This window comes from Alteromonas sp. ABH4_452 (assembly GCF_056311825.1).
In genome coordinates, this window is the sequence record NZ_CM149973.1 from 115,344 (window position 1) to 173,014 (window position 57,671).

The 57,671-nt window shown below is 44.8% G+C and carries 50 protein-coding genes (2 of these 50 cut by a window edge); 28 read left to right on the top strand and 22 right to left on the bottom strand.

What is annotated here, in order from left to right; translation table 11 throughout:
* Nucleotides 1-197, top strand: partial view of an SLC5 family protein gene (locus ACYX4N_RS00470; protein WP_476055251.1) — the 3' end only. 1,261 nt of this gene lie to the left of the window's left edge; only the last 197 of its 1,458 coding nucleotides appear in the window; its start codon lies beyond the left edge, outside the window; the stop codon is at nt 195-197.
* A gap of 270 nt (nt 198-467) precedes the next feature.
* The gene (locus tag ACYX4N_RS00475) at nt 468-2,597 is read left to right on the top strand and encodes an alpha-galactosidase (RefSeq protein ID WP_476055252.1); all 2,130 of its coding nucleotides are present in this window, start codon (nt 468-470) and stop codon (nt 2,595-2,597) included.
* Nucleotides 2,598-2,680: 83 nt separating this feature from the next.
* Here ACYX4N_RS00475 and ACYX4N_RS00480 read toward each other — a convergent pair whose 3' ends face one another.
* From ACYX4N_RS00480 to ACYX4N_RS00510, 7 genes are all read right to left on the bottom strand, one after another.
* Complete coding sequence (locus ACYX4N_RS00480; RefSeq protein ID WP_476055253.1) at nt 2,681-3,772, bottom strand: tetratricopeptide repeat protein; 1,092 nt, start codon at nt 3,770-3,772, stop codon at nt 2,681-2,683.
* A 170-nt stretch (nt 3,773-3,942) separates the two neighbouring features.
* Nucleotides 3,943-5,229 carry an alpha/beta hydrolase family protein gene (locus tag ACYX4N_RS00485; RefSeq protein ID WP_476055254.1) on the bottom strand — a complete coding sequence of 429 codons (1,287 nt, stop codon included), beginning with the start codon at nt 5,227-5,229 and terminating at the stop codon, nt 3,943-3,945.
* Between the two features lie 187 nt (nt 5,230-5,416).
* Nucleotides 5,417-6,001, bottom strand: coding sequence for a single-stranded DNA-binding protein (locus tag ACYX4N_RS00490; RefSeq protein ID WP_179982031.1), 585 nt, complete (start codon nt 5,999-6,001; stop codon nt 5,417-5,419).
* 267 nt (nt 6,002-6,268) lie between these two features.
* Nucleotides 6,269-7,831: a sodium/sugar symporter gene (locus ACYX4N_RS00495; protein ID WP_476055255.1), complete on the bottom strand. Its 1,563-nt coding sequence runs from the start codon at nt 7,829-7,831 to the stop codon at nt 6,269-6,271.
* Nucleotides 7,832-8,193: 362 nt separating this feature from the next.
* Entirely contained in the window at nt 8,194-9,333 is a 1,140-nt protein-coding gene (galK, locus tag ACYX4N_RS00500) for a galactokinase (RefSeq protein ID WP_025256943.1), read from the bottom strand.
* Nucleotides 9,326-10,381, bottom strand: a complete 1,056-nt coding sequence (locus ACYX4N_RS00505) for a UDP-glucose--hexose-1-phosphate uridylyltransferase (protein WP_474857310.1) — start codon at nt 10,379-10,381, stop codon at nt 9,326-9,328. Before ACYX4N_RS00505 ends, galK begins: the two co-directional genes overlap by 8 nt.
* Nucleotides 10,382-10,550: 169 nt before the next feature.
* On the bottom strand, nt 10,551-11,573 hold the full coding sequence (locus ACYX4N_RS00510) for an aldose epimerase family protein (protein ID WP_476055256.1): 1,023 nt from the start codon (nt 11,571-11,573) through the stop codon (nt 10,551-10,553).
* Between the two features lie 309 nt (nt 11,574-11,882).
* Here ACYX4N_RS00510 and ACYX4N_RS00515 point away from each other — a divergent pair, with 309 nt between their 5' ends.
* Nucleotides 11,883-12,884, top strand: a complete 1,002-nt coding sequence (locus ACYX4N_RS00515) for a LacI family DNA-binding transcriptional regulator (protein ID WP_476055257.1) — start codon at nt 11,883-11,885, stop codon at nt 12,882-12,884.
* Between the two features lie 406 nt (nt 12,885-13,290).
* On the opposite strand, the gene ACYX4N_RS00520 is transcribed toward ACYX4N_RS00515, so the two are convergent.
* Entirely contained in the window at nt 13,291-14,154 is an 864-nt protein-coding gene (locus ACYX4N_RS00520; protein ID WP_476055258.1) for an alpha/beta hydrolase family protein, read from the bottom strand.
* A gap of 210 nt (nt 14,155-14,364) precedes the next feature.
* On the opposite strand from ACYX4N_RS00520, the gene ACYX4N_RS00525 reads away from it, so the two are divergent.
* Nucleotides 14,365-14,973: a hypothetical protein gene (locus ACYX4N_RS00525; protein ID WP_474802869.1), complete on the top strand. Its 609-nt coding sequence runs from the start codon at nt 14,365-14,367 to the stop codon at nt 14,971-14,973.
* A 53-nt stretch (nt 14,974-15,026) separates the two neighbouring features.
* On the opposite strand, the gene ACYX4N_RS00530 is transcribed toward ACYX4N_RS00525, so the two are convergent.
* Entirely contained in the window at nt 15,027-15,611 is a 585-nt protein-coding gene (locus ACYX4N_RS00530) for an HAD family hydrolase (protein WP_476055259.1), read from the bottom strand.
* A gap of 68 nt (nt 15,612-15,679) precedes the next feature.
* Complete coding sequence (locus ACYX4N_RS00535) at nt 15,680-17,017, bottom strand: MFS transporter (protein WP_476055260.1); 1,338 nt, start codon at nt 17,015-17,017, stop codon at nt 15,680-15,682.
* Between the two features lie 380 nt (nt 17,018-17,397).
* On the opposite strand from ACYX4N_RS00535, the gene uvrA reads away from it, so the two are divergent.
* Nucleotides 17,398-20,229 carry an excinuclease ABC subunit UvrA gene (gene uvrA, locus ACYX4N_RS00540; RefSeq protein ID WP_476055261.1) on the top strand — a complete coding sequence of 944 codons (2,832 nt, stop codon included), beginning with the start codon at nt 17,398-17,400 and terminating at the stop codon, nt 20,227-20,229.
* A 204-nt stretch (nt 20,230-20,433) separates the two neighbouring features.
* Complete coding sequence (locus tag ACYX4N_RS00545) at nt 20,434-20,601, top strand: hypothetical protein (protein WP_474802878.1); 168 nt, start codon at nt 20,434-20,436, stop codon at nt 20,599-20,601.
* 64 nt (nt 20,602-20,665) lie between these two features.
* Here the strand turns inward: ACYX4N_RS00545 and ACYX4N_RS00550 are convergent, their stop codons facing one another.
* Both ACYX4N_RS00550 and ACYX4N_RS00555 read right to left on the bottom strand, forming a co-directional pair.
* The gene (locus ACYX4N_RS00550; protein WP_476055262.1) at nt 20,666-22,168 is read right to left on the bottom strand and encodes an Hsp70 family protein; all 1,503 of its coding nucleotides are present in this window, start codon (nt 22,166-22,168) and stop codon (nt 20,666-20,668) included.
* Nucleotides 22,169-22,290: 122 nt separating this feature from the next.
* On the bottom strand, nt 22,291-23,031 hold the full coding sequence (locus ACYX4N_RS00555) for a hypothetical protein (RefSeq protein WP_474802882.1): 741 nt from the start codon (nt 23,029-23,031) through the stop codon (nt 22,291-22,293).
* Nucleotides 23,032-23,357: 326 nt separating this feature from the next.
* Here ACYX4N_RS00555 and ACYX4N_RS00560 point away from each other — a divergent pair, with 326 nt between their 5' ends.
* The 3 genes from ACYX4N_RS00560 to ACYX4N_RS00570 all read left to right on the top strand — a co-directional run bounded on the left by ACYX4N_RS00560 (nt 23,358) and on the right by ACYX4N_RS00570 (nt 26,486).
* Nucleotides 23,358-25,229, top strand: a complete 1,872-nt coding sequence (locus ACYX4N_RS00560; RefSeq protein WP_476055263.1) for a winged helix-turn-helix domain-containing protein — start codon at nt 23,358-23,360, stop codon at nt 25,227-25,229.
* 116 nt (nt 25,230-25,345) lie between these two features.
* A complete protein-coding gene (locus ACYX4N_RS00565) occupies nt 25,346-25,765 on the top strand; it encodes an acyl-CoA thioesterase (RefSeq protein WP_476055264.1) in 420 nt (139 codons plus the stop codon).
* A gap of 22 nt (nt 25,766-25,787) precedes the next feature.
* On the top strand, nt 25,788-26,486 hold the full coding sequence (locus ACYX4N_RS00570) for a 2OG-Fe(II) oxygenase (RefSeq protein ID WP_476055265.1): 699 nt from the start codon (nt 25,788-25,790) through the stop codon (nt 26,484-26,486).
* 19 nt (nt 26,487-26,505) lie between these two features.
* Here ACYX4N_RS00570 and ACYX4N_RS00575 read toward each other — a convergent pair whose 3' ends face one another.
* From ACYX4N_RS00575 to ACYX4N_RS00585, 3 genes are all read right to left on the bottom strand, one after another.
* Nucleotides 26,506-26,991, bottom strand: a complete 486-nt coding sequence (locus tag ACYX4N_RS00575; protein WP_476055266.1) for a DUF3299 domain-containing protein — start codon at nt 26,989-26,991, stop codon at nt 26,506-26,508.
* Between the two features lie 142 nt (nt 26,992-27,133).
* Complete coding sequence (gene ppa / locus ACYX4N_RS00580; protein WP_014947861.1) at nt 27,134-27,664, bottom strand: inorganic diphosphatase; 531 nt, start codon at nt 27,662-27,664, stop codon at nt 27,134-27,136.
* A gap of 165 nt (nt 27,665-27,829) precedes the next feature.
* Complete coding sequence (locus ACYX4N_RS00585) at nt 27,830-28,804, bottom strand: class 1 fructose-bisphosphatase (RefSeq protein WP_474802894.1); 975 nt, start codon at nt 28,802-28,804, stop codon at nt 27,830-27,832.
* A 308-nt stretch (nt 28,805-29,112) separates the two neighbouring features.
* Here ACYX4N_RS00585 and mpl point away from each other — a divergent pair, with 308 nt between their 5' ends.
* The 3 genes from mpl (at nt 29,113) to ACYX4N_RS00600 (ending at nt 31,981) form a co-directional block, all read left to right on the top strand.
* A complete protein-coding gene (mpl, locus tag ACYX4N_RS00590) occupies nt 29,113-30,471 on the top strand; it encodes a UDP-N-acetylmuramate:L-alanyl-gamma-D-glutamyl-meso-diaminopimelate ligase (RefSeq protein ID WP_474802896.1) in 1,359 nt (452 codons plus the stop codon).
* A 65-nt stretch (nt 30,472-30,536) separates the two neighbouring features.
* Nucleotides 30,537-31,169: a flavin prenyltransferase UbiX gene (locus ACYX4N_RS00595; RefSeq protein ID WP_014947858.1), complete on the top strand. Its 633-nt coding sequence runs from the start codon at nt 30,537-30,539 to the stop codon at nt 31,167-31,169.
* 2 nt (nt 31,170-31,171) lie between these two features.
* Nucleotides 31,172-31,981 (top strand): S1/P1 nuclease, encoded by an 810-nt coding sequence (locus ACYX4N_RS00600; RefSeq protein WP_476055267.1) that lies wholly within the window; start codon nt 31,172-31,174, stop codon nt 31,979-31,981.
* Between the two features lie 164 nt (nt 31,982-32,145).
* Here ACYX4N_RS00600 and rraA read toward each other — a convergent pair whose 3' ends face one another.
* Entirely contained in the window at nt 32,146-32,631 is a 486-nt protein-coding gene (rraA, locus tag ACYX4N_RS00605; RefSeq protein WP_179982013.1) for a ribonuclease E activity regulator RraA, read from the bottom strand.
* Nucleotides 32,632-32,998: 367 nt separating this feature from the next.
* Between rraA and ACYX4N_RS00610 the strand changes: the two genes are divergently transcribed.
* Genes ACYX4N_RS00610 through ACYX4N_RS00645 form a run of 8 tightly spaced genes read left to right on the top strand, consistent with a single transcriptional unit; the run spans nt 32,999 to nt 39,324 of the window.
* Nucleotides 32,999-33,511, top strand: coding sequence for a phosphatase PAP2 family protein (locus tag ACYX4N_RS00610; protein WP_474802902.1), 513 nt, complete (start codon nt 32,999-33,001; stop codon nt 33,509-33,511).
* Nucleotide 33,512: 1 nt separating this feature from the next.
* Nucleotides 33,513-34,580 carry an MJ1255/VC2487 family glycosyltransferase gene (locus ACYX4N_RS00615; RefSeq protein ID WP_474857299.1) on the top strand — a complete coding sequence of 356 codons (1,068 nt, stop codon included), beginning with the start codon at nt 33,513-33,515 and terminating at the stop codon, nt 34,578-34,580.
* A 51-nt stretch (nt 34,581-34,631) separates the two neighbouring features.
* Entirely contained in the window at nt 34,632-34,829 is a 198-nt protein-coding gene (lptM, locus tag ACYX4N_RS00620) for an LPS translocon maturation chaperone LptM (protein ID WP_474802905.1), read from the top strand.
* Nucleotides 34,829-36,079, top strand: coding sequence for a diaminopimelate decarboxylase (gene lysA / locus ACYX4N_RS00625; protein WP_474857298.1), 1,251 nt, complete (start codon nt 34,829-34,831; stop codon nt 36,077-36,079). Before lptM ends, lysA begins: the two co-directional genes overlap by 1 nt.
* A 35-nt stretch (nt 36,080-36,114) precedes the next feature.
* Entirely contained in the window at nt 36,115-36,945 is an 831-nt protein-coding gene (gene dapF / locus ACYX4N_RS00630; protein WP_179982008.1) for a diaminopimelate epimerase, read from the top strand.
* On the top strand, nt 36,942-37,637 hold the full coding sequence (locus ACYX4N_RS00635; RefSeq protein WP_474857297.1) for a DUF484 family protein: 696 nt from the start codon (nt 36,942-36,944) through the stop codon (nt 37,635-37,637). The genes dapF and ACYX4N_RS00635 overlap by 4 nt, the downstream gene beginning before the upstream one ends.
* A 5-nt stretch (nt 37,638-37,642) precedes the next feature.
* Nucleotides 37,643-38,563 (top strand): tyrosine recombinase XerC, encoded by a 921-nt coding sequence (gene xerC / locus ACYX4N_RS00640; RefSeq protein ID WP_476055269.1) that lies wholly within the window; start codon nt 37,643-37,645, stop codon nt 38,561-38,563.
* 20 nt (nt 38,564-38,583) lie between these two features.
* Complete coding sequence (locus tag ACYX4N_RS00645; RefSeq protein WP_476055271.1) at nt 38,584-39,324, top strand: HAD-IA family hydrolase; 741 nt, start codon at nt 38,584-38,586, stop codon at nt 39,322-39,324.
* A gap of 37 nt (nt 39,325-39,361) precedes the next feature.
* Here ACYX4N_RS00645 and cysE read toward each other — a convergent pair whose 3' ends face one another.
* Nucleotides 39,362-40,159, bottom strand: a complete 798-nt coding sequence (cysE, locus tag ACYX4N_RS00650) for a serine O-acetyltransferase (protein ID WP_179982004.1) — start codon at nt 40,157-40,159, stop codon at nt 39,362-39,364.
* 510 nt (nt 40,160-40,669) lie between these two features.
* Between cysE and uvrD the strand changes: the two genes are divergently transcribed.
* Nucleotides 40,670-42,841 (top strand): DNA helicase II, encoded by a 2,172-nt coding sequence (gene uvrD / locus ACYX4N_RS00655; RefSeq protein ID WP_118490711.1) that lies wholly within the window; start codon nt 40,670-40,672, stop codon nt 42,839-42,841.
* A 42-nt stretch (nt 42,842-42,883) separates the two neighbouring features.
* Nucleotides 42,884-44,161, top strand: coding sequence for a GGDEF domain-containing response regulator (locus tag ACYX4N_RS00660; RefSeq protein ID WP_474802910.1), 1,278 nt, complete (start codon nt 42,884-42,886; stop codon nt 44,159-44,161).
* A gap of 45 nt (nt 44,162-44,206) precedes the next feature.
* On the opposite strand, the gene rarD is transcribed toward ACYX4N_RS00660, so the two are convergent.
* The 3 genes from rarD to ACYX4N_RS00675 all read right to left on the bottom strand — a co-directional run bounded on the left by rarD (nt 44,207) and on the right by ACYX4N_RS00675 (nt 47,270).
* Nucleotides 44,207-45,121, bottom strand: a complete 915-nt coding sequence (gene rarD / locus ACYX4N_RS00665; protein WP_476055272.1) for an EamA family transporter RarD — start codon at nt 45,119-45,121, stop codon at nt 44,207-44,209.
* A 226-nt stretch (nt 45,122-45,347) separates the two neighbouring features.
* Nucleotides 45,348-46,685, bottom strand: a complete 1,338-nt coding sequence (locus ACYX4N_RS00670; RefSeq protein ID WP_474802912.1) for a magnesium transporter — start codon at nt 46,683-46,685, stop codon at nt 45,348-45,350.
* An 84-nt stretch (nt 46,686-46,769) separates the two neighbouring features.
* On the bottom strand, nt 46,770-47,270 hold the full coding sequence (locus ACYX4N_RS00675; protein ID WP_474802914.1) for a thioesterase family protein: 501 nt from the start codon (nt 47,268-47,270) through the stop codon (nt 46,770-46,772).
* Nucleotides 47,271-47,539: 269 nt separating this feature from the next.
* On the opposite strand from ACYX4N_RS00675, the gene recQ reads away from it, so the two are divergent.
* Nucleotides 47,540-49,381 (top strand): DNA helicase RecQ, encoded by a 1,842-nt coding sequence (recQ, locus tag ACYX4N_RS00680; protein WP_476055273.1) that lies wholly within the window; start codon nt 47,540-47,542, stop codon nt 49,379-49,381.
* Nucleotides 49,382-49,467: 86 nt separating this feature from the next.
* Here the strand turns inward: recQ and ACYX4N_RS00685 are convergent, their stop codons facing one another.
* Entirely contained in the window at nt 49,468-50,136 is a 669-nt protein-coding gene (locus ACYX4N_RS00685) for a glutathione S-transferase (protein ID WP_474857290.1), read from the bottom strand.
* A 105-nt stretch (nt 50,137-50,241) separates the two neighbouring features.
* Here ACYX4N_RS00685 and ACYX4N_RS00690 point away from each other — a divergent pair, with 105 nt between their 5' ends.
* The 4 genes from ACYX4N_RS00690 to ACYX4N_RS00705 all read left to right on the top strand — a co-directional run bounded on the left by ACYX4N_RS00690 (nt 50,242) and on the right by ACYX4N_RS00705 (nt 55,969).
* Nucleotides 50,242-50,559: a hypothetical protein gene (locus tag ACYX4N_RS00690; RefSeq protein WP_476055274.1), complete on the top strand. Its 318-nt coding sequence runs from the start codon at nt 50,242-50,244 to the stop codon at nt 50,557-50,559.
* Between the two features lie 198 nt (nt 50,560-50,757).
* Complete coding sequence (locus ACYX4N_RS00695; protein WP_476056403.1) at nt 50,758-53,547, top strand: EAL domain-containing protein; 2,790 nt, start codon at nt 50,758-50,760, stop codon at nt 53,545-53,547.
* 132 nt (nt 53,548-53,679) lie between these two features.
* Entirely contained in the window at nt 53,680-54,294 is a 615-nt protein-coding gene (gene ribA / locus ACYX4N_RS00700) for a GTP cyclohydrolase II (protein ID WP_014947836.1), read from the top strand.
* A 226-nt stretch (nt 54,295-54,520) separates the two neighbouring features.
* Entirely contained in the window at nt 54,521-55,969 is a 1,449-nt protein-coding gene (locus ACYX4N_RS00705) for a DUF3300 domain-containing protein (protein WP_476055275.1), read from the top strand.
* A 102-nt stretch (nt 55,970-56,071) separates the two neighbouring features.
* Here ACYX4N_RS00705 and ACYX4N_RS00710 read toward each other — a convergent pair whose 3' ends face one another.
* Nucleotides 56,072-56,953: an ATP-grasp domain-containing protein gene (locus tag ACYX4N_RS00710; RefSeq protein WP_476055276.1), complete on the bottom strand. Its 882-nt coding sequence runs from the start codon at nt 56,951-56,953 to the stop codon at nt 56,072-56,074.
* Between the two features lie 171 nt (nt 56,954-57,124).
* Between ACYX4N_RS00710 and ACYX4N_RS00715 the strand changes: the two genes are divergently transcribed.
* Nucleotides 57,125-57,671, top strand: the 5' portion of a protein-coding gene (locus tag ACYX4N_RS00715; RefSeq protein WP_476055277.1) for a methyl-accepting chemotaxis protein. It continues 935 nt past the right edge of the window; 547 of the gene's 1,482 nt are visible here — the first part of the coding sequence; its start codon is at nt 57,125-57,127; the stop codon falls past the right edge of the window.

Genomic DNA, 57,671 nt, shown 5'->3' on the forward strand with positions numbered 1-57,671 from the left:
CAGTGTTGTTCGGCGTTTCAATTTACGCATTAATGAGCTTTGAAGCTTCACCTCTGTATGCACCATTTGGCCTTCATTACATCCACCTAATGTTCGCAACGCTTATTGGCTGTGTCGCCTTTGCTCTTATTGTGAACCGCTTGGTGTTTAACCAAAAGGCAGATTTTTCGTTAGAGCTTTATAAGAAAGAAGCCTAACAAATTAGTTACATGTCGAAAAAGGATGTCTTTTGACATCCTTTTTTGTTTTTAACAATTAATATCGTCTATATTTTACAACTATTGGTCAGACTTCATTTCCTTCGCAATGCAGACTACCATTGAAAGTTAAACGTTTACCCTAAAATTGTAGAATAGGTATAGTGAACGTGATTTAATATGCGAAATTATGCCGTAAGAAGTCACTACTTACGTTGTAAAAAAGTTGTATCACCACCTAATTTACGTTTTATTAACGCTGAGGTTTTTATGTCGTCACTTTCTCAATTCGTACGCCTGTCGAACGAAAAAGTCACCTTAATATTCGACTGTCAGGGTCGTATGCCAAAAGTCATTTACTATGGTGCGCCATTAAGTGACAGCACAACGCCTGAAATGCTTAGCGTTTTAAATACACGCCAAGAAGCTAAGTGTGCGCCAGTAATAGAGCCACCCATTACATTAGTGCCTACACATGGTGAAGGATGGACAGGACAGCCAGGCCTTGAAGTTTCCGGCGATGCTGACCAATGGTCAGCAGGCTTTAACTTAGTAGAGATAAATCAAGACGATCAATCGGTTGCCTTCATTGCTGAAGATGCACATCGCGGTATGCGCCTTATTACAAGTGTAGAGCTTGATACCGCGACCAGCGTTGTAAAATATGTTTCTCGTGTAGAAAACACCGGCAGCAGTGCGCTGAACCTCAATTACCTGAATGCCGCTAGCCTTCCACTTCCTACAACGGTTAGTAAAATCAAAACATTCGAAGGTCGTTGGTCTGCTGAATTCCAAACCAAAGATCACGACTTATTCTTTGGCAGCTACGTTCGTGAAAATCGTCGCGGTAAAACGTCTCACGACACTTTTCCTGGTTTGATTGCATTTCCTGAAGGGACAGGGGAACTTAACGGTGAGTGCTTTGGTTACCACCTTGGCGCTTCAGCGAACCATAAACTTCGCGCTGAACTCATGGCTGATGGCAGAAGCTACGTACAGTTTGGTGAGTTGTTATTTCCAGGTGAAGTTGTACTTAATGCTGGCGAAAGCTATACATCACCAGTGCTTTACACCGGCTATGGCTGTGAAGGTTTTTCTTCCCTGTCGCAACAGTTCCATAACTTCATTCGCAGCAATGTGCTAAACCACAGCGCTGAATCAAAGCCTCGCCCAGTGCACTACAACACCTGGGAAGGAATTTACTTCGATCACAACGAAGACGAACTTAAAGCCTTGGCTGACAAGGTAGCACCCCTAGGTATTGAGCGCTTTGTATTAGATGATGGTTGGTTTAAAGGCCGCAGGAACGACAAAGCTGGGCTTGGTGACTGGTTTGTAGATGAAGCCATCTACCCTGAAGGACTAGACGGGTTGATTGACCATGTTACTGGTCTTGGCATGGAATTCGGTATTTGGTTTGAGCCAGAAATGGTTAACCCAGATAGCGACTTATATCGCGCACACCCTGAGTGGGCGCTGCAAACCGAGAATAACCCTCACGTTCCTTTCAGAAATCAGTACGTATTGGATTTAACCAACCCTGAAGTGGTTGAGTACCTGTATAAGGTGATTACTGATGTACTAAAAGCCTATCCCAAAATTAGCTACATCAAATGGGACATGAACCGCGATGTAAACCATCCGGGTAACCTTCAAGGCAAACCAGCAATGCACGGCCAAATGGCAGCGCTTTACGGTTTAATTGACCGCGTAAAAGCAGCTAAGCCAGGCATCGAAATAGAAAGCTGTTGTTCAGGTGGCGGACGTGTAGATTTAGGCATATTGCCACACACAGATCGCTTCTGGACATCAGACTCTAACGACGCACTAGACCGCTTATACATTCAGCGCGGCTGCTCTTACTTCTTCCCATCTGAAGTCATGGGCGCCCACGTAGGTCCGCGTGACTGCCATATTACTGGCCGTAACCTACCTATTGAAATTCGTTCAGCAGTAGCCTTGTTTGGCCATATGGGTATAGAAATGGACCCACGTGAACTGACAGGCCACGAGCAAAGCGTGCTAACAGACGCAATTTCGCTTTATAAGAAATATCGTCATATTACCCACGGCGGCGACCTATTCCGCATGGATGATGACGGCATGAATGTGAAATTTGGTTATGTGTCGAAAGACAAGCAGGAAGGTATTTTTGCATATAACAGTGTTACAGAAACCGTACGCACTACGCCGAATCGTTTCTACTTTGCAGGGCTTGATGCTAACAAGCAATACACCATTGAGCGTGTATGGCCTGAAAAGCTGAAAGAATACACTCCTTCAATTTTGCAGCAAACTGAAGGACAAGTGTTCTCTGGCGAAGTCTTGATGAAATACGGTATGCAGCTGCCGGTACTCTTCCCACAAACAGCGCTGATTTATACTGTTAAAGCCCTGTAGTTTTCTAAACGCTATGGCTTTCTGAGCGCTATGGCCTTCTAAGCGCAGCCGAAAGAAAATACGAGTAAGCGAGCTACGCGGTATTACACCGCCGCTCGCTTTTTTAGTGCCTTTTTAATTTTCTTAAGTGTTTTAGCAAAGCGTTCATCGCTGTCTTCTTTTATCGTCTCAACAAGGTTTTGCGCTTCATTCACTTTGTCTGCGTTAAGAAGAAGTTCGGCTAGGCGCAGCTGGGCCCAATTAGCTCCTGGTAAGCCTTCAGTATCAATGGTCGTAACTTGGTAGTCTTCCAAATAGCTTTTTAGCGCGTCAATACCTGAAGTTGTGTACTCGCCACTTTCAACAGCAACTTGCCCTAAGCGATACTTTCCATACATAAGATTGGCTTTACGCTTTTGATACGTATCCCAAGCCTCAGTATCCGCTTTCGAAGCTGCAGTCACATCAGTATCTGATAACGGTAACAAAGTATCGTAAGATGCAGCGTACTGCTCATTACCTAAATAGAAACTACCTAGCTCAACCCTAGCGCGAATGTGGGTGCTGTCATCTTCAATTAAAGAGGCAAAGATCGCCTCTGCTTCTGCCTGTTTATCTTTTTCCAAATAAACTTTAGCTAAAGCAAACTGACCTTCGGTAGCATCTAGTTTTGAAATAGTTTGCGCAAGTTTCGTGGCCTCATCCAAATCGCCACCAGCAATAGAAGGAGCCATTAAGTAAAACTGCATTAGGGCTTGGTAAACAGCAACCTCTTTTGGGGCAATTTCCACTGCTTTTTCTAAACTCTTTTTTGCTTTTTTCGCATAGCCTAGGGCTGAAAATATACTACTTGAGGCTTGGGCTCCCATTACGCTGGCGTGTGTATGATAAGCCTTATAGTTATCACTGTAATCCTGAACAAACTGCTCTGCTGCCTCCTCGGCATCATCTAAATCTAGGTTCATCAGGGCAGAAATAAGCATGTTGTGTTGTTCTGGCGATTTGCCTTCAACGGCTTCGAGGGATTCTACAACATAATTATAGTCGCCTTGTTTGAAGTAGGCCTTTAGCGTTTCTATGTCATCGGCACTTGCTGTAGCAACGTTTTGTGCTGCCGCATAGCTTTGGGTAACGGTTATGGAAGGCATTAACAAAATAGAACACGCACATAGTGCTGACACAGTAGATTTACGCATTTTCACTTCCTTATGGTTTAGTTTATGGGTAGCCCGAAATGCCGCTTTAAAGCGCTTTTTACTATCAATGATTGATAGAAGCAGTCTTACAATACGCCACTATGCGTAAAGTTAGAAAATAAATATGTAACAAAATTAAAAAAGGATGCCGAAGCACCCTTTTCAAACTTTTATTTACCGTCCATCTCTAGACCCAATGCCCATCGGTCGTCGAAGCCCTTCCAAGGCTCTGGCTTCTTACCGTCTACGGGTACTTGGGCACTACTGCCACTCACGTTCAGGTATTCACAATCATCTTTTAAACCTTTCACATGACAGTTCATTAGCGCTAACGCAAAGTGCTCGTTGATGGCATTTAACTTTTGTACTTCCCACGCAGGTTCAATGTAGCTACCCAAATCAAACTCGCTACCATAGGCTTCTTTAGGTGCTGGATGTGGCGCTACGTTATGACGCGCATTTTTAACCGTAAGTAGCTTAGAGCCTTCACTGCCGGTATTTTCGAATAACCACTTGATACCTTCGTAACCAGAAATATCGTCGTTATCACCTGCCACATAAAGAACCGGTACCTTGATATTGTTAAGTGATTCAACGTCAAAGAGCTGATGTTGCCCGCCCCATGGGGCAAGCGCTAGCGCTGCTTTCCAAGCTGGTAGCACATCCTTGCTACTTTCTTCGCCACCGGCGCAAGTATTTAGTGCGTCTTTAATAAGGGCTGCCACTTTAGGGTCTTGTGTACCGGTAAAGGTTGCTGCTGTTTGATCGTTAAATGCATAGCAACCACCGACTGTACTTACCGCACCATAGCCACCCATGGAGTAACCAATCACCCCTGCTTTGCTTGCATCAACGTTCGCTTTAAAAAAGTCATGCTCGCTAATACTATTTAGGGTAAAAACCTGATCGCGAGAGCGATTAAGTAGCGTGCTTGGAAAACCTGAATACGGATTTTCCGCAAAGTTAACGTCTTTGTTTGTTGAGTCTGTATGGTCGATTGCTGCTACTACATAGCCGTGAGACGCTAGGTGTTCACCTAAATAATACATAAGCGTGCGATAGCCGGTATAGCCGTGAGATATAACCACCACCGGGTAATCAGATTCTGCTTTAGCAATAGGCGCATCGCGACTTGCATCACCTTCAATTTCAAATACTTGACCACTTCGTGTTTCATTCACATATGTTGCCGTCTCGGCTGCACTAGAAGCTGGATACCAAACCTCTAGCGTCAATTTGCGCTCGACATCATTTCCAGCAATATCTTTCACTTTTTCAGGATACGTGGCTTCAATCGTTTTTACGCCAACTGTATGTGTACCTTTTTCACTTAGCGACGGCATCACGTCGGTAGGAAAAGGCTTATACAGCGTTTGTGCAGCTGATACTGTGGGTGAAACGATGGTGGTGGCTGAAACCAAAGCGATGGTACTAGCAAGTAGGGATAACGTTTTCATGGTGATAGGCATTTTTCTAATTAGTTAATAAAATAATACCTTGCTGCGGATACGGCACAACCTCAAGACTATTGTTATTGATGATTTAGAAATATAAGAGGAAATAATTAGGCGAGTTTAGCTCAAAAAAAGAGCCGCTATAAGCGGCTCTTTTTATACTTTTCAACATTCTTGATTTTGTCTTTGATTAAAACGGAATATCGTCGTCAAAGTCAAAATCTGGCTCAGCCATTGGTGGGTTCTTAGGCTGACCTTGGTTACCACCTTGAGGCGCTTGATTATAGCCGCCACCTTGGTTTTGATTGTAACCACCTTGTTGACCACCGCCTTGCTGTTGCGCTTGGTTATAGCCGCCCTGCGCTGGTGCTTGGTTGTAACCACCTTGGTTGTTTTGAGGACGCTGATAACCACCGTTACCGCCGCCACCTTCACCGCCACGACCACCAAGCATTTGCATTTGGTCTACGATAATTTCAGTAGTGTACCTATCCTGACCTTGCTGATCTTGCCACTTGCGCGTTTGCAATTTACCTTCAACGTAAATCTGCGAGCCCTTTTTCAGGTACTCTCCGGCAATTTCTGCTAAGCGACGATACATTGTAAGGCGGTGCCACTCAGTGCGCTCTTGAACCTGACCTTGTTGGTCTTTCCAGCTTTCGCTAGTTGCTAGGCTTAAGTTCGCAACGGCGTTTCCGTTAGGCATGTATCTAACTTCAGGATCATTGCCAAGGTTTCCAACAAGAATAACCTTATTAACGCCTTTCGTTGCCATTGATGTCTCCTGTAACGTTTTTAGTGGCTTGCTGTATAACTCTTCTTAGTAAGACATCAGCAAGCGCGAAAGTTCATCGAATATTAGCCGGTTAGTATATCGTATTTTATGAGGGAAAATTGAAATTTTTCGCCTCACGTTTACTTCACTAACTGCAACACGTTCTAGAACTTAACAAAATTTATTGTCAGCGTCTTCTGAACTTTCGCGTTGTTTTGAGCAGAGCTTAGTTACGGCGTTACTATTAGAAACACCCTCTTGTACTTGCTACCACCACGTAATATAAAACGCTGCCGTCAAAATCACTACAGCGATTGAAGCTACGTTAAAACCACTTGTGGTTTTGAACTGCACTTCTTTTATATCAACCGCGTTTTCGCTAACGCCCTTTTTCTCCAGAAGTGAAACAACTACAGCCAGAGCAACACACAGTAGGAACACGAGCCCTACACGGTCAATAAACGGTAGTTCTGGCCAGAACTGTCTAAATACAATGCTTAATAAAAATGAACCTAACGCGGCAAGCAGGCCACCGTTTGCCGTGGTTTTCTTCCAGAACATACCTAATACGAAGAGCGCACAAATGCCAGGCGTAAAGAAACCGGTAAACTCTTGAATGTATTGGAATGCTTGGTCGAAATTACCTAATAACGGTTTAGCTACCACCATAGCAATAATTAGCGCGACCAGGCTTACGATTCGCCCTACTTTTACATAGTGCTGCTGTGACTCGTTCGGGCGCTTATCTTTATAAAGGTCCATAGTAAAAATAGTGGACACGCTGTTTGTCATTGAGGCTAGTGATGACACAATTGCCGCCACAAGCGCGGCGAAGATAATACCTTTAAGGCCAACAGGCATTAGCGTCATCAAGCTTGGATAAGCTTGGTCAGGCTTAGCTAGGTCAGGCACAATTAGTACCGCAGCTATGCCAGGCAACACCACAATTAACGGCATAAGTAACTTAAGGAATGCCGCAAACGCGATACCTTTTTGGGCTTCTTGCACGCTCTTTGCCGCCAACGTACGCTGAATAATGTACTGGTTAAAGCCCCAGTACGACAGGTTCATTATCCACATACCGCCAACCAGTACAGAAATGCCCGGCAAGTCCATATAGTGCGGGTTGTCTTTTGACAAAATCATGTCGAATTTTTCAGGTAGTTTATTGGTTAAATCGACAAACCCCTGAATAACACCGTTTCCATCACTGATTAGGTTTAACGCGGTATACGACAGGAACAGCCCGCCAATGACTAACAGCACCACTTGAATAATGTCGGTTAACGCTACCGCTTTTAGGCCGCCATAAAGTGAATAGGCTAGCGAGAAAAGACCTAAAAACATCATACCGTAAACCATATCTACACCGGCAATAGTGTTAATAGCCAGAGCACCCAACCACAGCACAGCAGTAAGGTTTACGAATACATAAACGCCTAACCAGAATATTGCCATTACTTTGCGCACGCGATGATCGTATCGCTGCTCTAAGAATTGAGGCATGGTGTAAATTTTATGCTTTAAAAAGATAGGTAAAAAGAACTTACCCACAATAAGCAGTGTAATGGCAGCCATCCACTCATAAGACGCAATGGCAAGCCCTAGCTGGTAGCCTGAGCCAGACATACCAATGATCTGTTCGGCAGAAATATTGGCGGCAATTAACGATGCGCCAATTGCCCACCATGGCAAGCTTGAGCCCGCTAGAAAGTAATCGTTAGTGTCTTTTTGGTGACCCTGCTTTTCGCGCGAAACCCACCACGCAATTCCGATAAGCGCGACGACGTATACCACGAACAACGTGATATCTATTGATGCTAATTTCATAGTTTTTCCCAAAGTTCTTATTTTGGGTGCGGCGATTGTTATGCAGGGTACACAGGTGAAAAATTGTTTTTATTATTTTATTGGTTGTTGCCACACCAGTGTCACGTTTTTTACAACGCGTTTTTCGCATTCTACGATAACTGTCAACCGGTCAGAAAGTCACCGATAAACGCATCGTGTTATTGCGGGTAGTATTAGTATCACACTTTGTTGATCTTTTTTAACAAGAAACATGCAATTTTGTAAAAAAAAAGCCGCTACCTATGGGAGCGGCTCAAGGGACACAAACAATTCTAACGATAAGGATTGTTTAGAAAAGGGAGAGGTTTTCGTTTCTAATCCTTGTTTTCATTCATGCGAACTTAAGCAAATGCGCCTTGTGTTGCGGTGCACACGTAGATGTCTGCATGGTAGCCAGTTTCGTCAAAGTATTTGTCTGCTACTACTTGCTTCACAGCATCAACTTTGTCTGTAGGGGCAAGCGCTACTACGCAGCCGCCAAAACCACCGCCCGTCATACGGACACCGCCAGATTTGCCAAGCACTTCACCGATAATCTCAACCAAATAATCAATTGGGCGTACGGTAATTTCGAAATCATCACGCATAGAAACGTGAGACTGGGCCATAGCGTCACTTACCGTTTCAATATCACCAGACTTTAACGCTTGGCTTGCGGCCAACGTACGCGCGTTTTCAGTAATGATATGCTTTGCTCGGCGATAAACCACTTCAGGCATGTGTGCTTTGGCTTCTTCTAGCATCTCCATGGTTGCTTCGCGCAACGATGAAACACCCAGTAGCGATGCACCTTGCTCGCACTGCTGACGACGCAAGTTATACTCGCTGTCTACCAAGCCACGTTTCACATTCGAGTTGATAATCACGATTTGATGCGAGTCAGGAAGCGGTGAATGTTCGATGGCTAACGACTGACAATCAAGCAGCATTGCCATACCTTCGTTACCCATGGCTGAGATTAACTGATCCATGATGCCGCACGAACAGCCTACGAAAGTGTTTTCTGCTTTTTGACCTAATAGCGCAGCTTGTACACCATCAAGAGGCAATTCATACAATGCGCTTAGGGCTTTCAGTATTGCCACTTCAAAAGACGCTGAAGAGCTTAAACCGGCGCCTTGTGGAACATTACCCGTTACCAACAAATTTGCGCCGCCAAAATCTGGCATCGCCTCTTTTAGCACTTTCACTACGCCGCGAACATAGTTTGCCCAACCTTGTTCCTCGTCGTAATTAATGTCTGACAATGAGAACTGATTCTGCTGATTTTCGTAGTCCATCGCAGTAACCAGAATGTCATTATCGTCGCGCTTCGTTGCCGCAACCCAAGTACCAAAGTTGATAGCAGCCGGAAAGACGAACCCTTCGTTATAATCGGTGTGCTCACCAATGATGTTCACTCGACCAGGGGCGTGTGCTATTAACGTAGGCTCGTTGCCATAATGCGCTTCAAATTTAGAAGAAAGTACTTGGTTATCCATTGGTATTCTCACGTTGCTTGTAGTGCACCGTAGGCAGTGCTTTTAATCTGTCTGCCGCCTGTTCAGGGGTCAAATCTCGTTGTGCTTCGGCCATCATTTCGTATCCAACCATAAACTTGCGAACACTTGCTGAGCGCAATAGCGGCGGGAAGAAATGTGCATGAAGTGTCCACTCAGGATGGTCTTCATTATCAAATGGCGCACTGTGCCAACCCATTGAATATGGGAAAGACGTTTCAAATAAATTGTCGTATTTAGCTGTTATCTCACCAATGATTTTCGCAAGTGAAAGAGATTGCGAATCAGATAGCTTATGCAAAGATTGAACATCAAAACGTGGCAGTAATAACGTTTCAAATGGCCATGCAGCCCAATATGGCACCACAACCACCCAATCATCGTTTTGGCATACTACGCGCTCTTGCTTAATAACTTCTTGCTCAGCGTAATCCAACAACATAGGTGCGTTGTTTTCACCAAAGTACTGCTTCAGCTGTACTAATTTTTTTGCTGGGTCTGTGGGAATGTGCTGCTGCGCCCATACCTGACCATGCGGGTGAGGGTTAGAACACCCCATCATTGAGCCTTTGTTTTCAAACACCTGTACCCAACAATAGCTTTCACCTAGTTCAGCGGTTTGTTCTTTCCACGTGTTAACCACATCTACCCGTTCTTCGTCAGTAAGCTCAGGAAGTGTTTTACTGTGATCTGGAGAAAAACAGATAACGCGACTACAGCCTTGCTCTGTTTCAAATTGGAACAGACCTTTTTTCTCACTGGCTTGCTCAGTATCTTGCTTGAGCGCAGCAAAATCGTTTTGAAAAACGAAAGTGCCTTTGTAGTCTGGATTTACCTCGCCATTTACCCGAGTGTTAGTCGGGCACAGATAACAAGTAGGGTCGTAAGATGGCTTTTGTTCGTTATTCGGCTCTTCAGAAGCCCCCTGCCAAGGACGCTTAGCACGGTGTGGTGATACAAGCACCCACTCTCCCAACAACGGGTTATAACGGCGATGCGGATCATTGGTTGGGTCGAAAGGGGTTCCCATAATCACTCTCTCTGCATTAGTCAGTTACGCTGAGAAGCGCAACGTCAAATAGGGTTAAACGTTTACCCTAGTAATAATATAGCAAGATATACTGTTTATCAATTAACTAACAAAGAAAATTAATTGTTAAATTAATAACAATTAATTTTCTTTTAGCACTTCAGTGCGTTCACTCAGCGCTGAATTTATAACGAATCGTTTCTTCGTAAGTGTTACCCGGGTTTAGGAAACAATTCGGAAACGACGGTTTATTCGGGGCGTCGGGAAAATGCTGGGGTTCTAAACATAGAGCTCCTAGCTGATTACTGTCTTTTAAACTTCCCGTATAAAATTGCAGCCCCGGCAAGCTAGTAAATAACTCCATGGTCAAGCCAGTATCAGGCGCTTTCACAGTTGCTTGCGGACTATTTTCATGCGCAGGCTGAAGTACATAGTTATGGTCGTAGCCACCTACTCGGTCAAACAATGGATGTGAATTGTCTTGTTCAGCCCTTTCCTTTATTGCACGAAATGAAGTGAAATCAAAAGGTGTATCAGCGACATCAACTAAATCACCAGTTGGTAGCAGAGTACTATCTGCATCCGTCACCTTTTTTGCATCGATATGTAGCAGTGTACTACCCACTTTCTCATCGTTACTTAGTGTAAAGTAAGCATGCTGTGTAAAACTAAGGGGCGTTTCCTTATCTGTCGTTGCTTTGACTACAAGGGTTAACTCATTTTGCTGATTAAGCGTATAACACGCCTCAACACTAACATTTCCTGGAAAACCACCTTCGCCGTCTGGGCTTGATAAGGTGAATGTTACACTGGCACTCTCGGGGGATTCTTGGGTACTAGCTTGCCACAATTTTTTGTGAAAGCCGGCATGCCCTCCGTGAAGATTATGCTCTCCCCCGTTTTTATCTAACGTGTACTGCTGGCCATTTAAAGTAAATGTGCCATTCCCTATTCTATTAGCATAGCGCCCTACAATTGCACCGCGATAGCTAGGGTCATCGATATAGCCCTGCAACGTATCAAAAGTTTGAACACAGCTAATCAACTCGCCCTTCGCGTTGGGAAAATAGAGTTCCTTGATAATTCCACCATAGTTGAGCAAGGTAACTGACATCCCGTTGTCATTACTCAAAGTAAAAGCACTAACAGCTTTGCCGCTTACTTCACCAAATGTCGATACGTTGATTTTCATAACAATTATTTTACCTTTTCGGGTGCTCGATTAATTAATCTCGGGCAATTTTTCTTGCTCGCCTGCAAAGTTTTAGAATCGGTAGAGCGCTCAGAATTGCTAAAAGGTTATACGTTTTCCGTTCTTTTTGACAGGGGTTTGGCGAGGAACTGCGTATGGTAAAACCACTTTATAGTTTTATCTATTGCTTGAGATGTGCCGCCATAGCACAGAAAGAGAGAATTTTACCTTTTTATGTAAATATAATGTACGCTATGCCAATCAGACCCCAAGGTCTTCAATGCATTAAAAAACAAAGTTAAAGAGAAAATGGCAACAATAAAAGATATAGCCCAAGCCGCTGGCGTTTCGTTAGCCACAGTATCTAGGGTTATCAATAACGGCCCAAAAGTAGGCAACGATACTCGACAACGCGTTAAAAAAATCATGGAAGAAATGGGCTACCGTCCTAACGCAAATGCACGGGCTCTCGTAACTAAACGCAGTTCCTCATTGGGTGTGGTTATTGCTGAACTCCACGATCCATTTTTCGCAATGTTAGCCCATGGTGTTGAATCCATAACGCGCAAAAATAACGTTCAAATACTATTAAGTGCGGGGTCAATTGAAAAAGAGACAGAGTTGCGCGCCATCGAAACCTTGTTAGAGCACCGTGTTGAAGCCATGGTTGTTCACAGCAAAGCTCTTGATGATAAGACGTTGATTGGCTTTGCTAACCAAGTACCAGGCTTTGTTCTAATTAACCGATACATCCCAGAAATCGCGAACCGCTGCGTATGGCTTGATAACGTGACCGGTGGCCGCCTTATGGCGGAATATGCAATCAACCAAGGGCATGAAAATGTAGCGGTAATAAGCAGCCAATACCGTATTGATGATCCGAATCATCGTCTCGAAGGAATCAGAAACGCCATCGATAGCGCAAAGCTTAGCTTACCTGAAAGCATGATTGAATACGCCACGCCTGATCAAGAAGGTGGAGAATTGGCAATGCAGAACCTGCTTGCCACAGGCGCTAAATTTACCGCTGTCTTGGCTTATAACGATGCGATGGCATCAGGTGCAATGACCATGTTACAAGATCATGGTATTTCGGTGCCTGAGCAAGTATCTGTAATGGGATATGACGATGTATTACTCGCTAAATATTGTCGCCCTAAATTAACTACGCTGCGTTATCCTGTAGAAATGATGGCAGCGAAGGCTGCTGAACTAGCATTGAAGTACGCATCGGGAAGTAAACCAGAAGATGGCTTAACCTTTAAATATACACCCACGGTTGTTAAGCGAGATTCCGTGGTACGAGTGTAGTCTTCGCTTATCTCGTAGTTGACGATAGTAACAAGTACCCGCCTGCGGCGGGTATTTTATTTATACTGTAATGAGCCAATTTGATGAGTGATTAATCGTAATTAGCCGCATCCTTGTGCTACCGTGTTCTAAAAATTTCATGACATGAAACTATTGACAAAAATACGCGCTTGATCGTTATGCTCCAAACTTTTATCCCCAATAGAGAAAATTGCCTGATCCTGCACCAGGTTATGATCGAAAAACAGTAGGATCAGCAACAATGGCTCTACAGCGCTTGATTTAACTGACATTTCGTGATCCGACCAGAAAGCGCTTACGAGATCGTGATCTGTTGTTTTATATGGCTATTAACAGACTTACCAACAAGGTTTTCCACTATTTATCCACAGCAGGTAAGATTGGCTTATTGAGTGAATCTCGCTAAAAATTGTTTGTACTGTTCAATGGCATAGTCACTTTTTAACGTTGCGTTGTGTGTAGCTCCAGGAATGACGGAAATGTATTTCTCACTACTAGATGCATCTTCTAATAACTGCTGACTGATAGGATAAGGCGTTATCTTGTCTTCCTCTCCGACGACTAACCACAGTGGACCTTCATAGTGACGAAGAATAGGCGCGATTTGCATGCTATGAACTTCATCGTGAAGTTTCATATTAGTAAATGAATTAGAAAAACCTGGCACCATGTTGGCGATAAGGTCTGAAATATTATTGAAAGCCCCGTCTAATACCAAAGCATCTATTGATCTATTAGCAGCAACATAGCTTGCGAAATAACTCCCTATGCCTCGCCCGTGAACAATAGTGGGAATTGAAGCATCAAATGCACTTTCGACATAATCAAATTGAGTTAACGCGTCTTGCTTGATAGCGTTAATGCTTAGGCTCTTCGCTTTATCGCTAGCCCCTACTCCCTGATAATCAAGCCACAATATATTAGCAGGCAGCTTACCCAGTCTATGAATAACACTATTATTTTCACTTACCGGCATACGATTGTCCGCGAAGAAAACAATGTTAACAATAGGGTCAGGGTATGAAACGGCAACACCTCTTAGGGTTAATCCGGCTTCATTTTTAACTTCAACACGGGTTATGCCCGCTGAAGTTTTATCTTTTTGAATAGCAGCGTGCAGCTTTGTAGTATCAAGAGGCTTTTGCTGTGTGTCTTGATAAAAAAAGGCCGAAGGGGAAACGTTAATTGCACACCCTATTAATGAAACACTTGCAAGTACACTGATTACTGCGTTTTTAAAGGTCATCATTTAAGAACTGTCCGTGTTGATTGAAAGTAGGGAAATTTATAATAAACCTATAAGTTATCGTTAGTTGCGTAGCTGAACAAATCTTATACTCTGCTACGCTAAACAGACTGTAACAGTTTGCAACAGTTGTTAGGTTTATTCACGTTACAAATTTTCTTATACTTGAGTCTATATTACTGCCATAAGCTTTCCATAAGAAAAATTAAAATAATGAAAAATAGAGCATTTTTCTCACCCCGCATTGTGCCATCAGCACGCATGTTTGTTGCCTGCTGCACTCTACTTTTGCTCGCTGCTTGTGAGTCTACGCAATCCGAATTCGATTCTTCACTAATACCCGAGTCGCAAAAGGCCGATTATCGACTGACAATGTCTAAAGCGAAGGCTTGCCCGGTTAATTTAGCGGAGCTTATCGATACTCGATCCAGCAAAGATTTGTTAGTGGGGAGCAGTAACGTCACTGAAGATGCTCTTTATACGCTGCTGCAGCAAAGCCTAGAGCAAATGAATGTAAGCCCTGACATTGATGCAAGTAATAGCGTGAAAGTTGGGCTTAATCGCGCTTTCGTAAAAAGCTTGGGAAGTAATTTGGTTGCTACAGTTGTACTTAATGTTAGATACAAACCTGACTATGCTGAGGAGTATTCACCCGTTACTGTTTTTAGAGGCAAAAGCATGAGCGTGAATGTCAGTGAAGAAAAGAGCAATCAAATTGCTATCGATGCTATGAAAACCGCCATTGAAGATGCCACCAAACGTATAAAGTCGTCACTTTTACATAACTGTGGCGATGCGCTAAGTGAACTAGAGGCAGTATAAGCTGAAAAATTATAATAGTAGGCGCTAAGCTTTAAAGCTTATGCGAATTAGATTTAATAGATAAGCCGCCTGTTATCGACCATAAAGCACGCCATGCCGCCGTCAAGGGCCGCTCTTCTACCCATGTCTGTATCTTCAAACACCACACAATGCTGCGGTTCTACACCCATTAATTCTGCCGCACGCACAAAGGTTTCAGGGTGAGGTTTACCTTTAGTCACATCATCTGCCGTTACCAGCGCAGATAATTGTTCTAATAAACCATGTTCGTTTAATACCCATTGTGCATGTTGCCTTTCTGAGCCTGTCCCCACTGCAATGGGCATACTTCCCTTATAGTGATTAAACACATCCAGAGTATCTTGAATAAGCCTTGGCACATGATTTAGCCCTTCAAAGGCCTGTTTTTTATATGACGCAACCTGCACAGGATCATGGCTTTTGCCATACTTAGCATTCATAAGATGCACTGTTTCGAAGGTAGGAACTCCACCTAAACTATGTTGATAGTCAGGGTCAAAGGGGTAGTCGAACGCGTCGCAGGTCAACTGCCAGGCATCAATATGCGCCCCCATAGAATCGACCAAGGTGCCATCCATGTCAAAAATAATAGCTTTATAACGGCTTAGGTCAATCATGGTGCTCACTTCCTTTTTAAAAGATTGGGGGATACTAACTTATCTTGGTATTTAACGTACTGCCTCCATTATGCTGACAGTACGTCTCGCGCTTTTACCGCGTCAAAGTCACGGTCCACCTTAAGATATACCGCATTATTTTGACCGTTTAATGTTACTTCCAGCACACCTGGCACCAACATTAATTCTGACTCGATTGCGGAGGCTTTTGAATTATCAAACTCTGCGTTCATCATCACACGCTTTACTCGGCTCACTTCCTTCACGCCATAAATAATGAAAAGCCAAAGCAGAGTACTGGCAGCGCCGATGCCATACGCTAGTCCTTGCGACCAAATATCGGTAACGAAACCTGATATTACACCACCTAAAAACGCGCCAAAAAACTGAAAACTAGCGTAAAGCCCCATGGCCGTTCCTTTTTGTCCGGCAGGAGCAATGCTCGACACCAATGCAGGAAAATTCGCTTCTAAATAATTAAAGCCGGTAAAGAAAAGAACCACTGCTGCGGTAACCCACCACCAGCTATGGTCTTCTAAACTCAACGCCAAAAACGCGCCGCCCATAAGTACTACACCGGTTACAAGAAGTGATTTTGGGGTACGGCCTCTTGCTGCGCCCATCATTATGATTAGACCAACAATTGACGCACCTAATACGGGTAGATACACCGTCCAATGACTATCTAGCGTCATATCAAAGTTCAGTAGCGTAACGGGCAGTTGGACAAACAGCAGCGTAATCAGCATGTGCAGAATCATTACGCTGACATTTAAACGCCACAACTGTGAAGAGAAGATTAAGCGCTTTAGCTGATCTTTTTGCGGAAGTGTATCGCCACTACTAAGTTGCACACCGTTAGGCACCACCCACTTGACCAATGGCATACATAAAATGGCCAGAATACCTGTAACGCCAAACACGCCCGCAAGCCCGTAGCTGTTCGCAATAAGTGGCCCTAAAATAACGGCTAAATAAAATGAAAAGCCAATAGCAATACCTATAATAGCTAGCACTTTAGCACGCTGACTTTCTCGGCTGACATCGGTAGCAAGCGCCATTATCGCACCTGCAATAGCCCCAGCGCCTTGAAGAATACGCCCAACAATCATCATAGCCATGCTGTCGGCGTTGGCTGCCACAAAGCTTCCTAAAGCAAATACAGCAAGCCCCAGCAAAATAACGGGTTTACGCCCCCATTTGTCAGACATCATGCCCATAGGAATTTGCAGCGCAGCCTGGGTTAGGCCATATCCACCCACGGCAAGCCCCACCAATAGCGGTGAGTAATCCGGGTAGTCCATCGCGGCCACAGCCAATACAGGCATAACCATGAACAACCCCATCATGCGTAATACGTAAACGGAGGCGAGTGCAAGCGCGGCGCGTAATTCCAAAGCGTTCAAAGCGTCTGTTTCCCTCAATAAATAAAATCAAAAAAACATAAAAGCGCGCAGAGAACACTTGTTTCTGCAGCATCAAGAATAAGGTCGCGAAGTGTAGCATAAATTGCACTTACACCCACTTACCTTAAATTCGATTAATACAATTGGCATTTTCTTCAACTCGCGAGGTTGATTTAGCCTTTTCGCGCCACTCTTTTTTCAAACAGGGGTTTAAAAGTGGGGATAAAATCACCACTTTGCAATGTAGTTTCGTTAGTTCTAATCGTAAGCTTGCGCCTGCAAGGTGATCTGCTTACTCCACTCACAGTATAACTTGAATGTCATATCACTTTACTTGACACCTATGGCATACTGATTCTTTTTCTCTCATTTAGGCTTCAATGGATAAAATCGAAATTCGCGGTGCTCGCACCCACAACTTGAAAAACATCGATTTAACACTGCCACGAGACAAACTGGTGGTGATAACCGGCCTTTCTGGCTCGGGTAAATCGTCTCTTGCATTTGACACGCTATATGCAGAAGGTCAGCGTCGTTACGTTGAATCTTTGTCTGCGTATGCCCGTCAGTTTCTATCTATGATGGAAAAACCTGATGTTGATCATATTGAGGGTTTATCACCAGCAATATCCATTGAACAGAAATCAACATCGCATAACCCGCGCTCCACCGTGGGTACAATCACAGAGATTTACGACTACCTACGTTTGATGTTTGCCCGCGTAGGCACACCACGTTGCCCTGAGCACGATGTGCCCCTGGACGCACAAACGGTTAGTCAAATGGTAGATAGAGTGTTAGCCATGCCAGAAGGCAGTAAGCTGATGCTGCTCGCGCCCATCGTTAAAGAGCGCAAAGGTGAGCACGTTAAGACACTGCAAAACCTCTCTGCACAAGGCTTTATTCGCGCGCGTATCGACGGTGAGGTTTGCGACTTATCCGATCCTCCGCCACTGGATTTGCACAAGAAGCACACCATTGAAGTTGTGGTTGACCGCTTTAAAGTGCGTGACGATATGGCACTGCGTTTATCAGAATCATTTGAGACAGCGCTAAGCCTTGCTGGTGGTAACGCGGTAGTGGCTGATATGGACGACAAAGACGCAGAAGAAATAGTGTTTTCTGCTAACTTTGCCTGTCCTCACTGTGGCTACAGCATTAGTGAACTTGAACCACGTCTGTTTTCATTTAATAACCCAGCGGGTGCCTGCCCAACTTGTGACGGGCTAGGTACAAGACAGTTTTTTGACCCAGCACGCGTTGTCGGCAATACCGAATTGAGCCTGTCCGGCGGAGCTATTCGCGGATGGGATAAGCGTAGTTACTACTATTTCCAAATGCTGCAGGCAGTAGCAGACCATTATAAGTTTAGCCTTACCGTGCCATTTGAAGAACTCGATAAAAAGCACCAAGACATTGTGCTGTATGGTTCAAAAGGCAAGTCGCTGTCGTTTAAATATATAAACGAGCGTGGCGACGTGATGGAGCGTAAGCATCCATTTGAGGGTATTATCCCTAATATGGAACGCCGCTACCGTGAAACCGAGTCGAACTCGGTGCGCGAAGAGCTAGCAAAATATTTAAGCCAGCAGCACTGCAGTAGCTGCAACGGCACGCGTTTACGTGTTGAAGCACGCAATGTGTTTATCCAAGATACTAATCTGCCAGCCATTGCCGAGATGTCGATTGCTGATGCTTACGGCTTTTTCGAGACACTCAACCTTGAAGGCCAGCGAGCGCAGATAGCCGAAAAGATTTTGAAAGAAATCATGGACCGCTTAAGCTTTTTGGTGAATGTAGGCCTAAATTATCTTTCTATGTCGCGCAGTGCCGACACCTTATCCGGTGGTGAAGCCCAACGTATTCGACTAGCAAGTCAAATTGGCGCAGGCCTCGTTGGCGTAATGTACGTACTCGATGAACCGTCTATCGGTCTTCATCAGCGAGATAACGAACGATTACTCGGCACACTTACGCGTTTGCGCGACCTAGGCAACACGGTGTTGGTTGTAGAGCACGACGAAGATGCAATCCGCGAAGCCGATTACATTGTGGATATTGGCCCGGGTGCTGGTGTACACGGCGGTGAAATTATTGCCGAAGGTTCACTTGAAGATATAACAAGCAGTGAAGACTCACTTACCGGAAAATACTTATCTGGTAGAGAGAAGATTGAAATCCCTGCAACACGCACACCGGTGAAAGACGACAAGTGGTTAGAACTTTTAGGCGCTACAGGCAACAACTTAAAATCTGTTGATTTGCGTATACCTACCGGCGTAATGACCTGTGTAACCGGCGTATCTGGCTCGGGTAAATCAACGCTGATTAACGATACCTTCTACAAAATTGCCCAGCGCGAGCTGAACAAGGCGACCACTTCTGAACCGGCACCGCATAAGTCGATGACCGGATTAGATCAACTCGACAAAGTGGTCGATATTGATCAAAGCCCTATCGGCAGAACACCGCGCTCTAACCCGGCGACTTACGCTGGTATTTTCACACCTATTCGTGAAATGTTTGCCGGAACACAAGAGTCGCGTTCACGAGGTTACAAGCCCGGCCGCTTTAGCTTTAACGTAAAAGGCGGTCGCTGTGAGGCATGTCAGGGTGACGGCGTAATCAAAGTGGAAATGCACTTTTTGCCAGACGTGTACGTGCCTTGTGACGTATGTCAGGGCAAACGCTATAACCGTGAAACCTTAGAGATAAAGTACAAAGATAAGAACATTCACGAAGTGTTAGAAATGACCGTGGAAGATGCCCGTCAGTTCTTCGATGCTATACCGGCTATTTCACGTAAATTGCAGACGCTGATGGATGTGGGTTTGTCTTATATCCGACTTGGCCAAGCCGCTACTACGTTATCTGGTGGTGAAGCGCAACGAGTAAAATTGGCGAAAGAGTTGTCAAAAAGAGACACTGGGCAGACCCTTTACATCTTGGATGAGCCGACTACAGGTTTGCACTTCCACGATATTAAGCAGTTGTTAACCGTACTCCACCGACTGCGCGATCACGGTAATACCGTTGTGGTTATTGAGCACAACCTGGATGTAATTAAAACCGCAGACTGGATTGTTGACCTCGGACCGGAAGGCGGATCCGGAGGTGGCCAGATTATTGCAGAAGGAACTCCTGAGCATGTGGCACAACAAGAAGTTTCACATACAGGTCGTTTTCTGAAACCCATGCTCACGCAAGCTTGAGCCGGTTTAGATGTAAATTCGTAGGCGTTGAGCGCATGCCTTCTCTTTTGTAAGCTGCTGTGTAATTTACACGGCAGCTTGTAAAAAGTGCGCATTGACGTTTATTTACACGTTTTTTCATGCTGGTCAGAGCTTGTTTTGGCAAATCATACGTTACGATGATTTATGTGAATTTTGCAGTAAGAATTGCTGGAGCGAAACCCAATGACTCAAACGCCACCACTAGCCTTAGTTAAGACTTGGTACCACTTACTTTCATCATCTGAAGATAACGATGTGAAAGCGCGCGCACAAGAAATGCTGTTAAATGCTTTCGAGTCGCCAGAAGCCATCGCAGTTTTTTTGAAAGAACACAATATTCTTAAGCACTGATCAAAAAAGCCTTAGCGTAGTAGGCGTAACTACGCTAAGGCTTAGTGTTTAATTATAGACGATATTAAGCGTGCTTAGCCGCTTGAATTGCTAATCCTTCGCACACCGAGTTGAATGCATCGTTTTCTAATCGAGGCAGCCCCGTAAGCAGTTTTTCATAGAGTGCATCAACGACAATAGGCGATAAACTCATACCACCCGTTATCATTACCACCTCTGGTTTTTCACTGCTGTTTTCCAAACATTCCACCACTAGTGCTTTCACTTTATCTAGCCAAGGTTTTAACGCCTTTTTAAGTGAATCCTGTGAGATCTCTACATCAAAGTCGTCTTCAATATAGTGCAGCGGCAGCGTAATGTTTTGCTTGCTCGAAAGTAGTTCTTTGGCTAATCGAGCTGAGTTTACGACTCGAGCAGACAACTTGTTCTCTTGCACGATAAGCAAACGCTCTAATTGGGCCGGCTCTTTAATTACAGACATGGTTTGAGAAATATCTAACCCGTAGTCATCAGAGAAAAAGCGCGTAAGCGCTGGAATGTTGTCAACTGCGCACATATCAGAAAAATAGGTAGGCGGAACAGGAAGCCCGTTCATCATTTTAAGGCCCATACCCATTTCAGGCGCTATGCCTTTAAGAACTAAGCTTTTATCACAATCCATACCGCCTAAACGTCGGCCTGTTACCGCTAGCACATCGTCTTTACGGTCAAGCTGATTGGAACGTTCCGGCGAAAGCTTAATACAGCAAATATCCGTTGTTCCCCCACCAATATCTACAATCAGCGTGGTGGTATCTTTTGGTAATGTTTGCTCAATTTTATACGCCGCCGCTATAGGCTCATCTAGGAAATTAACCCCAGAAAACCCTGCTTTAGTCGCCGCTTCAGTCATAATTTGAATGGCCTGAGCGTTCCCTTCTTCACCACGGGTGCCGTGAAATTTCACGGGTCTGCCGATAACGGCATTGTTTACCACCTTGCCTAACTGCTGCTCGGCACACTGTTTAAAGTAAGCTAGCTGCTTGGCAATAATACCGATGAACGCCTGTTTTTGATCGCCATCTAGCGATGCGCCTAAAAAGTTCTTAGGTGAATAGATAAGTCGGCCTTTGTCCGGCATTTTAAGAAAGCGTCTAAACCCTTCTTCACCAAATGCAAACTTGCCGTGCTCTACTAAACGCAGCAAAGGAATCTCGTCTAGCGACATAGCGTGCATTAACTGCTGAATCGCTTTGCGTTGAAGGGCGGGCTTGTTATGAAGGTCACCACGCAGCGAGTCAATTCGGCTGCTATACATCGCCTGCTCTTTCGGGTCTTTTGCCGAATAATAGCCGTCTTTGGCTTTATCTATCTGTTCGCTGATCACTCGCTGTAACTGCGCAACTTTCGCCTCAACCATAGCATCAGGAGGCGGTGGCAGTTCATCCTCAAAATAGATGAACACCGAAGAACGGATTTTGTTGCCTTTCTTATCTAGCGGGTCAAGTTTGATGTGCTGATGGGCCGCTCCATCAAAATACACAACCTCAGAATTTGATGTACCGTAGTCAATCCCAATCGCAGTCATAGTATGTTCGCTCAAAAAGTTAGATGCGGATTGTAGTGCAAAAGCCTTTAGAGGTCACACTATGAGGACTAACAAGAAAAGAAAAAGGGGCGAACGCCCCTTCTTAGATGAATATTTTGTAATTAGTTTGGAGCAATAGGAGCTGGCGATAAATAACCTTCGTTATTAAATATTTCTCCAGAGTCCTGCCAAGGAGCAGAGTTCAGTCTAGGGTAGCCTTCCACATATTTAATTTCAGCTTGCGATACTTGTTTTATTTTTCTAACAACATCTAACACTGTTTTTTCGGCCCACTCTTCAGGCGTACCTGCAATTGCATATGCCGCCTCCCGTGCTAGGCCAGTCACACCAAGAAAACCACCGCCCTCTTTTTTAGTATAGTTGGCGTAAACATCAAGTGCGTAACCACCTTGATACTTCCATAGACATAGGTTGAAAGACATGTTGAATGCATTGTCAGCATTCTTTTGAGCAGTTGCTGTCCAAACAGCCCCTTCACATGAAGCAGTTTTGAGAGCATTACCAATAGATGAATTCATTTTCAATGCCAAACTCATCATTCCATTTGCGTTGCCAAAGGCCGAAGTTCCATCTACAGGTTTAAATCTTCCAGGCTTCTCTGGCAGATCTCCCATTACGATAGGGTTGCGCTCGTCTGCTGAGGAAACATTAGCACCTAACCCATCGCTGGCAGCCTCTGTTACCACATATCTATCAGCATTAGTTTTGATGTCAAAAACTCTGTATAACTCAATACTTTTGTTTTTCTCAATTGAAGCGTTGTTAACTGTTGCACAGCCACTTAATACGAATGCTGCTGCAACAGCTCCTATACCAACTTTTTTCATTTTCCAAGTTTCCATGTTCTAATTTTCATTTTGAGCAAAAGACGTAGTTTTGAAGTTGTTGACCACTTCTTTTTGATGTTTCTATTTATCAACTTTTTAAGTCTTTTCTAACCGCTAAAGCACACACTTATTTTTTAATGTTAGTGGCGGGACCTAATATCTGAGGTTTAAAGGTAGTTTCGTAGTTAATTGTTGTGAACTTCTGTGATAAAGTGTGAAATTAAATAGTTATCAGTAGCTTACACGCTCATCATTTGAGCGATATTTTTGACGGTGATATTGAGAAAAGTCGCTTTTCTCCAGTAAGAATGTAGTAAATGTATTTAATAAATGGATTTAGGGTGGCCGATGATTTAAGTCATGCCACAAAAAATGGATGTAAAATTGTATTTTCCTTTCATGAACAGGCAGCACTGAACGCCTTCTTTAATTCAGATAATGGCTTCGTGAGTACACAGACTTTAGAAGCCGAAGTATGGGAACAAAGAGTTGTTACTCATAACTCCGTTAGACGTCTCATCAGTGATTTAAGAAAAAAGTTCTGTGCTAAAGATAACTTTAAAAATTTGAGAGGCAGGGGTTACCAACTTGACTTCGAACTTCTCGACATTGAGCATCCCCAGAAGCGCCCTATTTCTCAAAAGCAGATCTTCTTTGCCTTATTTTGTTTCGTGATATGCTCGCTCTGTGCCTTTCTCATCCACGAATATAAGCGCCTTAACTCTTTATCAACTAATCAGGCGCTTACTAAGCAAACTGTTTTTTCATCTGACGAGTACATTGTAGATTACGATAATTTTGGCGAAACTTACTTTGTAACTACAAGAGATAAAAACACGTCCTCTATTTTCAAAACCCGTAATCGCCAAAAAACCGTGATCCGACACGCAAATTATCCCGGAGCCTTTAGAGGTCTAGAAATTAGCAACGGGGGCAAAACAGTTCTTCATGTCGTAGAAGATGGTAAATGTAAGATCAATATATATGAGAGACCTATTGAAAACCTGATTGACGTAATACCTTGCAATCGGCAAAACGCCTTTCCTTCTTTTGATTGGATAGATGAAAATAAATTTTGGATAACTTTTAACCTTAATAAAAGCGACTCAATAAAGCCTTTTATTTACGACCTGAAAACAAGGCGATTAGAAACACAAGAAGATGTTATTGGACTTCCCGCAAATTTGCCTTTTTACATTGATGGATTCATTAAGGCTTACCGTCAGGGATTATTTTCTCTTAGGGAAGATCACTTAAAGCAAACAAAGCTCATTTACTTAAAAGATAGGCAGCAAAAAACTATCTTCGAATATGCTGCAACCCCATATTCAATTGCATTGTCCGAGGACTCACTTTTTTATACAGGTAACCATAATGAACTTTTCCAATTAAGACTGGAAGATAACGTTCTTGAGCAAAGTATTGAGCCATCTTTACTTCTTGCATCACAAGCAGTAAAAATCGCAGATCCTCTTTACTTCAATGGTAGCCTTCATCTTACTCTCGGAAATGCATCTAAAGAATTCATTACGAGCTATTCTCAGAAACACGAATTTCATTTAGAAGACGGGGTTCGAGATTTCACGTATACAGACGATACACTTTCCATTATGGGCCTCACTCACTTTGGCTATGTTATTGAGCAAAGAAAAAACGGTGACGTATCAAAACTACAATATGTTGAAACCGAAAAATCTTTCAGACACTTAGCATTCTTCGAAAATGATATATATTTGGCTGGTGCGTCTGGGGTTTGGAAGTTACAAGATAAAGAACTCTTTGAAGTTGCTGACCTTGATGTTATTGATATCATTTCTAACGGTAATTGCATGATATTAGAAGCGTCTAGCGGAATTTATTCATTTGCAAAATCACTTGGTACTTTCAATAAGATCGCGTCTCAAGGCGAGCGTATATTTTCGGCACAACAAGGTTGCATGTACGTAGACAAAGTTTCAAATACAATCAGGAATGAAAAGAGGGAATTCGTCGCTACACCAACAATGCAAAAACGTATCTTTGAATATAAAGGAAAGCTTCACCACTGGTATAGCGAGGGAGAAGTAACTCACATCGTTGACCTCTCAACTAACCTTAAAGTGGCTACACTACAATCTAGAGCGTTGCTAAAACGCGTAATTGGATATAAAGGCGACATCCTATATGCGGCGCAATCGGGCGTGAATACATCAATAATTAAGTTAGGATTGTGACGCTTCTTAGTTATGAGAAAGCTTTCATAAAGAACATACATGATTTTTCAATACTGAAAAGTACACTCCATAGTGCTAGAGTGGAAACCAAACTTATAACAATCCTACAAATAATTATGAGTAATACAGCACCACTTATCACTTCTTTTGACGTGCGTTTTTGCGAAACCGATGCCTTACAACATGTTAGTAATACGGCACTAGTTGCGTGGTTTGAAGCAGCCAGAGAGCCCATTTTCAGAATGTTTACGCCTGATCTAGACTTACAAAACTGGCCGCTAATTTTAGCCAGCTACAAGGTCGACTTTTTAGCTCAAATTTTTTATGGCAAACCTGTAACGGTTAAAACTTACATTAGTCGATTGGGAAACAGTGCATTCGACGTGTTTCAGGAGCTTTGGCAAGACGACAAGTTATGCTCAACTGGCGTGACTACCATGGTGCATTTTGACTACAAAACGCAGCGCTCTGCGCCTATCCCAGATAATGTGAAGTCAGAGCTACAGTCACACTTTAAAGAACTACCCACTAAGTAATAAAGCGCAGCAAGAGGTATCCATGAGCGATTTAATTGAAGTTATTGACGATGTATTACCACCTGAGCTGTGCTCGCAGCTTATGGCGCGCTTTGAAAGCAGCCCTAATTTGAGTCAAGGCCGCACTGGCGGTGGTGTAGATTTAGATAAAAAGCGCAGCATGGATGTGTCCATAAGCCGAAGCCCGGAATTTAAAGACTTATTTCAGCAAGTGATGCAGCATACCGGAAAGCAACTAGTTGCCTATATTGAAAAGTACTATTTTGCGCTTGTTGGGCCTATTGGCCTAACCGTACGCCACCCCAAAACCGGCGAACCGGTAAAAGTTACTGGGGAAAACTTTGAAGAAGTGGGTAAGCCAAATTTAGCCAACCTGGTTAACTACCTATTCCGAGTAGGCGATGTTAATGCGCAGCGATACACCGCAGGTAACGGTGGCTACCCCTACTGGCACTCAGAAGTGTACCCGCAGCTTCAACATAACGATGCGCTGCACCGCGTGCTGCTGTTTATGTACTACTTAAATGATGTGGACGAAGGCGGCGAAACAGAATTTTACTATCAAAACCGTGCGGTCAAGCCCAAAGCAGGCAGAATGGTGATTGCGCCTGCCTATTTCACTCACACGCACCGCGGCCAAATTCCAAAAAGTAACGACAAGTACATTTTAACGTCTTGGCTTCTGTTTAACCGCGCTGAACAGATTTATACGCAGGGCTAGCCTTTTCGGCTAGCTATCCCTAAAACCCTTCAACTGCTTCGCCGGCCAAACGGTAACCTACAGACGCAATATCGCCTTTCCAACCATCTGTCGACAGTTCACCAGTCACCCAAATCGCGTCGTAAATATTGTCAATGCGCACACCTTCTTCAAATTTTACGTACACAATTTGATTAGACGGTGGTGGTGGTACGTGAATACAGGCTCCAAAATACGGAACGAGTAGGAACTCGGTGGTGAGCTCAGCGGTACCTTCTAACGGCACAACAAAGCCCGGAATTTTTACGCGTTTACCGTCAAAGGTATCGATTACTGGTGCATCAGGCTGAAGCTGACTCATTTCACCATTGTGTTGAACTGATGGTGGCGCAAGTTCATTAAAGCCTTCAGGCACTAGGTCTTCCCAATATACCTCTACCGGAGCTTCATCTGCCAGAGCGTTGAAGGTTACAACCATCATTACTACAGCGAATAATGAGGTCATGGATAATTTATGGTGGATCATACTGCTCTCTATCGTTGAGTATTTTGTTAGCTTTTTTTGTATAGGCTTTTGCTTTTCGTTTTCAATATTCACTTTTAGACCACATACAAAAAGGGCTGGTATTACACCAGCCCTTTGTATCATCAATTTAAAGCAGCGTGAATTATTCTGCTTCGAAACGCGCGATGCTTGCGGTAATTTCTTCTTTTGCAGCTGCAGCGTCTGCCCAACCGTCAATTTTCACCCATTTGCCTTCTTCAAGATCTTTATAGTGCTCGAAGAAGTGCTCGATTTGCTTAAGAAGAAGCGGAGGTACGTCTGCAATTTCTTTAACGTCACGGTAAATAGTAGAAAGCTTGTCTACTGGTACCGCTAGTACTTTTGCGTCTTTACCAGACTCGTCAGTCATGTTTAGTACGCCAACTGGACGACACTTAATGACAGAACCTGCAAGTAGTGGGAACGGAGTCATTACTAGAACGTCAACTGGGTCACCGTCTTCAGACAGGGTGTTGTTCACGTAACCATAGTTAGTTGGATAGTGCATGCAAGTTGCCATGAAACGGTCAACAAAAAGCGCACCTGTATCTTTATCTACTTCGTACTTCACTGGGTCAGCGTGTGCTGGAATCTCAATGATTACGTTCACTTCATCTGGTACATTTTTACCAGCAGAAATAGCACTCAAGCTCATTCTTAGGTCCTTTCAGTAATGTATTAAAAATTTTGGTCGTAAGTATACGGTGACAACAGCAAAATAAAAACGCTTTACGACCCATGTCGTACTAATCTCTTTATTTTTCATTAAATTTTGCTGCTTTTTAATAAAAAATGGCCCTTCAGGGCCATTTTTTCGCTACTACGCTTTGTCGTTGTAGCTTAAGCACATATCAACTTCGTCTTTCGAGCCGATAATGCAAGGTACGCGCTGGTGAATTTCTTCAGGCATTACTTCTAGAATTCGGCCTGCGCCCGTTTCAGCTTTACCACCGGCCTGCTCCATCAAAAATGCCATTGGGTTTGCTTCGTAAAGCAAACGCAATTTGCCTGGCTTAGACGGGTCTCTGTTATCAAACGGGTACATAAAGATGCCACCACGACAAAGTAAACGATGAATATCACCCACCATAGCCGCTACCCAGCGCATGTTAAAGTCTTTGCCACGAGGACCTTCTTTACCTGCTAGCAGGTCAGCAACATATGCCTGCATTGCCGGTTCCCAATGACGCTGGTTCGACGCGTTAATTGAGAACTCAGAGGTTTCTTCAGGCACTTGAATATTCGGGTGAGTCAGTAGGAAGCCACCGTGAGTTTTATCAAGGGTATAGATGTGCGTACCGCGACCTGTAGTTAGCGCCAGCATCGTAGACGGGCCATAAAGCACATAACCTGCTGCAACCATTTGTGTGCCTGGCTGCAAGAACGCAGACGGATCATCTGGCTTCATCCACTGCGGTGCATGGGTGATAGAGAAAATAGTACCAATTAGGCTATTAATTTCAGTGTTTGACGAGCCATCTAGCGGGTCGAAGCTCACTAGATAGTTACCTTCCGGATTGCACGGAACAACATCGTCTTCTTCTTCAGACGAGATGGCTTTAACGTAACCAGACTCCCTTAGCGTATCCTTTAGAATGTGGTTTGAGATAACGTCGAGCTTTTTCTGCGTTTCGCCCTGTACGTTTTCTGAAAGAGTTGAACCAAGCACGCCAGCAAGTGCGCCTTGACTCACGCGGAAAGAAATTTCTTTACAGCCCGCTAGCAGTGTACGAATGAGCAGTATTAACTCAAGCGGTGCACCGTCTTGTTGCAATTGGGAATTTAAACGTTTCATTGAATGTAAGCCTTTTTTATGTGTAGGGTGTTGTACTTGCAGTCGCTCAGCTTTCCTTACCGGCGTTTATCTGAAGCACACACAGGTTTTAAGCCTGTGGTTAGATTGTAACCGTGTTCTTAGTTAAGTGGAACACACCTTCAAAAAGTCATTCACACACCATACCAGTTTGAAAGCTGCGAATATTCAAATATTTGTTCTAAACAAAGGCTGGCGACCATTATGAATCGATGAAAATTGAATTATCTATCGGTCGTAGGGTTCTGATACAGTACGCCAATAACATAATAAATCACCGAGAATGCGCTATGCATGTACATATTTTAGGCATTTGTGGAAGTTTTATGGGTGGCATCGCCGCCATTGCCAAATCACTAGGCCACAAGGTTACAGGCTCAGATAAGAACGTTTATCCCCCAATGAGCACTCAGCTTGAAGCACTAGGCATCGAGCTTACACAAGGCTATAGCGAAAGCCAATTTGATCCAGTACCAGATATGGTAGTGATTGGTAACGCCATGTCGCGTGGCAACCCGGCGGTAGAGTACGTATTAAATCGCAATTTACCTTACACCAGCGGCCCGCAATGGCTGCTTGATAATCTACTCAAAGATCGTTGGGTCATTGGTCTATCTGGTACCCACGGTAAAACGACCACCAGCAGTATGGTGGCGTGGATTTTAGAACACGCTGGTCTTAATCCTGGTTATTTGATTGGCGGCGTTCCTGAGAACTTTGGCGTATCGGCCCGCGTGGGTGAAAGCCCTTTTTTTGTTATAGAAGCCGATGAATACGACAGCGCATTTTTCGATAAACGTTCTAAGTTTGTACACTATCGCCCGAAAACATTGGTTATCAACAACCTTGAGTTTGATCACGCCGATATTTTCGCAGACCTTGCAGCTATACAAACCCAGTTTCACCATTTGGTTCGCATGGTGCCGGAAAATGGGCTTATTCTTACGCCAAACGGCACGCCCGCTATTGAAGATATGCTCAAAAAAGGGTGCTGGTCGTCACGTCAGTCTTTAGGCAAAGAATGGCATGCTGAACTGCTAAAGAAAGACGGCAGTGAATTTAATGTATTACATAACGGGGTTATAGCCGGAACCGTAACTTGGTCACTTGTGGGTCAGCACAATGTAGACAACGCTCTTATGGCAATAGCCGCTGCCCATCATGCAGGCGTTACCTTACCCGATGCTATAGCAGCACTATCATTTTTTAAAAACGTTAAGCGCCGCATGGAAGTTAAGGGCGAAGTCGACGGCGTCACGCTTTACGATGACTTTGCGCACCACCCTACCGCTATAGCGACTACACTTGATGGACTGCGCAAAAAGGTAGGTAATGCACGTATATTAGCCGTGCTAGAGCCGCGCTCGAACACCATGAAAATGGGCGTACACAAAGATACACTGGCTAATTCATGGCAAAAAGCCGATGAGGTTTACCTTTATGAACCTGAAGGCATGGACTGGTCTTTAGTCGATTCGGTAGCGCACAGTAATGCGCCTACTCACTGTTTCAGAGATGTAGAGAAGATCGTTCAAGACGTTTGCAACGTAGCACAATCGGGCGATCATATTCTTGTAATGAGTAACGGCGGTTTCGAAGGCATTCACGGCCGTATTCTCGACGCTTTAAAAATGAAGTCCAAACTGTAAAAAATTAGAATAACGTTATATTCGATGGACAAGCCACAAGGCTTGTTATCAACAGAGGCTAAATCATGAAACACGATAAGCAAGTTACGCTTGCTATTACAGGGGCATCTGGCGCACCTTACGCTCTAACACTGCTGAAATCGTTGGTTAATGCAGACTATCAAGTTTACGTACTTATCTCTTCAGCGGCCAAGGTGGTATTTGCTACTGAAGAGAACGTAAAAATACCGGGCCGCCCCGAAGACGCAGCGGCTTTTTTTGCGGAACACTGCAATGCTAAACCTGATCAAATCAAAGTATTTGGTAAAGAAGAATGGTTTTCCCCAGTTGCTTCAGGTTCAGCCGCCCCAGCTAAAATGGTGGTATGCCCATGCTCTACAGGTACGCTTTCTGCCATTAGTATTGGCGCAAGCGACAACCTTATTGAGCGCGCCGCCGATGTCGTGTTAAAGGAGCGGGGACAACTTATTTTAGTTCCACGTGAAATGCCTCTTTCATCTATTCATTTAGAAAATATGCTTAAACTTTCACAAATGGGGGCCACTATAATGCCCGCTGCGCCAGGCTTTTATCACAACCCCAAGACAATTGACGACTTAGTGGATTTTGTTGTGGCGCGCATACTAGACCACCTAGGTATTGAGCAGTCTCTTGTCGCAAGATGGGGCTATCAGTCTTCAAAACATTCAGAGGATTAATCATGTTCGCGTTTGCAAACAAGATTTGCGCTGTTGCGCTGAGCACACTATTTACATTGTGTATTGCATCACCCGCTTTCGGCTGGGGACAAACAGGCCACAGAGTAACAGGCGCTATTGCCCAGCAGTATCTTAGCCCTCTATCGCAGGCTGCACTTATGGAGCTGTTGCCACATGGTTCGTTGGCTGAGGCCTCGACCCATGCCGATGAAATGCGTTCTGACCCCAGCGAATTTTGGCAAAAAACCGCTAGCCCTTGGCACTATGTTTCTGTACCTGAAGGAAAGACCTACGAAGAAGTTGGTGCACCAAAGCAAGGTGATGCTGTTACGGCATTAAATCAATTTACTGAAACCTTAAAAAGCGACACGGCCAGCATTGAAGAAAAGCGTCTAGCCCTTCAGTTTATTGTGCATATCATAGGCGATCTCCATCAACCACTGCACGCTGGCAACGGCACCGACCGCGGTGGAAACGATGTAAAAGTACGCTTCTTCTGGCAAGATTCTAATTTACACCGCGTATGGGATTCGCAGATGCTAGAGCAGCGCAAATTGTCGTATTCTGAGTGGACTGAATGGCTTACACAAACCATTACCTCAGAAGACATTCGCAGTTGGGCTACGACCGACCCTATGGTATGGATTGAGGAAAGTACCGCTATTCGCGATACCATTTACCCAGATGACGCCAATAACATGAGCTACGACTACCTATACGATCATTTGCCTACTGCTAAAAAACGTTTGCAGATGGCCGGCATTCGCATTGCCATGTATTTAAACCAAGTGTTTGAAGAAGCGAATAAATAGTTTTAAGTACCACCGACGTCAATTCGACGTTATCTCAGGGCTTATCAACTCGTCTTATTGGCGCTATCGGAAACCCTGCGTGTATCAAAAACACAAACGGAGGCCTTACGCCTCCGTTTTTTTATGTATTCTTAAAGCAGCTAGCTTTTGTTTACTGTTTAGCTCTAATCTAAATCTAGCGGTTCAGGAGAAAGAATAACGCCTGTGCTATCTGCATATAGGTGGTCTTCAGGTAAAAACGTAACGCCGCCAAAGTTAACCGGTACGTCAACTTCGCCAATGCTTTCACATTCGGCATTTACTGGAATGGCTGCTACGGCTAATACGCCAATATCCAATTCAGCAAGGCTATCAACTTCACGCACGCTACCGTAAATCACAACCCCTTCCCAATCGTTATCAATAGCGACTTGAGCAGATGATGCATCAAACAACGCGCGACGGCTTGAGCCCCCGCCATCTATCAGTAGTACTTTACCTGCACCAGGCTGGGCAAGCACACGGTCGATAAGACCTCGGTCTTCAAAGCATTTTACGGTGGTAATCTCACCACCAAAAGAATAACGGCCACCAAAGCTTGCGAAAATCGGATCTACTACGTCTACGCTGTCAGCAAACAAGTCGCATAATTCAGATGTGTTGTATTCCATTATTTTGCCTTACTAAAATTGAGAAGCGTTGAAGCTCTATGCTCGTTAGACCTAGCATAGCATTTATTCTGATGATGCAAATGGTTGATTTAGCGCGTTTCATCAAATTTTTATGTTTTGTTAAAAAAGCAGTAATTCAGCGCAGAACAGTCTTTTTTGAGCACGCATTTTGCTTTAGGCATTTAGCTGAAATTTTTTTGCTAAAAAATTTATTTAATAACCACTTTCCCCGTGAGTGAAATGGGTAAATGACAAAAATTAGGAACCGCGTTAGATGTCAAAAAAGTTTCTTTTTTCCGTCACCCACTGGTCACAGACACACTTTAGCCTGTGCAGTAATTAACCGATAGGGGACAAGGCGATGTTGATGAAATCCTTGACCAAGTACGACACTGACTTATTTTATCGCCTCTACAAACTGACGCAAAAAAGAGACTGTAGAAGTATTGTTTGGTTGTCGAAAACAGGTGACGGCTACTTATACTTTGTGATCGGTATGCTGCTTTGGGCATTTGAGCCAGAGCACGGTGAGCTTTTCCTTTACACAGCGCTGATGGCATATGCGCTGGAATTACCCATCTATGTGCTGCTTAAGAAAATGTTCAAGCGCCCTCGCCCTTGCGATTTTCTAATGAATTTAACAGCACATGTCACGCCTTCTGATAAGTTTTCTCTACCCTCAGGCCATACTGCTGCGGCAACACTAATGGCGTGTATCATTGCGCACTATTACCCGCCATTTGCCTTACTTGCTTACAGTTGGGCAGCACTCATAGGGCTGTCACGGGTACTGTTAGGTGTACATTATCCTTCTGATGTGGTCGCAGGCTCTCTACTAGGCGTAACAATCGCGACACTAAGTATTTCAATTCTGGGGTAGCATGAAATTATTGTATGGTGTGCAAGGCACCGGAAATGGGCATATTGCTCGAGCACGAATTATGGCGGCAGCATTGGCCGAGCGAGACGATGTTAGCGTTGACTTTGTTTTTTCTGGTCGCGCCCCTGACAAATATTTTGATATGGAAGTGTTTGGTACATACCGAACATACAAAGGGTTAAGCTTTATTACGAAAAGCGGGCGCGTAGACAAATGGTCTACCGTTAAAGACGCCAACCTTCGTCAGTTAAACAAAGACATCAAGGCATTCGATACCAGTGGTTACGATTTGCTGGTAAACGACTTTGAGCCCGTAACGGCCTGGGCTGCAAAGAAACAGGGGCTACCTTCTATTTCTATCAGCCATCAAGCGGCATTTACCTACAACGTGCCTAAAAGTGGCAATACCATTTTTGATAGTTTGATAATGAAGCTATTCGCACCTACCGAACTTCAACTAGGTGTACACTGGTATCATTTTAATCAGCCTATTATCCCGCCGTTCGTTTCGGAAAAACCCGTTGTGTCTTCCGGTAATGGTCATGTACTGGTTTACCTACCTTTCGAAGATATTGAAGATATTCACCAAATGCTTGAACCGCTAAGCGACCAAGTATTCGAATGTTTCCATCCGAATATCGACGAAGCGAGAGAGATGGGCCATATCCACTGGCATCCAACCTCTAAAAAACATTTTCAAAAAGCCCTGCAGCATGCCAGTGGCGTAATTGCTAACGGAGGCTTTGAGCTGTCTAGCGAAGCCCTTCAATTAGGAAAGAAACTGCTCATTAAGCCCTTGCATGGTCAATTTGAGCAGTTATCGAATGTGCTTACTCTTAGTCAATTGGATTTGTGTCAAACGCTATTTCAACTCGACACCGACATAGTAGAAGAGTGGCTTGAAGCGCCTGAAAATGAAGCTATCGCTTTTCCTGATAACCCCAATGTTCTAATCGATTGGCTCAAAAACAAAGACTTTTCTGATACACAGAGCCTGTGTGACGCCCTTTGGAAAAACGTTCAATACGGCGATAAAACACAAGAACGTTTATTGGCTCTTGCAATTTAACACCGCAATGCGATGATAGCGGCATTTGTCGTATTCTTTGCGGGATTTTTCGTGCTTAAAAAGTCAGTTGTTTTCTTGCTAACACTCACAGCATTGTGTGGCTGTGGTTATAAAGGGGCGCTTTATATTCCTGACGCGCCTGCACAAAACACCTCTACTGAACCAACGTCTTCTGAAAATACAGGAGTCGATGCTTCGTCTAGCGCCAATACCCCATCCCCCGCAACTACTTCTGGAGAGCTGAACTAGTGGATTTTTTCGCCTACAGCCAAGGTCAGCTTCACGCTGAACAAGTGGCTGTTTCTGATATTGCAGCCCAGCACGGAACGCCGGTTTATATTTACTCACGCGCTACGTTAGAGCGCCATTGGCATGCGTTTAACGATGCTATCGGTGAACACCCTCACCTTGTGTGTTATGCAGTAAAAGCTAACTCAAACATTGGTGTGTTGAATGTTTTAGCGAAGTTAGGATCAGGCTTTGACATCGTTTCAGCGGGTGAACTAGCCCGTGTTATTGAAGCCGGTGGTGACGCAAGCAAAGTGGTATTTTCAGGCGTAGGCAAAAAACACGACGAGATTCGCTATGCGTTAGAACAAGGCATCATGTGTTTTAACGTAGAGTCAGAGCCAGAGCTTCACCGCATTAACCAAGTAGCCGGCGAAATGGGTGTAAAAGCCCCTATTTCACTGCGCATAAACCCTGATGTGGATGCTAAAACTCACCCTTACATCTCTACGGGTTTGAAGGCGAATAAATTTGGTATTGCACGTGAACGCGCGTTGGCTACTTATGAGCTGGCTGCATCGCTTCCTCATCTGAATGTGGTTGGTATGGACTGTCACATAGGCTCACAGCTTACCGAAATTGGACCTTTTGTTGATGCATTAGAGCGCTTACTTTTGCTTATTGACGAACTAGCCGAGCGCAACATTATTATTGAGCATTTAGATGTAGGTGGTGGTCTTGGCGTAACTTACAACGACGAGCAACCGCCTCATCCTAAAGCCTACGCACAAGCCATGGCTGAAAAGATGGTAGGCCGCGAAAACCTTAAGCTTATCCTTGAACCTGGTCGAGCTATTGCGGCTAACGCGGGTATTCTGGTCACTGAAGTTGAATTTATCAAAGAAGGTGAAGAGAAGAGTTTCGCCATTGTCGATGCTGCTATGAACGATTTATTGCGCCCTGCGCTTTACTCTGCATGGCAAAATATTATTCCTGTGAAAGAAGAAACCACGGCAACGCCTCGCACCTATGACGTTGTAGGGCCTGTGTGCGAAACCGGTGACTTTATAGGAAAAGATCGAGAATTAGCTATTGAACCAACCGACTTACTTGCGGTTCGAAGTGCTGGCGCCTATGGTTTTGTAATGGCGTCGAACTACAATAGCCGCTGTCGACCAGCGGAAATTATGGTAGACGGCGACAAAGCAATTGTGGTTCGCGAACGAGAAAAACAAAAAGATCTCTGGCAAGGTGAGTATAAACTTCCGTAAACTAGAGACAAACTAACAAGATAGATGCGCGTTTAATGCAGGTTCAATTTTCTAAAATGCACGGTTTGGGTAACGATTTCATGGTTATTGATAACGTTACTCAAAACGTCTTTTTCTCTAAAGAAAAAATTCAGCAATTAGCTAACCGAAACTTCGGTATTGGCTTCGACCAGCTGTTGATGGTAGAACCGCCATACGACCCTGAACAAGATTTCCACTATCGCATCTTCAATGCAGACGGCTCCGAAGTAGAACAATGCGGCAATGGCGCCCGTTGTTTTGCTCGCTTTGTTAAGCAAAAAGGCCTTATTAACCGCAACAAGATAGTGGTAAGTACCAAAGCAGGAAAGATGGTGCTTTATCTAGAAAAAGATGGTCAGGTTACCGTGAACATGGGCAAGCCTGAGTTTGAACCTGCGAACATTCCGCTTACAGCCAACAAGCAAGAGAACACGTATATTTTGCGTGTGGGCGAACGCACCTTGTTTATTGGCTCGGCGTCAATGGGCAACCCTCATTGCGTTATGGAAGTAGACGATGTGAATACGGCTAACGTTGCCGAAATTGGACCGCTTGTTGAGAAACACGAGCGCTTTCCTGAAGGCGTAAACGTTGGCTTCATGCAGATAATTAACGAGTCACACATTAAGCTTCGTGTATTTGAGCGTGGTTCGGGTGAAACCTTGGCCTGCGGCAGCGGTGCATGTGCAGCAGTTGCAATTGGTCAAATACAGGGTAAATTAAGTAAAGACGTACGGGTAGACTTGCCCGGAGGCAGCTTACGTATACGCTGGCCTGGCCCAGATAACGTGTTAAAAATGACAGGGCCTGCCGAACACGTATATGACGGACATATAAATTTATGAGCGAAGTATCAGGGCAATCTAACGCCACGCAATTAATTGAGCCATTTAACGACACAACGGAATTGTCGAGTGCTGATGTGCGCGCGTTCTTATTACAAAACCCTGAGTTCTTTGCCGAGCATGCCGACCTTCTTGAAAAAATTAAGCTTCCTCATGAGCACAAAGGCAGTGTTTCGCTTGTTGAAATTCAAAGTGAACAGCTTAGACAAAAAGTCAGGCAGCTAAATTTTAAGCTGAATCAGCTGGTTACCATCGCTAAGCAAAACGAAAAAATATATCGCGTTTATACCGATTTAAACGTACAGCTACTACGCTGTGAAAGCGTAGCTGAAGTACAGTTTACCTTAGAAGATGTACTACAAGAGCGTTTGCAGTTGTCTTCTGCGGTGATAAAAAGCTTTAAAGGCCCTCACGCTATTCCTGAACTACAACAACGCCTGTTTACGGAAAAGCGCTTTAAAAATACCAACTTCTTCTTTGGTCGTTTGTCACAGCACGAACGTCAACTTCTGTTCGGCGAAAGCCCTGCAGAATCTGTAGCGTTAATGCTGCTTGGTGATAACCGCGAATTGGGCATTTTGGGCATTAGCAGCAGCGATGCCAGTCATTTTACGCCGGATATGGATACGCTTTTGCTACAACAGCTTCAGCAAGTTCTAAATATTATCTTGCCTGAAATGATGGGATATTAGGTGTAGTGTCTACAGACGCCTTAATCAGCGAACAGTGCCAGCAATGGCTCGATAAATTTCTACTTCATTTGCAGGTAGAGCGTGGTTTATCCCTACACACCATCAAAAATTATCAGCGCCAGCTAACTGAAGTGGCAAAGCTACTTGGGCTTTACGAATGGTCTGGGCTCACGCCAAGCGATATTAAGCGTGTTATGGCTGATGCCAAAATGTCTGGGCATAGCCCCCGAAGTATCGCACTTAGACTATCGGCACTAAGAACATTCTGCCAATACCTTATTGACCACCAGCAGCTATTCAGCAACCCTGTTGAGGGCATTCAAGCTCCTAAACAGGGAAAGCCATTACCTAAGCAGCTTAGCGTAGATGAGATGCAGCAGTTACTTAATGCGTCGCCTCAGAGCAGTGACGATGATGAAGGCATGCAGTTAAGAGATGTAGCCATGTTTGAACTGCTATATGGCTGTGGCCTACGCTTAAGCGAACTTACCGGGCTTAATTTAGCCGACTGTCTAAAAGACGGTACGGTGAAGGTCATGGGTAAAGGAAGTAAGCAACGGATACTCCCATTAGGCCGACATGCGCAAAAAGCCCTTAATGCCTGGTTAAAAGTTCGGCCAGCTTACGCTTCCCCGTATGAAAGTGCGGTTTTTGTGAGTAAACGCAAAACCCGAATATCGAACAGGCAGGTTGCAAATCGTTTAGATAAAATGGCGAAAGAACAGTCCTTATCGCAGAAAGTAAGCCCTCACAAACTGCGCCATTCTTTCGCTACTCACGTATTAGAATCCAGTGGCGATTTACGTGCGGTTCAAGAATTGTTAGGGCACGCTAACTTGTCGACAACACAAGTTTATACCCATTTAGACTTCCAGCATCTCGCCAATGTCTATGATGCCGCTCATCCGCGGGCGCATAAAAAATAAAGCAAACCTAAGGTTTTACCATGCAGTTTTTCAGGTCTATCAACAAAGTCGAGGCAATGACCTTCGACCTTGACGACACCCTCTATGATAACGAACCTATTATTCGACGGGCTGAAGAAGCGCTTCAAGCGCATATTGCTAGGCACCATAAGTCAGCCGACGCGCTGTCGGCTAACGACTGGCTAGCACTTAAGCAAGCTGCCATAAAAAAGGACCCGCGCTTGGCTTCTGATATGGGGCAGCTTAGACGTGTAGTACTTACCGCCGCACTATCGAATACGGCTCCCGAAGAGTTAAAAACAGACCTGACCAACAGTGGTGAACTTAGTGATGCGGTAGGGGCCTGCTTTAACTGCTTTTACGACTCAAGAAGTAACTTTGAATTGGCTGACGATGTACACGCAGCACTTAAGGCAGTAAGTAGTCAATTACCGCTTATCGGCATTACTAATGGTAATGTAAACGCAGAAAAAATAGGGATTGATGGTTATTTTGAAACCATTCTCCACGCCAGCACATCGCGCCCGATGAAACCAGCCCGCGACATGTTTGATGAAGCCGCAGCACATTTACACATTGCACCGAAACACATTCTTCATGTAGGCGACAATATTATCAAGGATGTACAAGGAGCAATTAACGCTGGCTATCAAGCAGCATGGTTTGCCTGTAACAGACCCATGGTACTCGCCAAGGAGCCCGTTAGCGTACTTCCCCATGTCGCACTAGACAACCTCAACGACTTAACCCACTTCCTATGAATAATGGGGTCAGAGTCAGGACTCTGACCCCACAGCTTTAGTTATCTTCTAGGACGTTTTGGCGCATGGATTCACAGGGGCTTTGACAAACCGGTCTCCCAACTACCTTGGCAGGAACGCCCACTACGGTAACGTGGGCCGGAACACTATTTAATACAACGCTACCTGCGCCGACTTTCGAGCCTTCACCGATTTCGATATTCCCTAGAATTTTGGCACCTGCGCCAATTAACACGCCTTGGCGAATTTTGGGGTGACGGTCGCCCGACTCATTACCCGTACCGCCTAACGTAACGCTCTGCAAAATAGACACATTATCTTCTACCACCGCAGTCTCGCCCACCACAATACCAGTTGCGTGATCGAACATAACGCCCTTACCAATTCGCGCTGCTGGGTGAATGTCTACACCAAAGCTTGATGAATTGCGGCTTTGCAAAAATAGGGCTAATTGGTGGCGCCCGTGAAGCCAAAGATAGTGCGCCATTCTATGCACCTGCACGGCATGGAAACCTTTAAAGTGCAGTAAAGGAGTAAGGTAATCGTTCACTGCGGCATCACGCGCATTAATCGCCATAATATCAGCAATGGCTGCCTCGCTAATACCTGGCTCTAACAAGTAGGCTTCGTCGAACACCTCACGTATAGCAAGCGCAGGCATCACGTCATCTGCCATTTTGTTTGACAAAATGAAGCTTAGCGACGACTCAAAATTATGATGCGCAAGAACACTGGCATGCACATAGCTAGATAGCAAAGGTTCGTTTTCAGCAACAATTTGCGCTTCTTGTTTAAGCGTCGACCAGAAATCGATGGGCGTAGAGAGTGCAGTCATGAGCATATCCCGTTAATGTGCTGTTAGTGAGCTGGTTGTGTGCCAATGTACGTCGTTAATAAATTGGGGCCGTGTGCTTTTTCAGCTTGCCTAAAATGGCTTAACTTTTTGACTAACTCTCGCCTTGTATGAAAGTGCAGAGGTTGCCAAAGAAAAAGAGCTGAAAGTTTACCCGAGTTTGGCGTGATGCAATACCGATGTGATACCTGCCAAGCGCATAATTCGATCAATTTATCGTATTAATTCGTTATAGCTAATAACTGTATCTTTGATTTATGCACCTTTGGGCCAGCCTTTGGCAACATTAAGCACTATAACAATTTAATTAGAACGGTTAAAACACCTATTTCTTTCAATAAAAGACCCGTATAACTGCACATCTTAAACACCCAAATAACCGCGCTTTTACTTAACGAAAACGGTAAAAAACTGGACTGTATAAATTAACAGTCAGATGGCATAATAGCGTGCTGCTGAATGTGTAACAATATCAACTAACAGGTGCCAACTATGGATGTATCTCGACTGCTAGACGAGCTTAACGACAAACAGCGTGAAGCAGTAGCAGCCCCATTGTCTAATGCTCTAGTATTAGCTGGCGCAGGTAGTGGCAAAACCCGCGTATTAGTGCATCGCATTGCGTGGTTGATGGAAGTCGAAAACATCGCACCTTTTTCTATTCTCGCGGTTACCTTTACCAATAAGGCAGCGAAAGAGATGCGCGGCCGTATTGAGTCATTGATGGGTCGCAGCCTGCACAATATGTGGATTGGTACCTTCCACGGGCTTGCACATCGCCTATTACGCGCACACCACGCTGAAGCTAACTTGCCTGAAAACTTTCAGATTATCGATTCTGACGATCAGTACCGGTTGATTCGCCGCATTCTAAAAGCCATGAATTTAGATGAAAAACATTGGGCCCCGCGTCAAATTCAGTGGTACATAAACGGCAATAAAGACGAAGGCCTGCGTCCTCAGCATATCGAGACCCATGGCGATCATATCCAAAAGACCATGCGTGAAGTCTACGCTGCATATCAAGACGCCTGCGACCGTTCAGGCTTAGTTGATTTTGCCGAGCTATTGCTGCGCGCTCATGAGTTATGGGCAAAGAACCCTGAAGTGTTGGCTCACTATCAACGCCGTTTCCGTGCTGTGTTAGTTGACGAGTTCCAAGATACCAACAATATTCAATATGCATGGCTTCGTATGCTGTGTAGCGGCGACAATAACAACATTATGATTGTTGGCGACGACGATCAGTCTATTTACGGCTGGCGCGGTGCAAACGTAGACAATATTCAGCATTTTCTAAAAGACTTTAATGAGCCTACCACTATTCGCCTTGAGCAGAACTACCGTTCTACTGGGAACATTCTGAAAGCAGCGAATACGGTTATCGACAATAATACAGGCCGTTTAGGAAAAGAGCTGTGGACAGAAGATGCTCAGGGCGAGCTTATCTCTGTCTATGCCGGTTTTAACGAACTCGACGAAGCCCGCTTCATTGTTTCAAAAATTAAAGACTGGCTAAATCAAGGCAACGCCCTTAGCGACACCGCTATCCTTTACAGAAACAACGCCCAATCCCGTGTACTGGAAGAAGCTTTATTACACGAAGGGTTGGCCTATCGCATTTACGGCGGTTTGCGCTTCTTCGAACGCCAAGAAATTAAAGATGCCCTTGGCTATATGCGTATGGTGAGCCACCCGCACGACGATGCTGCTTTCGAGCGTGTGGTAAACACCCCAAGTCGCGGTATTGGTGAGAAAACCCTTTCGCAAGTACGCGACACTGCGCGTATGCACAACTGTTCTATGTGGCAAGCCAGCCAGCTGCTTATAAACGAAGGTGGCTTTAAAGGCCGTGCGTTAAACGCTATGCAAAGCTTTGTATTACTCATTACAGAGCTTGAACAAGCCACATTAGACGAACCGCTTGACCAACAGGCTGATAAAGCCATTCGCCAATCTGGTCTGTACGCCATGTACCAGGCTGAGCGTGGTGAAAAGGCTCAGGCTCGACTAGAAAACTTAGAAGAACTCGTCAGTGCATGTAAAACTTTTATCGTGCCAGAAGAAGCCGAAGAGATGTCGCCGCTGGCCGCGTTTTTGGCCCACGCTTCCCTTGAAGCAGGCGAAACTCAGGCGGACAAAGACCAAGACGCTGTGCAGATGATGACTATCCACACTGCAAAAGGCCTTGAATTCCCATTGGTGTTCTTAGCCGGCGTGGAAGAAGGTATGTTCCCTAGCCAGATGACCAACGACGAACCAGGTCGAATGGAAGAGGAACGCAGACTTTGCTATGTTGGTATGACTCGCGCTATGCAAAAGTTGTATATCACTTACGCAGAAAGTCGTCGATTATATGGTCAAGATAAGTATCATACGGCTTCGCGTTTTATTCGTGAGATGCCAGCAGATTGTGTGGAAGAAGTCAGACTTAAATCCACCATCTCGCGGCCTGTACATAACCGCTTTAGCCAAGCAACCTCACACGCCAGTTTTGAAGAAACCGGCTTTAGTTTGGGTGAGCGCGTAGTGCACCGTAAATTCGGCGAAGGCATTGTGCTAAATTACGAAGGTAGTGGTGAGCATGGCCGAGTTCAAGTAAACTTCGATGAATTTGGCAGCAAATGGCTGGTACTTGCTTACGCAAAGCTGGAGAAAGCGTAACGTTATTAATTGGCAAGGTAGCCTAACTCTAAGTTGGAATGTATGCAGCAACACGTGCTGATCATCGAAAACGGTGAAGGCAACCTTGAACTTATCGCTAAATTAGTACGCCGTTCGAGCCTTACGCCCGTGGGCGCAACGTCGCTCACCGAAGGAAAGGCTCGCTTTGCACAAGAAATACCAGAAAGTTTTTTGTGCGCCATTGTTGCTTACTCATTACCCGATGCGCCAAAAGGCGAAGCCATCGACTTTGCGGTTGAATCCTTCATTCCTACCATTGCGACAACAGAAAATCTAGACAATGCTATCCGCGACAAAGTCCTTGAGCGCGATGTTGTCGACTATATTCCGAAAGAAAATTCACAAAACTACGACTACCTAAACCGGCTTATAAGCCGCCTTGAAAAAAACAAATCTACCGGCGTCGTGGTGGTAAGTACCAATCGCGTTTTACGCTCAAAAACGGTTTCATTACTCCAGCGACATAACTTTATTGCCTTCGAATGCTTAACAGCTACCGACGCAATGCAGTGCCTCTCTGAGCATAAAAATGTGCGTCTAGTTATCACCGATAACACGCTGCCGGATATGACGGGCACCCATTTTGTGGCAAGCCTAAGAAAAGCGTTTTCTAAAGAACAGCTTGCCATAATGGGCATTGCTGGAGGTAAAGGCATGTTAATGTCTGCGCACTTTATTAAAAGCGGCGCTAATGACTTCTTACGCGTACCTTATTGCCATGAAGAGTTCTTGTGCCGCGTAATGCAAAACGTGGAATATATTGAAAGCGTTGAAGAAATTCGTCGTGTGGCGAATACAGATTATTTAACGGGCCTACCCAACAGGCGCCACTTCTTTTACATGGTTACGGTTCAGCACCAAAATTTATCTGATGATCATGCCTTGGCTCTTATCGACCTAGACTTCTTTAAGTCAATTAATGATACCCATGGCCATGACGCCGGAGACATAGTGCTAAAGGCCATGGCAGCACTTATTGAGTTTTACTTCCCAGATGAAATTATTTCGCGCTTTGGTGGTGAAGAATTTTGCATTTACATGCCTTCAACGCCTGTTGATGAAGCCTGCAAACGCTTGGAAGATTTCAGAAAAGTGGTAGAAGCTGAAGTTATCCAGCTTCCCAAAACCGATATAAAAGTTACCTGCAGTATCGGAGCAAGTGGTGCCCATACCCAGCGTGTAGATAAGCTGCTAAGCCTTGCCGACAAGCAGCTGTACGCTGCCAAAAATAGCGGGCGAAACCAGGTCAAATGCGAGCCGCCTGATGCTCCTCACCAAGAGCAAGGCTCCTTATTGTAGTTTTCGTTTTGGCTTTACGTCTCAAAAGACTGCAAGAACCAGCCTCTACTCTACCGCTAGCTTTTGCGCTTTACGCTGACTGCGATAATTAACCAAGGAGTCGGCACTAAATAAAATTAGCGCAAGCCACACAAACCCGAACGTAACCAAACGCGACTCTTCAAGGGGTTCGCCGTACAGGTAAACTGCCAATATGAACATAAGCGTTGGCCCTATGTACTGAAAAAAGCCTAACGTTGAGTACATAATGCGTCGCGCTGCAGCGGTAAAGCAAAGCAACGGGGCAGTGGTAACAATGCCTGCCGCTAAAATAAGGGAGTTTAGGGTGACATCATTATTAAATAAGTTACTGTATTCAGAACCAAAGAATACCCAGTAGACGATAGCTAATGGCGACAACATTAAGGTTTCAATGAACAGACCTGGTAGCGAGTCTACCGCCACCTGCTTACGTAATAAGCCGTATACACTGAAGCTTCCAGCAAGTACTAAGGCAATCCAGGGCACGTGGCCGTAAGAAAAAATAAGAATTGCTACACCAATAACAGCAAGCCCAACCGCTACACGCTGCAGATTGCGCAATCTCTCGCCTAAAAATAGCCGGCCTAAGAAAACGTTGATAAGAGGGTTAATGTAATAGCCCAAGCTTGCATCAAGAATATGGTCGTTATTGATCGCCCAGATAAACAAAAGCCAATTTGCCCCCAGCAACAGCCCAGCTACGAACAAAATCTGCATAACTCGCTTATTACGAAGAGCAGCCCCAACTTTTGGCCATTGTTTTAATGCAGCGATTAGCCCAACTAAAAGCACTACAGACCAAATTACTCTGTGCATGAGTATTTCAGCGGCGGGTAATACCATTAACTGTTTGAAGTAAACAGGTGCAACACCCCACATACTGTATGCGGCAATCGCGCAAATAACGCCGACTTGCGCGGCACTGGCTTGCTTAGACAAGGCTGGCTCCAACGAGATTCAGGGTAAGAAAGCGCGTATTGTTTATCAGGTTACGGTAATACACAACCCTTAACGCTTTCCAATGCGGCAAAGGGCAGGTAACAGGCGGTACAACCAACGAAAAAAGCCCCACCAATTGCATTCCTTCAGTGGGGCTTTAGATGCGTACGACACTTTTAGGCTGAACGAGGCCCTAAACCGGAGCCATCTTTCAGAAGAAGCCGACTTATAGAAGAAAGAGCGTTCCCAACCCCAAAAACGCCACAAAACCTACAATATCGGTGACAGTAGTCAGTATGACCGACCCAGACAATGCTGGGTCTATTTTAAGCTTGTCTAAAATGACGGGCACGAATACGCCAGCTAAGGCAGCGGCGACAATGTTGAACAGTATGGCTAAACAAATCACCAAACCAAGCATAGCGTCAGTGAACCAGAAATAAGCAACCACGCCGATTACCAAAGCCCAAATCACGCCGTTCACCCCGCCTACCTTCAGCTCTTTCACCATTAGCGCCCGTAAATTGGCTGGGGTTACCTGCCCTAGTGCAAGCCCGCGTACAATCAAGGTAAGCGTTTGGCTACCAGCAATGCCGCCCATACTCGCCACCACTGGCATAAGTACCGCAAGGGCAACAACTTGCTGCAGCGTACCTTCAAACAGCCCAATAAACCAAGATGCCATAAACGCGGTGAGCAGGTTTATGCCAAGCCACAGGGCACGGTTTTTCGCACTTTTTGCTACAGGCGAGAATAAATCTTCGTCCTCATCCATACCTGCCGACGCCATCACCTGGCGTTCGTAAAATTCATTGACTAGCTCGCTCGCCGAGGACACATCTAAACGACCTAACAGTTTGTTGTTCTCATCAACCACCGGCAGCGACGCCAGACCTGAACGCTGTACAAGGAGCGACGCATTCATGGTGTCATCCTCTCCCTGAATAGTAGTCACATTTTCTTCAGATAAATCAAATAGCGACACGTGATCTTGTGCGTTAAATAGGTGGCTAATTTTAACTAATGCTGAAAACTGACCCGACCGATTCACAAGAAAAATACTGTCGCAGTGCTGAGGTATATCACGCCTTAATAGCCGCAAGCCCTCGCGTACTTTCGCGTTCGACGGCAATACTAACTGTTCGTGGTTTACCCAGTGACCTATTTGATTATCGGGAAATTGTGTGGCTTCTCTGAAGTACTTTCGCTCTTTGGAGTCGAGTGACTCATACGCCATATCCACAAGGCGCTTTGGCAGTGAGTCAAGTAGTTCAAGTAAGTCTTCGGCATCAATATCAGCAAAAATAGACGCCCATTCATTGTGAGGCGTATTGTCGATAAGGATTTCACGAGGATCGCTACGCATCTCAACAAGTACATCGAGCTTGCGGTCGCGAGAGATACCATCCCACACCACCAACCGTTTTTCTACAGGCAGTGATTCTAAAAGAGATGCAATGTATACCTCGTCTTGTCCGGCTAAAGCCGCCAACAGAGTTGCCGGGTCATCCCCTATACTTTCGGTAACAATCTCTTCGATTAAATCTGGTAATGGCTCTGCCATGCTACACCTCCCGTAATACCGCTCACTTCCCTCACACAACGAAAAACAAGTATTGCGGGATAATGCAAACCTATTGAGGCACGGCTATCCCAGCATATAAGTACCCGTGCCGAAGGCGATATGATCGCTTTTTTCGTTGTGTAACTCCATTCTGCAAACCACTAGTTTACTACCCTTGCGTATAATCGCTGCCGTCGCGATAAAGCGCTCGCCACGCCCTGGACGCAAATAGTCAACACGCATATCAACGGTGCCCATGGTCGGCAATCTAATCTGCAAATCTGCAAGGTGCTCTTCTGGGGTTTGCTTTATGGTCTCTAAAATTGAAACTAAACCACCGATGGTGTCTAGCATAGTCGCTGTTACGCCGCCGTGTAGAATTTTTTGCAAAGGATTACCGGTAAGCGTAGGTTGCCAATTGAGGTGCAACGAAATCTGTGTATCTAGACCGGCACCTTGCGTGACAAATTCCAAGCCCAACAGCTGATTAAAGGGCATGTTATCACGAAAAAGCGTAATGACATGATCGATCATAGCTTGGTGGTCTAATTTCTTATTTACCCTAGTCTCTTCATTGATAGGCATTGTGTAATCCACTTAATGTGACAGTACCCACAACATTACTATTGAATATATCGAGTAAGGAAATTCATCCAACCAATATTATCCAATCAGAGCCATTTATGTACCACAACGCCCTTATCGGTTCCGCACCTTCACGCCACACAATTTGTTCAAAAAGCACACGGCCCTGTTTATTTGAATGGTGATTACCCGTGTCATCGCTACATTTTAGTCTAGTTTTTTAAATTGCCCCGTGAAGCCGAGCCTAAAAACGCGTAAAATCCTGCGCCATGACAACTGCAATCGCGCCATCAGAATTAACGCCTGAAACCCAGCACGCAAAAACGCCTGAAACCGTCTTAAAAAAGGTATTTGGTTACGATGCTTTTCGCGATGGTCAGGGCGAAGTTATTCACCAAGTATGTGAAGGAAAAGACGCACTGGTTTTGCTACCTACAGGTGGCGGGAAATCGCTGTGCTATCAAATCCCTGCACTGGTGCGAAGCGGCACCGCTATTGTCGTTTCACCGCTTATATCGCTTATGCAGGACCAAGTAGAGCAGCTAAAAGCGCTTGGCGTAAACGCCGCCTATCTTAATTCCACGCTGGAAGCTGACGAACAAGCGCGCATAAACGATGCCCTCCAAGCTGGTAAGCTGGATTTACTGTACGTATCGCCAGAGCGTTTAATGCAGTACTATTTCCAGCAGTCGCTAGCCCACGCCGACATCGCTTTATTTGCCATTGATGAAGCGCACTGCGTTTCCCATTGGGGTCATGATTTTAGGCAGGATTATCGCGCCTTGGGTCAAATAAAGTCTCGTTTTCCCACTATTCCCGTCATCGGCCTAACGGCTACGGCAGATTCAGCGACACAAGCAGACATACTAACGCAGCTAAACCTAAACGACCCGCTCGTTTACAAAGGAAGCTTCGACAGACCCAACATTCGCTACCGCGTAATGAGTAAGTACAAGGCTTTCGATCAAGTTGTCGCTTACGTAAAGCAACAAGAAGGTAGCGGCATTATTTACTGCAACAGTCGCGCGAAAGTCGATGACCTACACGCAAAGTTATTCAAGCAAGGCTTTCGCTGCGCGGCGTATCACGCCGGTATGGATAACGACGAACGAGAGTTAGTACAGCGTCAGTTCCTTAATGACAAAATCGATATTGTGGTGGCCACTGTTGCCTTTGGTATGGGTATCAACAAATCAAACGTGCGTTACGTGGTGCATCATGATGTACCGCGCAGTGTTGAAAGCTATTACCAAGAGACTGGGCGCGCCGGGCGAGATGGCCTAGAGTCTGAAGCCCTATTATTGTTTGACGAAAAAGACGCGGCCCGCGTAAAACAGTGGATAGAGCAAGGCGAAATAGCTGAGCGCAACCAAATAGAGCTGCAAAAGTTCGCGGCCATGGAAGCCTTTTCAGAAGCACAAACCTGCCGGCGGCAAGTGCTTCTGAACTACTTTTCGCAGTTCAGTGACAGCGCCTGTGGCAACTGTGATATCTGTCTAGATCCCCCTAAAATGATTGACGGCTTAGTGATAGCGCAAAAAGTACTATCGTGCGTATTAAGACTTTCACAACAAGCTTCTAGTCAGTATGTAATTGACGTATTGCGAGGCAAGCAGCTTAGGCGCCTCCAAGAGGCCGGCCATCATCAGCTTTCAACCTATGGCATAGGTAAGGATAAATCGGACAGCTACTGGCATAACATTATCAACCAGCTTGTGCATAAAGGGCTTATTCGCGTTGATATAACTGCTCACGCCGCACTGAGATTAACCGAAGCCGCACGGCCCGTACTAAAAGGCGAAGTCGCCGTTCAATTAGCCGTACCGCGACTTGAATTTAAGCCCGACAAGAAAAAGGCAAAGCACGCGCCTGCTAACTACGACAGAACCTTGTTCACGCGCCTCAAGCACTTGCGCAAGGTGTTGGCCGAAGAAAATGAGGTGCCGCCGTATGTGGTATTTAGCGACGCCACTTTGGTTGATATGGCGTGTAAACTGCCTACTACACGCAACACGTTATTAGAGGTAAGCGGTGTGGGCCAAACAAAATTGGAACGCTACGGTGAGGCCTTTATTCAGCTCATTGACGACTATATCAATCGCGACCATTAAAAGCTTCAGGGCCAATTAGGTTTTTATTTCCCAGTCGGCCGCAGGGTTTGCACAAAGTAAAGGTGCGCGCCTTGCGGATGAACACACTAGGCGTAAGCGTACTCACCACCCTTTTCTAACGCTGCTTTGTAAGCTTCTCTGGCATGAACACGCTTCACGTAACCCTGAATGGCAGTAAAGTCTTTCGCTCGCCCGCTGGCTACCAGCGACTCTAACGGAAATATCATTTGAACATCTGCGCCACTTGGTGCATCGCCGGCAAACCAAGTGTTCTTCGCGAGGTAAGATTCTACATAGCGCAAACTTTGAGCCAAGTTAGGACCATAATAGGCATTGAGAATACCGTCTATTAGCTTATTAGTGATAGGTTTTATGAAAAAGGGTTTAGAACCTTTCTGCCGTGCTTTTTCTAGCACCAAATTGGCCACCAATGGCGGCATTAATGAACCTTCCGCGAAGTGAAGCCAGAACCAATATTGTTGAAGTGCTTCGGGGTCTTGGGGAACAGCAAATGCGTCGGTAGCGTGATGGCGAACTAGATATTCCACAATAGCGCCAGATTCTGCAATTGCACCGTGTGGCGTAGTAAGAACAGGCGAGCGACCCAATGGATGCACAGCCCGCAGCGAGTCAGGCGCCAGGTTTGTAGTGCTGTCTCGTTGATAAAATTCTATTTTGTACTCTACGCCTAGCTCTTCTAAAAGCCACAAAATTCGCTGTGAGCGAGAGTTATTTAAATGGTGAAGTGTTAGCATACCTCGTCCTTAATACGCTTAGTTTAACGCTATTGTTTTTGTGTTGTACTATATACACTTTTTAAACCAAGCGGGTTTACTAACGCCAATAAATTGTTAACTTCTATGCAAAAACTTACAAAAGAAGACATTCTACAACACGCCCTTGTTAACGAAGGCAGCGTAGAAATTCGCGCTGCGCTACCCGCTACCCCACTTAAAACTCAACAGTGGGCGGAACATTTTTGTGCATTATTTAATTTCAAACTTTCAGAAGCAGATTGGGGAGCTGACCGGTTTCAGGCAGTTGTCACCGCAAGTGCAAGCGACACAGATTTGCAGTGTATGCTTTGTATAGAATGGCTTTGCGAAGCGATATGGCTGGAGCCTATTGGTACGCAGCAGTCGCCATCGGTAATTTTTAATTACCTTTTGCAAGCATAACCCGTAAATTATCACTATACGTTGAGTTTGGCTTTTCGTTAAAACTAGTATTATTCTAAGGGTAGCATCCAAAGGATAAGAGGGCTTAACAACACATATTTCGCCTTTATAAACATCCTCTTACTATGTGGTTCAAGGAATTAACGAGTGGTAATAGCCCGGCTATTTAAGTACGTATCAGCTTTGCTCATCAGTTGGATGTTGCTAAGCCTAAACGTTTCGGCTAACAGTCAGCTTACTGTCAATGAGTCCTTTGAGCGGGAGATTATTAATCTCCATGCGCGTCTGTCTGTCGCCCCCACTAGCGCCACATATTTTGATGTTTTAAATGGCAACACTAAGGATACTTCAGCCAACGCCTCTTTTACCGATGAACGCATATGGTATTCCACCGAACTAATTCATACAGGCTATAGCCCTATCCCATTAGTACTCAATGTTGACCGCCTGAATGTGGACGATTTACAGATATTTCTTCTTGATAGTAGCGAGCGAATCATCAAGTCCTATCGGTACCAAGCAGGAAAAGGTGATTATTCTTTAAAGCAGCCACTTCCTAACATTAGGCTTGCATTTACTCTTCAGCCTTATCAAGACGCTCGCTTACTCATTGCGGTAAAAGACGAAGGGCTTAAGTACTTCCCTATCACCTTGTGGGAAAGAGACTTACTCGCACAGCATGACACCAATATGCTTACTTTGCTTGGAGCGATAACGGGTATCATGGCGCTAATTGCGCTCTATTTTTTGTTTTCTTACTTGTATCAGCGCATTGCCACTCGGTTTTGGCTTACCATGTCGTCGCTTGTACTTATCGCACTATTGTTTATAACAGCAGGAGGATTGGCAATTTGGCCAAGCTTAACTAACGGCAGCGAGCACTTCTATGCTGTATGTTTTTGCATGTTATTGTTGTGCATTGCCAAAGTAACACACCATCTTTTCACCCGTATTCCCATTGCTCTGCGGTCCCTAAGTTATCTTGTACCCGTCGTCGCTACCGCCTACTGCTTTATTGTGAATACCTATATAGCGTCTATCACACTTCTACTGTTAACCGCGGGCATGGGGCTTTATCACGTTTTACTAGCACTCGTATTTAAAGATAAAGGGAGTCGTGCAGTAAGTATCACTTATACACTTGCCTGGCTTTCCTTTTTTGCATTTTATGCACTGGTAACGCAAAACCTATTTAGTAATATGGTTTATACCGTAGACGTTGCTATTGGAATGCTGTTCTTTCTTACTCTCGGCTTTATGTGTTTTGGCTTTGCTGTCATCGCCAAAGAAGACGTGTTAAATCAGCGACAGCTTTCGACACAAGCAGAAACCATATCAAGCTTGAATCACTTCTATGATTTATTTAGGCACTCAGCGGAAGGGCACTACACCTCAACATTGGATGGAAAGCTTATTTCCGTTAATCCGGCCATGTGTAACGTATTCGGCTATGAAAACGAAGAGAAGATGCTTGCCGAAGCAGAGAACACAAAAGTGTTTTACGCCAGTGCGGAAGACAGGCAGGTTTTACTCGGTGAAATATCACAAAACGGTCATGTAACCGGTAAGGAAATTAGAGGTCGGCGACGAGACGGAAGCGAGTTTTGGTTCTCCCTATCCTGTCAAATCCGAAAAAATGGCGAAGGCGACTTTCTCTACGGCTCTATTGTGGATATAACCGAAAAGAAGCAGTCAGACTTAAGCTTGCAATATTTAGCTACCCATGACTCGCTAACTGGCGTTTATAACCGACGCCAGTTTGAATCTATGTTTAAAGATAAAGCAGTGAACGCAAACGACACACCAGTATGTTTACTGTTTTTAGATCTAGACAGGTTTAAAGTAGTTAACGATACCTGTGGCCATAAAGCTGGCGATGTACTTATTAAGGATATTGCCCGTTTGATTGAGAACACCTTGCTTTCAGACGCACAATTGGGCCGCCTTGGTGGCGATGAGTTTGGCATTATTTATTCAGGTATTGATGCCGACGCCGTTTATGTAAATGCGGTAAAGATCCTAAACGCGGTGCAGGCTTATCGCTTTATGTGGGACAACCGCATTTTCAACTTAGGCGTGAGCATAGGTATGGTGGTATGCGACGATACCGATGTCGACCCGGGCCAGTATTTAAGTATGGCCGATGCCGCATGTTACTTCGCTAAAGAACAAGGAAGAAATCAGGTTCATAGATACAACAAAAATGACGAAAGTATGCAGCGCTACCAGCGCGAGCTTGATTGGGTATCTTCTATTAACAACGCGTTAGAAGAAGGTCGCTTCGAGCTTTTTTATCAATCGCTAAGGCCATTAAGCAAAACCAGCGACGGGCACTACTACGAAGTTCTGCTGCGTCTTAGGGAAAAAGACGGGCAACTTGTCGAGCCTGCCAACTTTTTACCCACGGCTGAGCGATTTGAGATGAATGTCAGTGTTGATAAATGGGTAGTAACAAATACCTTCAAATGGCTATCTGAAAACCCTGAGCACCTTGCACAATTGAAACGGTGCAGCATCAACCTTAACTGCCACTCACTGGCAGATAGAGACTTTACCTTGTTTATTCTCAATGCATTCGAAACCTTTAATATCCCGTACAACAAAATATGTTTTGAGGTTATTGAGTCAGTAGCCATCATTAAAATGGAAGTCACTCTTGCCTTTATGCGTACCTTTAACCGTCTCGGGTGTTCTTTTGCCCTCGACGACTTTGGCAGTGGCTTCTCTTCTTATAATTATCTTAAAAGCTTACCGGTGAGCCAGGTAAAAATTGACGGTATGTTTATTAAAGATATGCTAAACGACAGCGTAGATACGGCTATGGTTGCCTCTATTAACGATGTTGCCAAAGCCATGGGTATGCAAACTGTTGGCGAATTTGTAGAAGATGAAGGCATCATGGCACAGCTAGGCAAAATGGGCGTTGATTTCGCCCAGGGCTACGGTGTTGCTAAGCCCGCGCCTTTACGAGAATTTAAGCCCCTCTGATAACTATCCTTGATACACCCTTTGCGAAAAAAGTGATAGCACAAGCGTCAACTCGCGTATAATAAAATGGTAGACTTGCAAAAATAGAAGTCGTCCCCACTTATTGCCCACTGTCCAAAGTGTAGAAGTAACATGAGTAGCAAACAGCCTAAATACGAATATGTCAGTACCGCAAAATTACCCACAAGAATGGGTGATTTTAAAATACACGGCTTTGTTGAAGCCAGTGGTCAGGAGCACGTTGCCCTTTCTTACGGAGAGTGGAAAGAAGATGACGTAGTGCCTATTCGTATTCATTCAGAATGTTTAACCGGTGATTCTTTATTTAGTACCCGCTGCGACTGTGGTTTTCAGTTAGAAAAAGCCATGCAAAATATTGTAGATAACGGTCACGGTGTATTGCTTTACTTGCGCCAAGAAGGCCGAGGTATTGGTCTTTTAAACAAGATTCGCGCTTATAACCTTCAAGATAGCGGCATGGACACCGTTGAAGCGAACGAACACCTTGGTTTCGACGCAGACCTTAGAAGTTACGACATTTGCAAGCTAATGTTAGACACACTCAATGTTAAACACGTGGAGCTAATGACCAACAACCCTAAGAAGCTTGCTGCATTAAAAGCACTAGGAATAGACGTTGTAGCAAGAAAGCCAATAGATCACGGTATTACTAAAGACAACAAACACTACCTTAAAACGAAGACAGAGAAGCTCGGTCACGCCTTCGACCCGCATGTTTTCAAATAGCTAGAGACATTGGCAAAGCCCATACAAACTAGCATTCATTATCTTCTAAAAGCGCCCACTACAACAATGTGGGCGTTTTCTATTCAGCTTCGGTTAATTATCGTTCGAGCATAATGTATACATACTTACCACATTGCGCGCAAAAAGCAGCGGCTTTCGGCATAGCAATTTAATACCAGTCCGCTTAGAAAATTATCCTCTAAGCCGATTGGTATAAGGAGAATGTATGAAAAACATAACCTTATCGATAGTTATAGCGCTGTCCAGCGCGCAAGCGCTACCTGCACTTGCTCAGTCGAATACAAACCTTGCCCAGGTTTCGTCTTCAGCTCAGCAATATTCTGATGCCGAATTAGATAGTGCACTTGCGCCCATTGCCCTTTACCCGGATACACTGCTTACTCATATTTTAATCGCATCTACCTACCCTTTAGACGTAGTTTCAGCCGACCGCTGGCGTCAAAGCAATAAGCATTTAACGCCTGAACAAGTAGAGGGTGTGTTAGATGGCGTAAGTTGGGACCCGAGCGTAAAAGCACTCGCGCCATTCACCGAGCTACTTAATACCTTAGCCAGTGATCTTGAGTGGTTACAGCAGCTTGGCGACAATGTACTTATTGATCAAAGTCGAGTGTTAGATCGTGTTCAAGTGCTTAGGCAGCATGCTCATAACACAGGTAACTTGGTAACTAACGACTACATTGAAGTTGAAAGAGAACGAGAAAGCAGTCGAGAAATTATTTACATAGAGCCGCGCCAGAGAGAGGTGGTTTATGTGCCATATTACGACCCACATGTTGTGTATGGTAACTGGTGGCATCCAATTTCGCCAATTCGCTGGAGACACCATGTAAGCTACCATCACCATAGCAATGTATACTGGTCTCCAAGCGTTCGCCTTTCTACCTTCTTCTTCTTTGGCAGCGTGCATTGGCATAACCGTCACGTAGTCATTCACCGCGAGCCCGTGCGCCGCTATTACCACGGTAGCCCACGTAAACGCGTGGTAAGTCGTGACTATCGCCGTTGGGAGCACAATACAGTGCATCGCCGGGCACGTTACTCTAACCGCGTGGTTCACAGTGCGCCTGCACGCTATGAACATGCTGGTGTAACGCGCGCACAACATGTTTCCGCTAAACATATTAGAACGGCCAATCGCCCAGCGCATAACGACAATAAGCGCTCAGTAAGCTCTGTGACACGTACCAATAATGCTAAACCGATAAAGCGGACGATTGAGCCTAAACAAGTAACGCCTCTTAGAGAGCCCCGTCTGTCGAACAAGCAGAACTCTGTGAAGCGCAAACAGTCGATAGAGCATGCGCTGAAACGCAATCAATCGGTGGCTAAAAATGAAAAACCAACGCGGAACAACACACTTAAAGCCTTGAAGCGTGACAAGCCAGCTAGAACAGCGCCATCGCCACAGTCTAGGAAGTATGCAAACAGGAATGGTGCGCAACATGGTTCAGTGAAGCAAAACGTAAATCGTCATCGGATTGAAAGGACGAGTCCACAACACCGTTCCGTTGCCCGTGAAAGTAGTAAACCTAAGCGTGTAGAACGAACATCTAGCCATAGATCGGTAAAACAGTCTCAGCGAGAAAGACCACAAAGGCAAATATCTCGGGTGGAACGCAGCGTTTCGAAAGGAAATAGCTTAAAGCGCTGAACTTAATAGCTAGTTTTAAACGCTCGCCTTTAAATAAATACGGACAAGAACGGTTAGTTAAATAGCGGCTTGCAGATTCAGAGTGTGCACGCCGCTTTTTTTTCACTGCACTGACGCGTGGAATTTCAATAAAGCCTCTACAAAGCGAAGCGGAGACTGGGGGTCAAGGTTGAAATACAACGAGGGTTCAATGAGTTCAAGCTCCATTATCGCCCAATTATTACCCTGCTTCACCAAATCAACCCGCGCATACAATGCATCACACGGCGTAGCTGCCAGTGCTTTTTCAGCGATAGCCAGTTGTTCATTGTCTACGGTTATAGAGTGCAAGCTGCCGCCATGCTCTTCTTGCACGCGAAAGTCGCCTTTTTGCGGCACTTTCTTAATGGCATGGCTAAACTCACCACCGAAATAAAATAATGAATACTCCCCTTCATCAACAACGCTACTTAAGAACGGTTGAATCATAAAATCCCGCTGGTGAAATGTATCGTAAAGTACTTTCTGATTCACATGCCCCTCACGCCAGTCGGCAGCAGAAAGCTTGAAAGTATCATCAGCGTTAGCACTCAGCGTGGGTTTAACCACCACAGTGTCACAACCAAATTGCGCAAACGCTTCCTCTATAACATTGTTATTAAACTCGCTTCCCCACATTGTTTCGACAATAGGAACCCCTTTGCTCTGCAAGTCTTTAAGGTAGTGTTTTTCAATATTCCACTTCATCAAGGATATCGGGTTTAATAACACCGCACTCGACGCCTCAATGCCTTCTAAACAAGCTAAAAATTCTTCAGCGTGCTGCTGATAATCCCACGTGCTGCGAACAATAACATAGTCAAACTTATCCCAATTCGGCGAGGCGCTATGCCAAGAGACCGTTTTTACAGTCCACCCGCGTTGTTCGAAAAACGGTATTAATAATTCATCATAGACGAAAAAATCTTCAAGATTATCGGTCGATAAAAAAGCGATAGCAGGCATAACTGAGTCCTCAATTTACACGGGCTTCGGCGCATTAAAGTTTTGTAATAATTTAAGTATCTATACCAAAGTTAAATAGCGTAGACACCGCAATCTGCGTAGACTGCAGCGAAATTAGCACACCTATTATTTTTAACCTACACTTAATCTAAATAACCATCGGAGATCGGCATGCAGTACCCTTGGCTCCTTGAAGGTCACAAAATTTTTCGCGTTGTGATTGTTATACAATTACTCATTGCTGTAGCTATTGGTGTGTTTACAGGTGAACTTTTACCTGCGTTTATCTTTGGTATTCCTATTGCAGCTTTGCCACTTGTACTCAGCCTTCAAAATCCTTACTCGGCGATAAGCCGCCATGCTATGGCAATCGGCGTTCAATTGCTAACTGCGCTTCATATTCATCAATCTTTTGGGTTGATTGAAATTCACTTTGAAATTTTTGTACTTCTTGCCTTTCTTTCTTATTTCAGAGACTGGAAAGTAGTTGCAACAGGGACTGCGGTTGTAGCAGTTCATCATATTTCGTTCTTTTTTCTGCAGGCAGGCGGCGCGCCAGTAATGATTTTTGAAGAAGGTCATGTTGCCTTTACTATCTTGCTTATGCACGCAGCTTTTGCATTAACAGAAGGTGGCGTATTGATGTACATGGCTAAGCAAGCCCATCATGAAGGTGCAGGCGCCGCCGAGCTACGCCTGGCCATTGAAACCATGCAAC

Bases quoted from the DNA above. Each gene is read 5' to 3' on its own strand.
- ACYX4N_RS00705 (WP_476055275.1), top strand. From the start codon at position 54,521: ATGAAAAACATAACCTTATCGATAGTTATAGCGCTGTCCAGCGCGCAA.
- uvrA (WP_476055261.1), top strand. From the start codon at position 17,398: ATGGATAAAATCGAAATTCGCGGTGCTCGCACCCACAACTTGAAAAAC.
- ACYX4N_RS00545 (WP_474802878.1), top strand. From the start codon at position 20,434: ATGACTCAAACGCCACCACTAGCCTTAGTTAAGACTTGGTACCACTTA.
- ACYX4N_RS00555 (WP_474802882.1), bottom strand. From the start codon at position 23,031: ATGGAAACTTGGAAAATGAAAAAAGTTGGTATAGGAGCTGTTGCAGCA.
- ACYX4N_RS00550 (WP_476055262.1), bottom strand. From the start codon at position 22,168: ATGACTGCGATTGGGATTGACTACGGTACATCAAATTCTGAGGTTGTG.
- ACYX4N_RS00565 (WP_476055264.1), top strand. From the start codon at position 25,346: ATGAGTAATACAGCACCACTTATCACTTCTTTTGACGTGCGTTTTTGC.
- ACYX4N_RS00600 (WP_476055267.1), top strand. From the start codon at position 31,172: ATGTTCGCGTTTGCAAACAAGATTTGCGCTGTTGCGCTGAGCACACTA.
- ACYX4N_RS00710 (WP_476055276.1), bottom strand. From the start codon at position 56,953: ATGCCTGCTATCGCTTTTTTATCGACCGATAATCTTGAAGATTTTTTC.
- ppa (WP_014947861.1), bottom strand. From the start codon at position 27,664: ATGAGCTTGAGTGCTATTTCTGCTGGTAAAAATGTACCAGATGAAGTG.
- ACYX4N_RS00575 (WP_476055266.1), bottom strand. From the start codon at position 26,991: ATGATCCACCATAAATTATCCATGACCTCATTATTCGCTGTAGTAATG.
- ACYX4N_RS00675 (WP_474802914.1), bottom strand. From the start codon at position 47,270: ATGCCTATCAATGAAGAGACTAGGGTAAATAAGAAATTAGACCACCAA.
- cysE (WP_179982004.1), bottom strand. From the start codon at position 40,159: ATGACTGCACTCTCTACGCCCATCGATTTCTGGTCGACGCTTAAACAA.
- ACYX4N_RS00610 (WP_474802902.1), top strand. From the start codon at position 32,999: ATGAAATCCTTGACCAAGTACGACACTGACTTATTTTATCGCCTCTAC.
- ACYX4N_RS00585 (WP_474802894.1), bottom strand. From the start codon at position 28,804: ATGAAACGTTTAAATTCCCAATTGCAACAAGACGGTGCACCGCTTGAG.
- ACYX4N_RS00690 (WP_476055274.1), top strand. From the start codon at position 50,242: ATGCAAAAACTTACAAAAGAAGACATTCTACAACACGCCCTTGTTAAC.
- ACYX4N_RS00475 (WP_476055252.1), top strand. From the start codon at position 468: ATGTCGTCACTTTCTCAATTCGTACGCCTGTCGAACGAAAAAGTCACC.
- ACYX4N_RS00635 (WP_474857297.1), top strand. From the start codon at position 36,942: ATGAGCGAAGTATCAGGGCAATCTAACGCCACGCAATTAATTGAGCCA.
- ACYX4N_RS00525 (WP_474802869.1), top strand. From the start codon at position 14,365: ATGAAAAATAGAGCATTTTTCTCACCCCGCATTGTGCCATCAGCACGC.
- ACYX4N_RS00485 (WP_476055254.1), bottom strand. From the start codon at position 5,229: ATGAAAACGTTATCCCTACTTGCTAGTACCATCGCTTTGGTTTCAGCC.
- ACYX4N_RS00670 (WP_474802912.1), bottom strand. From the start codon at position 46,685: ATGGCAGAGCCATTACCAGATTTAATCGAAGAGATTGTTACCGAAAGT.
- uvrD (WP_118490711.1), top strand. From the start codon at position 40,670: ATGGATGTATCTCGACTGCTAGACGAGCTTAACGACAAACAGCGTGAA.
- ACYX4N_RS00685 (WP_474857290.1), bottom strand. From the start codon at position 50,136: ATGCTAACACTTCACCATTTAAATAACTCTCGCTCACAGCGAATTTTG.
- dapF (WP_179982008.1), top strand. From the start codon at position 36,115: ATGCAGGTTCAATTTTCTAAAATGCACGGTTTGGGTAACGATTTCATG.
- ACYX4N_RS00490 (WP_179982031.1), bottom strand. From the start codon at position 6,001: ATGGCAACGAAAGGCGTTAATAAGGTTATTCTTGTTGGAAACCTTGGC.
- recQ (WP_476055273.1), top strand. From the start codon at position 47,540: ATGACAACTGCAATCGCGCCATCAGAATTAACGCCTGAAACCCAGCAC.
- ACYX4N_RS00695 (WP_476056403.1), top strand. From the start codon at position 50,758: ATGTTGCTAAGCCTAAACGTTTCGGCTAACAGTCAGCTTACTGTCAAT.
- galK (WP_025256943.1), bottom strand. From the start codon at position 9,333: ATGGATAACCAAGTACTTTCTTCTAAATTTGAAGCGCATTATGGCAAC.
- ACYX4N_RS00510 (WP_476055256.1), bottom strand. From the start codon at position 11,573: ATGAAAATCAACGTATCGACATTTGGTGAAGTAAGCGGCAAAGCTGTT.
- ACYX4N_RS00570 (WP_476055265.1), top strand. From the start codon at position 25,788: ATGAGCGATTTAATTGAAGTTATTGACGATGTATTACCACCTGAGCTG.
- ACYX4N_RS00530 (WP_476055259.1), bottom strand. From the start codon at position 15,611: ATGATTGACCTAAGCCGTTATAAAGCTATTATTTTTGACATGGATGGC.
- ACYX4N_RS00660 (WP_474802910.1), top strand. From the start codon at position 42,884: ATGCAGCAACACGTGCTGATCATCGAAAACGGTGAAGGCAACCTTGAA.
- ACYX4N_RS00520 (WP_476055258.1), bottom strand. From the start codon at position 14,154: ATGATGACCTTTAAAAACGCAGTAATCAGTGTACTTGCAAGTGTTTCA.
- ACYX4N_RS00615 (WP_474857299.1), top strand. From the start codon at position 33,513: ATGAAATTATTGTATGGTGTGCAAGGCACCGGAAATGGGCATATTGCT.
- ACYX4N_RS00595 (WP_014947858.1), top strand. From the start codon at position 30,537: ATGAAACACGATAAGCAAGTTACGCTTGCTATTACAGGGGCATCTGGC.
- ribA (WP_014947836.1), top strand. From the start codon at position 53,680: ATGAGTAGCAAACAGCCTAAATACGAATATGTCAGTACCGCAAAATTA.
- mpl (WP_474802896.1), top strand. From the start codon at position 29,113: ATGCATGTACATATTTTAGGCATTTGTGGAAGTTTTATGGGTGGCATC.
- ACYX4N_RS00480 (WP_476055253.1), bottom strand. From the start codon at position 3,772: ATGCGTAAATCTACTGTGTCAGCACTATGTGCGTGTTCTATTTTGTTA.
- ACYX4N_RS00495 (WP_476055255.1), bottom strand. From the start codon at position 7,831: ATGAAATTAGCATCAATAGATATCACGTTGTTCGTGGTATACGTCGTC.
- ACYX4N_RS00515 (WP_476055257.1), top strand. From the start codon at position 11,883: ATGGCAACAATAAAAGATATAGCCCAAGCCGCTGGCGTTTCGTTAGCC.
- ACYX4N_RS00505 (WP_474857310.1), bottom strand. From the start codon at position 10,381: ATGGGAACCCCTTTCGACCCAACCAATGATCCGCATCGCCGTTATAAC.
- rraA (WP_179982013.1), bottom strand. From the start codon at position 32,631: ATGGAATACAACACATCTGAATTATGCGACTTGTTTGCTGACAGCGTA.
- ACYX4N_RS00645 (WP_476055271.1), top strand. From the start codon at position 38,584: ATGCAGTTTTTCAGGTCTATCAACAAAGTCGAGGCAATGACCTTCGAC.